Raw genomic sequence first — 57,671 nt, forward strand, 5'->3', positions numbered from 1 at the left:
GTGCGGAAGGTGACACGGCGGTAGAGCGCGTTCGAGCAGATCGGTACCTGTTCGCCATCGAGATAGGCGACGACCTCGCGTAGCGGGCGCGTGTTGCGGTCGAGACTGTCATACTCGTTGAACAGCACGCGATGTTGGCTCATCGGCAAGGCGGATGCGGCCGCGTGCTGTTCGAGATTGCGGATGGCCCGTACGACCTGCGAGGCATCGAACGTATGGACCTTGCAGGGCAGCACGACGAGGTCGGCCCGAAGCGCCGACTGGATCAGGACATTGCCGTAATAGCCGGGCGTGTCGATCACCACGACGTCATGGCGGTCGAGATCGGCGATCGCCGCGAACAATGCCGCCTCGTCGGCCGCACGGACCAGATCGATTCCCTGTGGCGTCATCCCGCGCGCGGTGCTCGACGCATGCCATTGATAGGACGACCCTTGCGGATCCGCGTCGATGATCGCCACCGCATAGCCGTGGCGCGCGAACTCTCCGGCGAGGATGATGGCGACGGTCGTTTTGCCGCTGCCTCCCTTCGGATTGGCGACCGCAAAGATGCTCGGCATCGGTAATCCTCGGGCATCGCATATCGTCGCAGCATTGTACATTATAATAGATATCAGACAACCCTGCATCGCCGCGGGAACGCGGGCCGCCATTCCCGAATGAACGCAGCGTGCCGATGCAGTGATGGGTGATTGCGGCAATGGCGCATTGCGCCAGATCGGCAGTATCCGATTGCCGCGAGGCAGCTTCACCGGTCTGCAGAGACGCCGCATTCCACGACTGAGGCTTGCGCGGTATTGCGGAAATGCCGCGATGGCGTAGAGCCGGACTGACTCGCCATGCTATTGGTATAACACGATAATACTTTATCCCATGATATCCGAAATGTCGGATTGCGGCGTTGTGGCAAGGCCCTGCTATCGACATGCGTTGAAGCGATATTGCGGTAACAGCAAATGCCAGGCTTGCGATGCAAGGAGGAGGGATGTCGCGCCGGGCCAGCCGGCTGAGGGGCGCGCCTCCACGCTGGGGGCGTTCTGGCTTTTGCCGGTCTATTATAATAGATGTTTGTTGACAAGATACCGGTTTGTGGGCCACAAACCAGAGGCGGCTGCGGGACGCAGCCGTAGAGCGCCGAGGCGCCGAGGCGCTGATGCCGGCATCCGGCGATGGCGCTGGTTCCGGCGGATCTGGCGATCCGCTATTCGGCCGGACAGGAGAGGGCGATGGCTCGGTCAGCTGCCGTTCCACGACGCAAGGCCCGGCTGCGGACCGAGCTCTCCGCAGCCGACGAGCAGCGGCTGCGGGAGGCGGTCGTGCTCTTTGGTCTGCCAAGGGCGGAGGTGGTGCGCCGGTTGATCCGCGCCTCAGTGCAAGCGGGGCCGGCACTGTCGGCCGAGAACACCGAAGCGGTGGTTCTGCTAGCGAGCCAGGTTCGGGCGGTCGGGCGGAACCTGGCGCAGCTTCTGCGGGCCGTCCGGGCCGGGCAGGCCATCGGACTGGATGACACCGAGGCGGTCTGGCAAGGACTCCACGATGCCGTCTCAGTGATCAACGAGGAGCTTACCGAAATCACGGTCTCCCATGGCTCCCGGCTTCGGCGCATCGCGAAGCTCGCGCTTCCGGTCGGGGTCGATCCGCGATGAGGCGGGCCCGCCAGATCGCCTGGTGGACGGAGCAGGTCGCTGCGGCGCGCGACGGAATAGCCCAGGCGCGAGAGGAACGGCGCCGGCCGAGAGCCGTGTGGCTGGAGGAGGACCTTCGTCGAAGTCGCGGCCTCTCGACGCGCCCCTCCGCGATGCCCCACGCCCATCAACTCATCCGAGGCGAGACGATCACAGGCGGGCTCGATGCCGAGCGCGAGCGGGAGCTTCCACCGGGACCGAAGGGCCGCGGACACGGTCCGGGCGGGAGGAGCCAGACTGGACCTCCGGCAGCGATCGCAGGCAGCCTCTCCGGCAGGGGCAATGCCGTCGGTCGGGCTCGCTTGCTCGCGGCCGGCTATCAGCCCGCCGTCATCAAAGTGGTATCCTATGCCAGTGGAGCCGCCCGCGCGACGGCGACCGGCCAGTATGTCCTGCGTGAGGACGTTCCGCTCGAGACCCATGACGGACGGATACTGGCGGACCGGGCGGCGGTCGCCGACGAGATCAAGGCCTGGTCGGCGGGCTTTTCGAAGCGTGCGGAGAGCCAGGATGTCGGTACGGTACGGCTGACGCTCCACGATGTCGCCGACAGCCCGGAAGGCCGGGCGGCCTATGACAAGGCGATCGCCGCCGCCTTCGAAGGCCATCGCCACGCCTATCGGCTCGACGCGGCGTCCGATGGCACGCTGGACGCGCGCGTGGTCGTCGCGATGGCCGGGGCCGCGAGGGAGCGGTTTCGCTCTCGGATGGCGGCGGGCGGTGCGCCAGCGAGGGAACTGAGACAATTCGACCGGGCGTCGGAGGCGACGATCAAGGACAGGATCGCTGTCGCGACGGGTGTTGCGGCGGACCGGATCGGCATCGTTTTGAAAGCGACCGGGCATGGCAGAGATGGCGTTGCCTATCAGCTGGATCGCCTAGTCGCGAAGGGAGCCGCCGTCGACGACCGCGGTAAAACGCTCGCCAACGTCGCAGATGTCAGAACGGCCGCGCGGGAATGGGGGCCATCGCTGCGCTCGCAATCGACCCGCGACACCCTGCACCTGATCCTTTCGGCCAAAGCCGGGGCCGATGTCGAGGCGTTGAGGCGAGCCGCCCACGCCTTCCTGTATGACCGCTTCGCCGATCACAAATTCATGTTCGGCGTCCATACCGACAAGCAGGCGGAGGGGCATATCCACGTCCATGCCGTCATCACGGTGAAGAGCGAATCGGGCCAAAAACTGCATCCGGGCCGGGACACTTTCCGTGAATGGCGCCAGGCCTATGCGGAACATGCGCAGGCCGAAGGCCTGAAGATCGTGGCGACGGGCGCGCGCGAGCGCGCCTCGTCGCAGAGCTATGGTCCGAAGGACAAGGCGATCGTGCAGGTGGCGGACCGGCCGCGGCCCGGACGCGCGGCACGGGATCGCGCCTATGCCGCGGATCCGGCAAATCGGGCGATGATCGACAAGGCGCGCCAGCGCATCGCCGTAGCGCGGGCCAATCCGATCAGGATGGCGATGTCGGAGGCCGATCGGCGCGTGGTGAACGACAGCATCGACGGCTGGCGGGTTGTTTTGCGGGACCGGCCCGGCAGCACGCTCGCAAAGGATATGCTCGAGCGACTGGCTTTAGCTCGCCTGGTCGGTGGCATCCTCGGCACGATCGCGCAACGCGTGGAGCTTCTGACGAAGGAAGGATCAGACATGGCCGTGACAGCCGAGCAGATGGCCAGGGATTTGCGCCTGATGAACGAAGCGGTGTCGCGGACGCGCGATCTGCTCGACGGAGCAACGAAACAACAGTTCCACGAAGCTTCGGCGCGCTATCTGGAGACCTTGGCCAATCGGCTCGATCTGCAGCGTCTCGCCGAACGCGGCGTCGAGCGGATGACGCGCGCGGAGGTCGAGGCCATCATTGGCGTCAATGCCGACCGGTTGATCGAGCGCGCGAACAGCGTTCGGGCCAAGGAGGAGCGGGAAGCGCAACTGGCCGCCAGACAGGCAGATCGGGCCGTCGAAGTCGAAAGGGGAGACGAGGCGAGAGCCGGCATCGATCCAGCGTCCCAGCGAGACCTCGCAGCCAAAAGGCAGATCGTGACGGGGGCTGAACGCTCCGCCGCGCAGGAAGCGCGAGCCGCGACGGAGGCGGCGCGCATGCTTGCTCGGCATCCGGGGGATCGGCTCTCGCCGGGGTTGGTGAAGACCGATGCGCTCACTCAACTGCGCGCCGAACAGGAACGCGTCATCCGCGAGATCGAGGCCAGCGATCGTCTGGAGGCCCAGAAGGGTCAAAGAATGGGTCCAGGAAGGGGCGGCCGCCGCTGATACGTCTACCGGAGGATTTTCTCGCGCAAGGCGATCGCAATGGCATGCGCCTTGGTGACGGCGCCGAGCTTTTCGCGGACGGAGAGAATGTGCTTCGTCACCGTCGATTTCGAGATGCCGAGGATGACGGAGATCTCCCAGTCGGTCTTGCCTTCGGCCGACCAAAGCAAGCAATCGTATTCGCGGGCCGAAATGCGCCCGTAGGCACGGCTGGCGCTGAACCGCCGCTGCAGCAAGGTGCCGAGCGCGTAACTCGCCGCGAAACCGAGCAGCGATCGGTCATCGGGGCTGGGATCGATCTGCGCTCCGCCAAAGGATATCGCCGCGACGTTTCCATCTAGGAGCGAGATTGGCACGACATATCCATTCTCCAGGCCGAACTCACGGGCTTCCCCGCCGATGAGCAGAACATCCGCGGAGGAGGCTGCCGCGTCGTAGGCCTCGCGCCATGAAAAGGGCGATCGTTCAGTTTGCAGGCGCTCGACGACGGGATCACGATAGACGTAGCCGCGCGAGTTATATCGATCGGCCCAGTCGCGCGGGAATTCCTGGATAAGGATCCTCGAGGCAATGGCCCTTCGCGGAAGCGTTTGGCTCGGGACGACTCCTCCGAAAATGGCCGAGACGCCGAACGCGGCGCTGGCGCGAAGCAAGGCTGCCGCGACTTCCTTGCTGTCAGCAGCGGTTCCCATCGTGTGCACGAAGCGCCAAGTCTTCTCTAGAGAAACATGGTCGGCCATTGTTGTGGAAAGGCGAGGGGTGAATGGCGTTAGCCAATATAGAGGACCTGTGAAGCTTTGTGTAATTCGTAAAAAGGCGGATTCTGCCCGAAAACATGGCAAAGAGCCGCGCGTTGTTTATCTTTCCGGCGCTGATCGCTCGCAATTCAACGCCCCCCTGGCGCCTAGACGCCCCCGCCGTGCCCAGCTGAGCGCTGAGCGCGGACCGGTGGCGGGTGATGCCAGGCCGCGCTCCTGGCCGGGGCGGCGTTGGCGTCCGCTGGAAAGTCAGCTCGATTGCAGAGCTGTTCAGGGCGTGCTCCGTCGCGCGGGCCCGTCATAACGATAGGCGAAGCTGCGCGCCGTGTGCAGGCAGCCTGCTCGGCTGCGATCTTCTCGATCTCGGCGGTGATCGTCTCGATCCGCTCGTCAAGCCATAGCCAGTCCTCATAGAGGCCGACGATCAGATCGCTCATGCGCGGCGAGATCTCATCGGCACGGTTCTTCAGGATGTCGAAGAGCGAGATGCGCAGGGGCCCGTAACCCGGGGCGAATGGCGATACCCTGTTCGATCAGGAACGCCCGGATCTGATTGACCGTCGCGGTCCGGCGCGAGACCAGCCGCGACCGAATACGGTGATAGGCCTGCAGGTCGAGCTCGTCTGCGCCTTCTCCCGCACCACCCTCAGGTTCGGTCGCAGCGCAGCCTCGGCGATATCCGCGATCGACAGCTCGGGGATCAATCGATCCCCGCTGCTGCTGAAGAGTTCACGCGTTACATTATCCATTGACGATGAACGCCGGTCGGAGTGTGTTACCGCCCAGCCTCGGGAGAAGATCAGATGATGCGCGTTGCTTTGAGGGTCTCCGCCCTGATGCTTTGGACTGGTGTGGCTGGTGCTCAATCGATCACCGCCGAGTCGAAAGCGATGGGGGGCCGGTGGGGCGTGACCCAAGACGAATGTCGGGTGCAGGTCAAAAGGACCGGCGCTTATCGCCCGCGATACGCTTGCAGCCGAATACGCCCAAGGGGCGTCGAGCCTGAACTTTGGCAAAGAGCGGCAAATCTACCAGCGCGGCTTGCTGTAACCAGACATCGACACCGGGGCGTGGCGGCTTAACGACCTGCCGCAGGCGGATGTCCTTGAACATGCCGCTCACCGATGTGCTGGTCGACATACCTGCCGGCGTACCTCGGAAGTTCACGTCCAACGTGGCTGCACCTTCCATCTTGCGGCCGGCGTTCTCCCGATCGCGACGCTCGCGTTGGATCGATTTGCGGTAAGCCTCTGCCGCTTCCCTGCTCTTGAGCTCGAAATGAGGACGTCCGCCCGTCGCACCAGGTGATCGCTTCACATACTCATCGAGGACACTGAAATCCTTGCCCTCCCGCAGACCGGAAGCGCGAAGCATCTCGCGCCACGTTCAGCCATTGCGGCGCTTTTGCGAAAATCATCCGTGTCTTGAAGCGGGGTCGCGCGTTACTCCCCGCGTCCACCTCCCTTTCGAAGGACCCAAGGTTACGCTCAATGGGGTGGTCGCACTCGATCCGGAACCGCCCGCATCCAACGCCGTTGCGAGAGGGCGGGTCAGCGGCACCAAGGAGCCATGGCGATGACGACGGAAGAGGCGACTGAGATCCTAGGCGTTCATGGCAGCATGCCCTGTACGGTTCAGTTTTGGGGGACGGATACGCCCGCCCGCAACTTCGATACGCTGCATGATGGCCTTAGGTTCATCGCCGATGCAGGCAAGGAGGAGCCGCTTCCGGACCTGCATATTCACGGCAACGATGGCGATATGGCCATCAACGGGCCGGACCTTGAGCAGCTGCTCGCTGTGTCTCGCGCTATGAGATCGCCCCTCTAGAAGCTTTGAGGTCTGGTCGCTACCGCCCTTGCCATCTGGTTCGGGAAGGATCGCCTCACCTCTTCCAACACCACGGCGGAAGTCTGCGGTGAGGCACGTCCGGCCTGATCGTGGGCTGCACGCTTGTGCGTCTACAAGAGCTGCACGCGGCGCTTGTCCGCTGCTGTCCCTGCGCTTCCCCTCGTGACCCTGCTGCCTTTGGGCTGTCAGCCTACGCGCTGGAAGATGGCATTCTCCTTTGCGGAACGTGTTGGCATTTGGTTGGGGCGTAGGCGCTTAGGCACGCCCTTGGCGGTGCGCCTTCGCCTGTGTGCTGGAGATGGCCAGCCTGCTTCGTGCCATCTTCGGGCCTCCCTTGGGTGGAGCCTGAGGCTGGCTTTGCCGAGGCGATCAGCGACGGCGCCGCTCAGATTTGCCTTGGTTGCCTTCTCGACCTGCAGGGCTACGCGGACGAAGCTGGAGTTCCGCACCGTGACCGAGTGAGGCAGGCTGTTGTTGCTGATGCGGTCCCGGGCCTTGAAGAGTGCGTCGTTCAGAGCGCCCGCCAAAACGGCACCTGGTCGAGGGCGCCGCCAATGCTCTTGGCCTTTCTCCCGAACTCGGTCAGGTCGAGGCTGAGCATCGGCATCCTCGAAATGGAAAACCCCGCCTGTGAGGGCGGGGCTTCGGGCTGCGTGAACGAAACGCGTCCCAGGTTCCTGATGCTCCGGGGGGACAAAGCAATCAGGTTCCGGGACGCTACAGCAGAAAAGGCTAATGGAATGTCAGCATCGACGATCCGGGCGCCCATTCTTCCGAGCAGGGCCATCGCCGCACGCAGCGATGTTTACCCGGCCAGCTCGTCGAACTGTTTCAACGAGAGAGCCCCGGGGCGTGTATACACGTGTCTTCTGACACCCGAAGAGTAGGATCGGCGCTCCCGCGTTTCCGGCCGCGTCTATCACTCCGTCTCTGGCGGATAGGCCTCCGCCCGTTTCCGTGCCTCGCGTCAAACCTCTGGAACGCAGATGCCTAACCAACGTTGAGTTGCCGGCGCACGGATCAATTGGGAGGCAATCATGACGCTTGGCGAGATCATGGTCCTGCGCAAAGCGATGGGCATGTCTCGGAGTCAGCTGGCCGAGGAGCTGGGCATTCCACCCCCAGATTGGCAAGCCGTCGAATGCGGGAGAGCCGAGCTGCAAAGGATCCACATCTTGGCCATCGAGCGTCTCAGCCTAAGGTTCGCCGCTTCCACAGGATCGACCGAGGCCATCCCAGCTGACGTAAGGGACGATGCCTGTGCGGTCATCCGCAGGGAGCTCGATGACGAGAACTTCCGAAAACTATTTCTCAGTGATCTCGAGCGGTAGCGGTTGCGCGGGGAGGAGCAGGTCTCCCCCAAGGGATCATGGACACCGTCGGCCATACAGATATCAAGCACGCCGAGCTCTACTCGCGCGAAGCGAAATAGGCGCTCTTGGCGAGCCGGCATGGGTCTCGGTTCGAAAGTTCTGGGCTGACTCAAGTCTGATCGGACCGTTTGGCTAAGCGCACGCCGACGCCGCCACCATTCTCAGCAATGAACTCAATCCCCGCAGTCTCAAGGGCGCGCCGAAGCGCTTCAATCGTGACCTTGTTCGCTCTTAGTGGCCCAATCGTAGGCTCCAATCGCTTTATCGTGGCGATCGACACGTTCGACAGTTCCGCGAGCGACTTTTGATCCATCTGCAGCAGAGCTCTCGCAGCACGGAGCTGTGCTCCGGTGACATTTATACCAAAAGTATCATTTGATGCCATAGGGCTTGATTTTCGTCCCGCATGCTCTTAGGCTTCCAATGTCACACGCGCCAACTGCCTTCTTTGGAGGTGTGTGCGGTCGAGCAGGGTGGTTGCAACACCATGCCCGACCTAACCAAAACCAAGCTGCCTGGAGCTCGGATCATGGCTGATTCCGACAATACCACGACTTTGCCTTTCGTCACGCGTGGACGGGAGAGTTGGACGACGCCCGTGGCTCGCTCTGCGGGTTGCGAGGCAACTCATGCCACGACATTGGCGGACCCGGCCTTGGCGTTGTCATTGGCATGGACCGAGGCTCACGCCGTAACGGCCGAGCAGTGTTTGAAGCAGCAGCGGCTCGAGACCGCGCTGTTGGAGCGAGGGCCTTCTTCGGAGCGCGTCGACGGAAAACCTGCGAGCAGGGCAGGGGGCCGCGACGGCCTGAGGCGGGCCTACTCGAAAGCAAAGACCGCCGAGACACTGGCTGCCGAGCACCAACAAGAGCTCCTGGAGCGCCTAGCCCGGACGCCCGCTAGCTCGCTGGCTGGAATTGCCGCGAAGCTCTCCGTCATCGCGATCGAAGCGGAGGACAATACGGACCTGGCGGATTTTCCAGTGTCGCACGTCCGGTCCGCTCTGGAGGATCTCCAGCGTTTGATGGGCCGGACGATCGTCGATTCATGCCCGGCTCCGAAGAGCGACCGCGAAGACGTCGGCGGAACTGACCCTTGCCGGGCGCAACGTCAAGTCATCCAACAGGAGAGGTGAAATGGCAGCACGGGCTGTGAAAGGGATCGGGCTGTTCGGGATCGCGGCTGCCTTGCTGTTGATCTCGAACGCAAGCAGCGTGTTTGCCGAAACGACCAAGGAACGGATCCTGCGCGAGGGTAGGATCGTCGTCGGTATCCATAACCGCTCGCCTTGGGGCTTTCGCGACGAGAAGACAGGCGAACCCACCGGATGGCACCCGGATATTCTCAAAGCTGCCTTCGCCGATCTCGGCGTGAAGAACCTCGAGTTTCAGGTGACCGAGTTCGGAGCGCTCATTCCGGGCCTCCTGGCGGGCCGTTTCGATGCTGTCGCATCGGGACTTTCGATCACCCCTGACCGCTGCAAGCAGGTCGCCTTCGGTGCGCCGGACCTCCAGGCCCCGGACGCGGCCATCGTCCTGGCTGGCAATCCAAAGAAGATCCATGGCTATGCCGACATCGCCGCTCGTGATGACATCGTCATGGGAGCCGGTCGCGGCAGCGTTGTCACCACCAACGCCGGGGCGGCCGGCGTGCCCAACAGCCGCATGCTGCTGTTTCCGGACATCGAATCCAACCTCTCCGCGCTACGCGCCGGCCGGATCGACACGGCACTCATGGCATCGCCGACGGTCATCGGTCTTCTGGCCGGCAAGGGCGCGGACGGCCTCGAACGCGTCGCGCCATTTGACGTAGGCAAGGCACATACCAATTTCGCGGCGATCGCCTTCCGAAAGCAGGATGTCGATCTGCGCGCCGTCTACGACGAGCAACTGGCCAAGCTGAAAGGCACCCAGGCCTTCGCCTCGATCATGAAGAAATACGGCTTCGGCGAGCAGGAAGCCGTTCCGCCGGGCATCGCCACCGCCGACCTCTGCAACCGGAGGCAATAGGGATGCCGATGAGCCTCTTCGACATCTGGCTGGGCATTCTGCAAGGGCTTGGCACAACGGCGGCGGTTACCGCCTATGGCCTTGTCTTTGCCGTTCCCTTCGCGCTGGTGTTCGGCGTCGCCCAATATCTCACGCAGGGCATCACCCGTCTGGTGGTGACCGGCGTTATCGAATTCTGGCGCAGCTCCGCCGTCATCATCCTGCTGTTCGTCTTCTATTACGCGCTGCCTGTCGTCGGGATCACCTTGTCGGCCCTCACGGTGAGCGCCATGGTTCTCGGTTTGAATGCCGGCGGCTACGCCAGTCAGGCGGTGCGGGCCGGTCTGCAGGCGATTCCGACCGGGCAGAAGGAGGCCGGTGCGGCCCTCGGTTTGTCGCGCCCGGCGATCCTCCTCTTGATCGAGCTGCCACAGGCGCTGATCGCGATGAGCCCGACCTTCGTGAACACGCTCATCCAATTGGTGAAGGCGACAGCGCTGGTCTCGCTCGTGACACTGACCGACATGACGTTCCGCGCCAAGGAAATCGCGCAGGTCGAATACAATCCCGTCGCGATCTACACCGCGCTGCTCCTTGCCTTTTTTGTCGTTTGCTACCCGATCGCCCTGGCCGGACGCTGGCTGGAGGCGCGTGTCGCCGCACCCGGGAGCCGCTCCGGTGGGATTTGATCTGGCCTTCGCCTTGTCCAGCGTGCCGACAATTCTTGGCGCGGTCGGGATAACCCTATGCGTGGCGCTCTTAAGCTGCATCGGTGCCGCCGCAATCGGCTTTCTCTTCGAGATGGTGCGACGCGGCGGTGGCGTCGCCGGCCTCACGACCGGTTTCGTGATCGACTTCATCCGGTCGACACCCGTGTTGGCCTGGCTCTATTTTCTCTACTTCGTCCTGCCATTCTACGGCATTCGCCTCGGCTCGATGACAGTCGGCGTCATGGGCCTCAGCCTCTATTACAGCGGCTATCTGGCCGAGGTCTTCAAGGCGGGGATCGACGCCATTCCGAAAGGCCAGTCGGAGGCGGCCCGGGCGCTGTCCCTCAGTCGGCGCGATGCGGTCATCTACGTGATCGCGCCACAGATGTTGCGCAATATCGTGGCCCCACTCGGCAATTATTTCGTCTCGATCCTCAAGGCGACGCCCTATCTGGCAGTGCTGGCGGTTCCCGAAATGCTGGGACGCGCCTTCGATATTGCCTCGGAAACCTATCGCTACACCGAGCCGCTGGTCGTGGCGGGTCTCATCTTCCTGGTGCTCGCATTGGTGATTTCCCATGGCGTCAAGCGCCTCGAACGGCGCCTGCTTGCAGTCGGTGCGCGATGACTCACCGAAAGCCGGATCGGAACATGAGCGCGGAATTGGATGCTATCGTCGATATCCAAGGCCTCAACAAATGGTTCGGCGCGCTGCACGTGCTGAACGACATTGACCTTGCTGTCGCAAGCGGCGCGCGCGTCGTGGTGTGCGGGCCGTCGGGTTCAGGCAAATCGACCCTCATCCGCTGCATCAACGGGTTGGGGAGCTATCAAAAAGGCACGCTGCGTCTGGCCGGAACGACGCTTGGCATCAATGCCAGGGAGACGGCCGCCGCGCGCCGCCTGACCGGCATGGTATTCCAGAGCTTCAATCTGTTTCCACATCTGACGGTGCTGTCCAACTGCACCCTGGCGCTGCGGCGCGTCGCGGGCCGCAGCCGCGGCGAGGCCGAAGACATCGCCATGGCTCATTTGGAAAAGGTCAGGATACCGGAGAAGGCCATGTCCTATCCCGGGCAGCTCTCCGGTGGGCAGCAGCAGCGCGTGGCGATTGCCCGCGCACTCTGCCTCAGCCCGCGCATCATGCTTTTTGACGAGCCGACCTCGGCGCTCGATCCGGAGATGATCAAGGAGGTGCTCGACGTCATGGTCGCGCTGGCTGGTGACGGCATGACCATGATCTGCGTCACCCACGAGATGGGTTTCGCCCGCGAAGTCGCCGATCAGGTCGTCTTCATGGATCAAGGATGCATCATCGATCGCGCATCCGCCCGCGACTTCTTCGGTATGTCGGGGCATCCCCGCTCACGACTTTTCCTGGAAACGATCCTGAAGCACTGAGAGGACGTCGATGACGGGTTACACGCAGGTTTGGACGCCGCTCGACTTCGAGGCGGATGGGAAGCAATGCGACTGGCTGCGCGTGCCCCATTCGACGGATTTGTCGGGATATGGCGTGGTGCCGATCCCGATCGTGTGCATCCGGAACGGAGCGGGTCCCACGGCCCTGCTCATGGCTGGCAGTCATGGCGACGAATATGAAGGGCAGATCGCGCTCGCCGCGCTGGCGCGTCAAATCGATCCGGCCGATGTGAGGGGCCGGATCATCATCCTGCCCGCCCTCAACACCCCTGCCGTCGAGGCCGGCCGGCGCGTCTCGCCGCTGGACGCGGGCAACCTCAACCGCTCCTTTCCAGGCGATTCCGTTGGCGGCCCAACGGCCATGATCGCGCATTACGCCGTCACCGTGCTCCTCGCCATGGCGGACCTTGCGATCGACCTTCACGCCGGCGGACGCTCATGCGACTACGTGCCATGCGCCCTGATCAGAAGCGGTGGAAGCGAGAAGGAGCAACGGGAGCTTGCCGACCTCGCGGTTTCGTTCGGCGCTCCGATCACCTCCATCAGCGACGGCTCCGGCGGCGGCGGCAGGACCACATTCTCGGCCGCCGGGCAGAGGATGGGGGTGCCGGTGCTCACCGCCGAACTTGGCGGTGGCGCCGCGCTGTCGAGGGCCGGCCTGGCGATCGCGGAGCAAGGACTGCGCCGCGTTCTGCAACGCTATGGCCTGTTGTCCGGCACGAGCGCCGATCCTGGCTCGCCAACGCGATTCATGCGAGTTCGGGGCAGGGGGGCCTTCGTCTACGCCATGCGCAAGGGGCTGTTTGAACCGGCAGCGGAACTGGGCGCTGACGTCCAGGCCGGCCAGCTTGCCGGTGTCATCCATGCCATCGATCGGCCGTGGCAGGAGCCGGAGCCCGTCTCCTTCACCGAGAGCGGGATGGTTGCCTGTCGGCGTGCTCCGATGCTGACCGAGGCCGGCGATTGCCTTTACAAGCTCCTCGTCGACGTCGACCCGGGCTGATCGCCGCAAAGGCGCTCGACCAGAGCCATCATGATCCGCTGGCGACCGATGCGCCCTTCGACGACGCGTCCGGTGGGAGTCAAGCCACAGGCCAGGTTCAAGTTGAGGGCGGCGAGGTTGGCGACGTTCACGCTCGACATGACATGTGTGACGGCCGGCCGTTCCCGTGCGATCCATTGCGCGGCGAGGCGGATGGCCGCCTTGCCATAGCCACGACCCTGGAGGCGCGTGTCGATCCGCAGATTGTTCAGCGTCATGCAACCTTTCTCCGCCCAGGCGGGCAGAGCGGCTTCTTCCCGCGCGATGATGAAGCCCACGACTCTGCCGCCGTCGCAAAGCGCAAAAGGAATCTGGCGCGGCGGCGAGGCCCGCAGCTGATCGAAGACGTCGCCGATAGGCCCGCCGGAATAGGGTTCCTTGTCAGGATCGATGGCGATGCCGGCGACGGCAGCCTCATCGTCAAGACCGAGCTCACGCAACGAGACCGCCATTTTGATCTCCTCCGGTCCGTCAAACCGGTGATCAGTCTTGCGCGCATTGTTCCAGCTCAGCCTGACGGAATCCGGGGATGGACTTGACGTGCTGCCAATCGAGGCCGAAGGCGTATCTGGCTGCCGGATCGTGCAGATGACATCATGGCCGATGTCCGGGAAACTCTGGCTCCGGAAACCGATCCCGTGCTCCGTAACTCTGCCAGCTCTCAGGGACAGCATGCCCAGCTGCGCGCGACGGTTCAGCCCGTCATCGAGGCCTCGGCGAGTACCGGCTCCCGAATGCCATAGGCTCGGCGGGTGCTTGCGATCGCTTCCGGTGTGACGTCGATCAGCAGCGCGACGATGTCGCCGTCTTGGTGCTGCAGGATATCGCCCAGTTCTACAATGCTCCACCCGAAGGCCCGCAGACGCTTCGGCCAGAATGATTCACATACGACGCTGATCTGCCGGATGCCGAGTTTGTGCGCAACCTCGAGCACGCCGCATAGGACGACGCCGGCAATCGGAGACGATCTGCCGCGGCTGCGCAGCGCCGGGCTGACGAAAAAACGTGTCCATTCGAAGATGTCTGGCGCTCGCGGCGGCCCGGCGGGCGCGAGCCCAGGAAACACATTGGCGAGCAGGTGGGGCTGCAGCGTCGGGACAAGCCGCGACCCGCCGACGATCTTGCCGACGCTGTCGAGCGCCAGCAAATAGACGGCATGCTCGGTGTCGAATGCATCCATCTCTATATTGATGGGTCGCGCCAACGCATGCCATTGCCGCCGTTTGACATAAATATCGTAGCGGATACGAAAATACCGCTCCAGTTCACGTCTGTATTGCCGTCTGTTGTTCCAGGTGACAACGTGAATTGTAGCCATAACCCCTCCCGACGATACAGGAACGGGGTAGGTCGGCGGCGCTGGAAAATTTATGCCAGAATTCCGGTATTGCTAGATCTGAATTTCGTACCTGCGCAACGCCTTTACGATGGCGTGAGCGACGTTGATCGCGTCGAGCTTTTCGCGAATGTTGCGTTGGTGACTCTCGACGGTGTTGGTCGATATCCCAAGAATACTGGATATGTCATCCGTCGTTTTGCCTTGCGCGCTCCACTGCAACAATTCGCGCTCCCGCGGCGTCAAGGGCGAACCCTCCTCGTTATCCGATTTGCTCTTCAAGCCCACTTTGCGAAACATGTGGACGCAAAGTGCTTCGATCAGAGGCATCGCGCTGGGTGGTACCTCGACGCGGTCACTGCCTGCCGTCACCACGGCTGGGCCGGCAAGCGGGACATGGATCGGAACACAAATTCCATCCTTCATACCGAATTCAGCGGCCTCTTCCATGACGAGACGGCCTCGCGGCGTCAAACCGCCCCTGGGCAATTGATGCCAGAGGAATGGCTGCGCCGCGAGGCGGCAGTGAGCGGCGCAAGGGTCGTAAAAGAAGTGGCCGGCGGACTTGTAACGAGCGAACCACTCACTCCTCCATCCATCATGCAGGATCGCACGATGCCACTGCCTATCGTGAGGGACCGGCAACCTGGCGATCAAGAAACTGTGTAGGCCGTAGCGCCGGAGAAGCCCCTGAAATATTTCGACGGCGCGTTCAGATGAATGGGCGGCGTCGATCTCGGTTATCGCCGCGAAAAGCTCCAAAACGGTCGCGTTGTTCATCGAGAGACCTCGGCAGGTCTTGCAATGTCTGCTTCAACCTAAGCGTGTTTTGCGATTGGCCTCAATGCCGTGGACGCCGATTGTCCAATGTAGGAGTCAAGCCGGCTCACGATCTTTGGCCGTCATACAGCGGACCGGAGACTGAAGATCAGTCCGTCGCAGGTGAGGTCGACCGCTTGGCTGAACGTCCAGCGCGTCGCTCCGGCGCTTTTGCGGTGATCAGATCCTGAGGTTCGACGCCCAACGCTTTCGCCAGGATTTCCAACGTGTCCAGAGTAGCGTTACGCCGTCCGGCTTCGACGCTGCTGATATAGGCCCGCGTGCGCCCCGAGGCGAAAGACAACTGCTCCTGCGAGAGCTTTCTTTCCCTTCGGAGGCGCTGCACGTTCAGACCAAATACCGCGCGAAGTTTCATCCCGCGAAAGGTGCGGCGACGCGCACTATGGTGCGACACACTTTAGTGAACATTCCGCGTTGACAGAGAGGGAGGCGCCTGTTTGAACCGGTTGGCGACCAAACGATCCTGTACCGAGGAATTGCGATGGCCAGCCAACCTGTTAGCGCGCTCCCAATAGGCGGCTTGGACCCTGCAACCAGCCATCGATCCGAGCTGGAGAACAGGCCTCCGAAGGATCACCCAGTGCCTGGCTGTGCGAACATCATCGGGCTCAGTTGCATCCGCTGCGGCGCCTCCTATTCCGCCAGCACCGAGATCGATTCCAGGGGCTGTCCGGCTTGCCGCGAGGCTGCGCCGGTCAATCTCAAACCCGTCTACGCTTCGCCCGTCGATCCGCTGTCGATCGCACCAAACGCGCCGCGATCAATGTGGCGCTATGCCCATGCGCTGCCATGCTCGCTCGACGACGCCGTATCGCTCGGTGAGGGGCAAACGCCCTTGATCGAGGCCGCCCGGATCGGTCGAGCGGTTGGAGTTCCGAACCTCTTCATCAAGGACGAGGGCCGAAACCCGACCTGGTCGCATAAGGACAGGTTCTCGACGGTTGCGGTGTCGGTGGCGCGCGCTCAAGGTTCAACGGTGGTGGCGACGGCCTCATCCGGCAATGCTGGAGCCTCGCTGGCCGCCTACGCCGCCCGCGCTGGGCTTGGCTGTGTTGTCGCGACGTTCGGCGGGGCGGCCAACGCCATGCTGGCGCAGATCAGGAAATACGGTGCAACCGTTCTGCCGCTCGCCAACAAGATGGATCGTTGGACCCTCCTTGCTGAAGCCGCGACACACTATGGCTGGTTCATAGCATCGCCCTATCATGCGCCCGTTGTTGGCAGCCACGCCCTCGGCATCGAGGGCTACAAGACCATCGCTTATGAAATCGTCGAGCAGTCGGGCGGCGTCGCCCCCGACTGGTGTGTTTTGCCCGTCTGCTATGGCGACGCGCTGTTCGGCGTCTGGACGGGATTTCAGGAATTGTTTGCGCAAGGCGCGATCTCGAGACTGCCCAGGATGGTGGCGGCCGAAGTGCATGGATCGCTGGCGCAAGCGCTCGCCACCGATCGCGACAGGCTTGAAGAACGCAGCCCAGCGTTCGAAAGCCTGGCTGTTTCGATCGGAGCGCCACGCAGCACCTACCAGGCCCTGAAAGCCCTGCGCGAGTCCTCCGGCCGCGCCGTACCGGTGAACAATAACGGGCTTGTGGACATGCAGGAGCGCCTCGCCCACGATGAGGGGATTTTCGCCGAACTGGCCTCGGTCACACCGCTTCTTGCGATTGCGCGACTGCGTGAAGAAGGTGTCATAGCCCCGGATGATCATGTGGTAGCAGTTGCCACCGCCAGTGGGTTGAAGGATCTGGATCGATCATGCCAACCGGGAGTTGAAACGCTCTTTCGATCGACGGGCGAAGCCTGGGATTGGCTTGGCCACAATGGCGCCAGCCTGGTGGCTGGGCCAAGGTTGACGGTTCCCGATTAGTGCGGGCGTCCTTCATTCCCGGATACATCGTGAACGAGCTGGTCGAGGCTGCGTCTTGCCCACTCGAACCGCGTCCAGTCTGCCTCGGTCCCCGGCTCGATGATCGTCAGATCACGGGGCTCGGAAGGCGGCGAGCAAGGCCAGCCCGGTAACGAGCCGAGCCACGCGTCATCAAAGACCGTCTCCGCGTATCGGTGCCCCTCATCTGCCATGATGACCGCGACCCGGGCTCCGGGGCGGGTGCTCGCAACCCACCTGCCAACCAGGGCCGCAGCTCCGCTGGTGGGGCCCTGAAAGATGCCATGCTCATGCAACAGGCGGCGAGCCTCGCTGAATGCCGGATATGCCCCGACCCAGTGGACTTCATCGATGAGGTCATGCCGGAGATTGCCTGGCAAGATGCTGTTGCCGAGACCGCGCAACAACCGCTTGCCGGCAGGTTGTCCAAAGAGGATGCTTCGGTGAGTGTCGACCGCGATGACAATGAGATGCGGAAAGACCTCGCGCAGAAACATTCCCGTCCCGCACAGCGAACCGCCGCTGCCGACACAGCCAACAAGACAATCGATCTCGCCGACCGTCCGCACGAGCTGTTCGGCCAGTCGCGCATAGGCGAGCGAGTTCCCGAGATTGTCGTATTGCCTCGGCCAGAAGCAGTCTGGCTCCTGGCGGCGAATGTGCTCGAGCCGCTGCAGACGCCTCGGCTGATCACCGTCGCCAGCGCGATCCTCCGTGATAATCATCTGCGCGCCCAATCCATCGAGGCGCGCCCTGTACTTCGCGTCCACAAGGCTCGAGGCGGAGACCAGCGTGAGCCGATACCCCCGCGCCGCGGCCAGCAGCGCGAGCGCCATGCCAAATGTGCCGGATGTCGTCTCGACGATGTGCCGCCCGGGTTCGAGTGCGCCATCGGCTGCTGCGCGGTCGAGGATATAGCGCGCCGGCATCAGCTTCATCAGCGGGAAAGCCGCCGCAATCAGGTTTGGCGATAGCGCGGCCATGCGAGGGCCCTCGAGCGCGCGGAAATAGTCATCGTCCAAGGCTACCATTTCGCACCGTCATCGTTGATTTGGTGAAATTCGACGTCGCAGAAGCCACATCGTTGCACCGATGCCGCGACGCTTTCCGCGCGCTGTCGCAAGTTTTTGCCGGCGTGGTCGAAGAGGATGCCGAGCAGTGAGCCGCTATGCGCCACCTGGACGCCGCACGCGCCGGCGCCTTCCGCGATTTCGACGACTCGTTCCAAATACTGTTTGGGCAGATGCCGCTGGCTGAGCAGCGCGCTAGCGGTCGCCGCTCGCCCAAGGCAGTTCGGATCCTGGTAGCGGACCGCATAGGCGATCAGTGCACGTAGGACACGGAACTGCTGAATCTCGGTACTATCATAGCGTGCTGGCGGCAGATGCAGCGTATCGATCGGCCGTCCTTTAGTGGACTTGAAGCCGACCAATAAGAGAGGTGGCAACGAGCCGCCGAAATGCTCCAGAACGGCACCCTCTCGCTGCGCGAAGAGGACGGTGTGTCCGTCGAAGGCGGTGGCGTCGCTGGCGCGTTCGGCGGAAACCGCCAGTTGGCTGATACGAGAGGGTTGCAGCTGGACATTGTGGGCTGCTGCCACAGCGCGAATGGCGGCGACGACGTCTGCGGTCGAGGAGCCGTAACCATGGCCGATTGGAATATTGCTCTCGATATTGAGCAAGCCTCCTTCGGCAACGTCCAGATGTTGCAGCGTCTTACGTGCAGCCAAGCCGGCTTTGGCCTTGTCGCCCGGACGCACGGTGAGGTCGCGCGTAGCCGCACAGGTGAACGTCGCCTTCGATACCAATTTTGCGAGCGGGAGGGTGACCAGGCCGCGATGGAGTTGCCCGTTCCGGTCTTCGAACACCCCTTGCAGCAGCTCTCCATGGTGGCCGCTTGCAGCCCCGACGCCGATCCTCGCATTCCGTGCGGTTTCGGAGACTGCAGTCACAACTCGCTCCTAGCGATCAGCATCTGGGTAGTGGTTACTTCGGCGATGCCAAACCACCGTCATCAAATTCCGGCATTGATTAGCGCCAGCCGCCCGCGGCTTGGCCGTTCGGCGACCAAACCCAATGCTGTGCCGTCCCGCTTGCGGCTCGCCGAGCCGAGGGAAGGATGCCTGTATGCTGCCGCTGTCCGATGGCGGTATTTGGCAGTGGCCACCTGGCACCTGAACCGACGCAGGTCAGGCTCCAGTCTCGTTGGCAATCGCCAACGGAGACATCGCGAGGGCGTCACTTTGCCTGCGTGGGAGCCAGGAGAGGCCGCGGGCATGAGGGGTCGATTATTGCGCCGAATTAAACAATAAAAACAAATGCCTGCATCAAATCTGCAACAGGTCTCCGAAACGTCGATTCTCACGCCAAAGTTGTATTGCGGCTTTTTTGTGCCTCGGGCAGGGATAGTCAACTCCGCATCTGAGGGGTCGACGGCGACCGGGATTTGGAGCTGCTACGCGGTGCTGCCTTGGTTGCCGATGCCGGGAATGATGTCCGATCCGAAGCTACAGATGTGCCTTCAGGAGCCGATAAAACGGTAGCCACTATCCTGGGCGAGATCGTCTGGCTGATGAGCCAGAGCGCTGAGTTCAAGCAGTACCTGATCAGCGATTTGGAGTGGCTCGTGATGCCGCCGATCCTGCTGCGGCAGTTTCGATTGTTCTATCATGAAGGCCGCCCGGCCGGAGCAGTGCTATTTGCACGAGTTTCATCCGAGGTTGCTGGGCGGCTCGATTTCGGCGCTCCCACGATGCGTGTCAACGATTGGAAGTCGGGTGAGCTACTAAAGATAGTAAAGATTATCGCTCCATTTGGAGGAGGCGATAAGTTTTTGGATCAAACCCAAGATTTTCTTTCTCGATTAGATGTGGATTGAGCTGATTATTTTCAGTATTTCGAAATGTTGGTATCGGAAGTAATAAGATTTTGATCCCATGCGAGCCGCTCCGTACCTCATATTTTTTATACATTTCATAATTTCTAGGGCAGCTCTCGCAATGCCCTTCTCCAAGTTTGACATATTTTTTGATAGATTAGGGAGGAATCTGATATTTATTGATTTTTCCTGGCTCTTTGACGTCGGCATTCTAGTTTCGTCGATTTTTTCTTATAGATTCTTAAGATCAGCAATTGGCAAGTATGTATTGATTTTATCGATTATTTCTAGAATAATCTTGGTATTTACCACTGATTATAGATTTTCACCCATGACTCAGCAAGAGTTCATTCCGCTGTGGCAGGGGTATTTCTTGTCATACATGCTCATATATACGATTCTAATAATCCTATTCATTTGCGCAATCTTCAATGTCCTTAAGAATCGATATATCTAATCCGGATTTGGGAGGGGCTTGTGGCAAAGATAACAATAGCAATTGGTCAGGCGCGGACGGACAACCCTCTTGGGCTTCTGGGTCTGCCTGGCCACGCCGCAATCCGAATAGAATCCAATGGAATGGTGACCTACGCCGGATTCGGCCCCAATCACACCGATGGTGTATCGCAAACCGGGGTATGGGCTCGCGGCCAGTACGATCAATTCACGATTCCGGCTGGAATGCCGTTCCCCGAAGGTTATCGGGGAACCTATGCCGATTTTTCTAGCGATCACTATAGATACGTTAATTCGTTTACATTTGAAGTATCAGACGCGCAGGCTGCCGACGCGATCGCACGTACTTATTCATATCAAAACCAGAACGAGAATTATAACCTATTTAATAACACAGTTTGCTCTGATTTCGTTTTACAAGTGGCCTCTGCTGCCGGAATTGGAGGAATTTCAGCACTAACTCCACTTGGAGTTCAGCAAAATATATTGAGATTGTATCCAGAGAGCTTGGACGTCCGTGGGACATATACAAATCCGGCGGCGCCTAGGCCTCCATGTTTCCTGGCTGGAACCGAGATTTTAATAAAAGATGGGAGAAGCATACCAATTGAAAAGATCGAACTCGGTGACTACGTGGCGAGTTTCGACGGAGGGGGAAGCTTCGATGGAAGAACAGCGTTCGATTCGGAGCTTGGTTGTGGAAAAGTAATTCGGCTGTTCGGCAGCATTTGTCAGCAGATAATAATAATTTCATACGAGATGATCGATGCTGAAGGGTATCGGCAAAAGAAAGTAATACACGCCACCCCAGATCACGTTGTTTTGACGGCGTCCGCGAAATTCATGGGAGCCCGTGCTGCGTTACTCTCCGGAGAGCGCTTGGTTTTGTCTGATGGGCAGGCGGTTGAGGCTTCTTACGAAATTGTCCAGTGGAATTCCGATCGAGGAAGAGAATTAAGTAGAACACACTCATCATTCAAAATTGTAAGCGGTCAAATTTTCTTCGATGAGCACGGTTGTGCGATACAACCTCGCGACGTATCAGGTTGGAGGACGTATAATTTCGAAGTCGAAGAAAAACATACTTATATTGCGGGAGGCTTGCGTGTTCATAATTGGTCGATAGGTGACGAAATTGATCGTCTAGCGATCGATCATCCGGATGAATTCGGCTTCAATGCTGACTTAAGTTCTGGTGCGATCAGCGATGCAATTACATTTCGCGACGCAGATGGCGTACCGCGGAGCGCCTATGTAGTCGATAATTTCGGCAGAACCCATTTTCTGACTGGCGAAGCTGGCCCGGACGGAAAAACGGTTATCGTACGCGACCGTGTGGTGGAGCAATGGGGCGATACCGGCCGGGAAATCACCTACGAGAACGACGTCCGCCGCTGGGTGAAGGATGGCGAGGTTATCCGAGAGGGAAACTGGGCTGCTGATGGCTCACACGCCGACGTCTTCTACGATGAATACGGCAATCCGGTATTCTCGTTCGAATTCGATCCGAACGACGAGCTTAGTGCTGTTAGCCAAGATGGCGTCAGAACCTTCGTTTCCGGCCTCGGCGACGTCTTCGGCTCGTTCCTCGGCCAAGCGATTGGCAACGGCAATCAGGTTCTCGCCGCGACGTCGGGTGCGCTTATCGGCTTCGTGCTGAACAATGTCGAAAATTTGCTGCGGCTCGGTATCGATACTGATCTGACCAAGCTGGGTGCCGATGGTACCACGATGCTCGGCAAAAGCCTGGATCAAGGGCTGATCCAGGCTGGGCAGACGATCAGCCCCGGCTACCAGCTCACCGGCGATTTGCTCGGCCGTATCGCCGGCGTCGGTTCGACGCTGCTGATCAGCGAGCTCGCGGACGCGCTCGGTCTCGACGGTTTCGAGGGCAGGGTCTTCGAAATCGTGGCCGGCGGTGTCGTCAATACCTATGTCAAGGCGGCAGTGACGGAGGCCCTGAGGAACCCGGCCAATTTCGATCTGGGTGCCGTCTTTAACAGCGTCAGTTCGGCGGAAATCGGCGTGAATATCCAAGGCGCGCTCGGTGGCTTCTTCGGCTCGCAGCTCGCCTCCTTGGTGATCACGCCGGATTCACCGGAAGCGGCACTCTTCGCGTCGGCCGGCTCGGCGATCGGCTCGCTCGCGGGGACCGCCGCTACAACGGGGATCTCCGTCGGTCTCTGGTCTATCCCGTTCATCGGCCCGTTCGTCGGCGCTTTTCTTGGTCAGGTCATCGCGACCCTCATCGGAAATGCGCTCTCCGACAATGACGAGCTGGCGGGAGCGACCATAGGCATCGACGCAAACGGGCATCTTGGCGTCATCGCGACACGGGTCTGGGATAGCGGCAATCTCGGTCTCGCCTATTCGCTCGCCAATGCGGTGAGCGGTACCGCCAACCAAATCTTGGAGTTTAGCGGCGCGCGCCTCAATCCACTCCAGAACCTGTCGGTTGAGGTCGGCTACTACAACAACTACCGCGACTGGCTCTATGCCTTCGCTGGCGGCGAGCAGGAATTCTATCGGTCGGCGCACGGAACGGATGAGAGGGCCCTCGCCAGGATTGTGCAGAAGGGCATCGGTCAGGTCATCAGCCAGATGGAGCTGATTGGCGGCGACATCGTCATGCGCCGCGCTTTCGAGGCGTCGCATGGGGGTGTCGCCGACGGCGATCTGACCATGCTCGGCTTCGACATGCGGGTAGCGAAGGACTACCGCTACTATCTTGAGAATACGCGCCTTATCAACGAGCTGATCCTGGCCGACACGAACTCCGAATTCGCGATGAGCTGGATCGTCACGCTCCAGCGCGCGCAGGAACTCGGCCTGAATCGAGGCTCGGTCAACGACTTCCGTGGCGGGATCCTTGAGAACCTCAGGGACCGGGGCATTCTCGACAAGCTCGACTGGGCGCCGGACTTCGATCCCGCGGAACCCGATACGCTTGTTCTTCGGAAGGGCGGCCACGTCGTTGAGATCGACAACGCTTTCGGACCGGGATCGACGTTACGTCTGACCGGCACCGACGGTATCGACAACGTCAACTTCTCCGGCGAGGCGATCCAATCCGTGTTGCGCTATGACGGCGGCGCCGGCAACGACAGCATTGTCGGCCATCACGGCACCGACTTGCTGGTGGGCGGCGCCGGCGACGACACCATCGATGGCGGAGCCGGCCATGACTGGATTAATGGCGGTGACGGCAATGACACGCTCTATGGCGGCGCCGGCGACGATCTGGTGGTCGGCGCTGACGGTGACGACTACCTGAACGGCGGCAGCGGCATCGATACCCTGATCGGCGGTGCCGGCAACGATACGATCGATATCGACGCGACCGAGGCGCGGGACACGATCGTGGCCTCCACGACGAACTCGGCGTCCGAATACGACATCGTCCGCTTCGGCGTGAGCATCGACCAGCAAGGTTCGCTCTATGCGCGGCGCGGCGCGGATCTCGTTATCACGACGCGAGCGGGCGCGATGCAAACGATCCTCCGGCTCGTGCTCATCGGCACCGATGAGGAAGGGCGCGGCATCTATGAGACCCGGCCGTTCGAGGAGTTCGTCGAGACCAGTCGCGGCGAGGTCATCGTCCAGAATTTCTTCCTGACGCAGTCGGCGGTCGACAGCTTCCAGTACCTGAAGAGCGAAACCTCGGTCGCCGGAGCTGATCTGTGGCGGCAACTGACGCCCTTTGAGCAGGTCGTCGAGAGCTACGCCCTGGCCAATGGCGGGCATCGCCAGCTCAATCTCGATGGCCTTGCGGTCGAGACCTGGACGGCCATCGACACCGAGTTCGACGCGCAGGGCCGTGTCGTTCAGCAGACGATCTATTACGACACGACGCTGAGCGTGACGATCTACGGCGAAGCGGACAACATCATCTATGCCGATGACAACGTCCATCTCGTCAACGGCATGGGCGGCAATGACCGCATCTTTGGCACGCTCGGGGCCGACAGCCTTTATGGCGGAACCGGCGACGACATCCTCGTCGGCTATGCCGGCAACGATGTGCTCTATGGCGAGGACGGCAACGACACTCTCTATGGCGACGCCGGAAACGATACGCTTTACGGTGGAGCTGGCACCGACAAGCTCTATGGCGGGGCAGGCGCAGACCAGCTTTACGGCGGCGAAGGCGACGATGAGCTCGATGGTGGCGATGGGGACGATGAGCTCAACGGAGGCGAGGGCCGGAACACGCTGCGCGGCGGGAGCGGCAACGATATCCTGATCGGCGGCAGCTCGGCCGACACGCTGCAGGGCGATGCCGGCAATGACGCCCTCTACGGCGGAGCGGGCGTCGACACGCTCTATGGCGGTGACGGCGATGATCTGCTCGATGGCGGAGATGGATCAGACAAGCTCTACGGCGGAGCTGGTCACGACCGGCTCTTCGGTGGTGAAGGCGACGATGAACTCGACGGCGGTGACGGCAATGACGTGCTCGACGGTGGCGAGGGCCTGAACACGCTACGCGGCGGCAACGGCAATGACATCCTGCTCGGCGGCAGTTGGGCCGACACGCTCTATGGCGATGACGGTGACGACGAGTTGCGCGGCGCTGCGGGCGCAGATCAGCTGTATGGCGGTGCCGGTGTCGATAGCCTCTATGGAGGAGATGGCAACGACACGCTTGAAGGGGGCGCCGGAGCCGACAAACTCTGGGGTGACGCAGGGGACGACATCCTGCGTGGTGGCGCCGGAAATGATGAGCTCGCCGGCGGAGCCGGCAACGATCAGCTCGACGGTGGCGATGACGACGATCTGCTCCTCGGCGACGAGGGCGACGATATTCTCATCGGCGGCGCCGGCAATGATCGGCTGGAGGGCGGCGCAGGAACCGATGTTCTCAATGGTGGTCTTGGCAACGACCTGCTCCATGGTCAGGCCGGCAATGACACGCTGAACGGCGATGACGGCGATGATGAGCTGTATGGCGATGACGGCGACGACACGCTGCATGGCGGAGCCGGGGTCGACAAGCTCTATGGCGGCGTCGGAACTGACGAACTCTACGGTGATGACGGTGACGACATCCTCGATGGCGGGGCAGGCGACGACCGTCTCTGGGGCGGTGCAGGCGCCGATCAACTGATCGGAGGTGCCGGCAATGACGTCCTGGACGGCGGTGCTGGTAATGACACCCTCTTGGGCGGCGCAGGTGACGATCAGCTTACTGGCGGTGACGGCGACGATATCCTCGACGGCGGGGAGGGCCACGATGTCCTCCTTGGCGGCGCAGGCAATGACCGCCTCATCGGCGGCGGCGGCAATGATGTCATCGACGGGGGCGACGGCATTGACACGGTCGTTCTGTCCGGTGAGAGAACCAATTATGAGATCACGCTGCAGGTGGCGATCGATCGCTTCACGATCGTCGACAAACGCGTCGGCTCGCCCGACGGCACCGATCTGGCTGCCATCGAGATCTTCGAATTCTCTGACAAGACGGTAACGGCCACGGATCTCGACTATTTCGTCAGCACGGACAGGGCGGTCGCCTGGAATATCGACAACGCCGACGGTTCGAAGACGAGGCTGGGCTGGGATGCCGACGCGGCCAGTGGCGTCGAGGTTTACGTCAAGAATTTCGATGCCCAATCGCGGCAAACGAGCGGTACGACCTTCCACGGGAACGGCGCGCGCACGGTTTATGCTTGGGACGTTGCGAACACGCAGATGTGGGCTTCCTATGTTCAGAATTATGATATCGCCGGCCGCTTGGAGAAGCAGGTCAATACAAATGACAATGGCACGCGGACGGATTTCTATTGGGATGCCGCCGGTACAGCAGACTGGTCGGTACGGACGGATGAGTTCAATGCTGCCGGTCAAAAGCTGAGCCAGGAGACAAAATTCGACAACGGCACTCGCTCCACGATGGAGTGGGATGTCTCAAACGTTCAGTCGTGGTCACGGCTGGACAAGAATTTCGACGCTTACGGCCGACATATCTGGCAACAAGCCTTCTACGACGATGGAAGCCGATCCGACTGGACTTGGGATCACGCCAATACACAGGACTGGTGGCATCTAATCAGAACCTTCGATGCCGCCGGTCGACAGACATGGCAGGAAATCTCATACGACGGTGGTAACCGAACCGTTTGGCATTGGGATCAAGCCAATGTGCAAGGCTGGTGGCATCTGGTGCAGACCTTCGACGCTGCGGGCCGGCAGACATGGCAGGAGGCTTATAACGACGACGGCACACGAAATGGCTGGTCTTGGGATCAAAGCAACACCCAGGAGTGGTGGCATATCGTCCAAACCTATGACACTGCGGGCAGGCTCATCTGGCAGAGGGCCTACTACGATAATGGAACCCGAACCGATTGGAGCTGGGACCATAGCAATACCCAAAGCTGGTGGCATCTGGCTTATAACTATGATGTCTATGATCGCCTCGTGTACCACTACATTGCGTGGGACGACGGGCGAACTGAAGAGCAGCAATGGGATCATTCTGGCGCCCAGCCATGGAGCTGGATCCAAAGTATCCGCGACGGTGCAGGCCGTCTCTATTATCAAGCCATCGACTGGGATGATGGACGCCGCGAGTATCTGAACTGGGACGTTAACAACACCAGTGACTGGGCCTCCTGGCAGGACGTCCATAATTGGTCCGGTCATGTGTCGAGAACGATCGATTTAGATAACGGCTCGCATCAAAGACATTTATATGATCCGCCCAATCAGCAGAGTTGGTCCAGCGTGGTTGAGTATTATGATTGGGCTTGGCGCCTAAACGACAAGCATGTCAATTATGACGACGGGGCGCGCACTGTTGAGAATTACGATCCCCGAAACGAGCAGTGGTGGGATTACGTCTACTGGCATTACAACGCCTGGGGCTATCTCGATTTTGCCTGGTCACGAGATGATTGGGGCTTCATCCGTTATGCCGCCGCCCCGATCGCGTTGGATTTGGATGGACAGGGGCTCGACCTGATCGGGTTCAATGATTCGAGTGCTGCCTTCGATTGGGACGGCGACGGCGTGCGACAACAGACGGCCTGGATAGGTCCGCAGGATGGCTTCCTGGTCATCGATCTGGCTGAAGGGGGAGATGCTGGCCCCGATGGCGTGATCGACCAAGCCAAGGAGATCGCCTTCACCAATTGGGCGGCAGGCAGCAAGACCGACCTCGAAGGCCTTCGTATCGCGTTCGACACAAATGGCGACGGCGTCCTCGATAGTTTTGACGAACGCTGGGGCGAGTTCCGCATTTGGCAGGACATCAATCAGGATGGGAGGACAGATGCCGGCGAGCTGAAAACCCTCGCCGAATGGGGCATCTCCTCGATCTCGTTGACCGCGGGACCGGGGGATTCCGTGCCGCGCCCGGACGGCTCCTACATCACCGGAACGATCAGCTACACGCGCGACGATGGCAGTATCGGTGCTGGCGCCGACGTCTCGTTGACGATCGAAGTCCCCGAGATGGTCGGGTCCGCGAATGACGATATCCTGACCGGTGGTCGGAGCGCCAACGTCTTTACCGGCGGCGCCGGCAACGACGTGTTCGTGTTTGGATCCGATTTCGGCAAGGACACGATCACGGACTTCGTGGCGGGTGCCGGCACGGATGACGTGATCGAGTTCGACGATGCGGTCTTCGCGGATCTGGCCACGGTGCTGGCGGCGGCGAGCCAGGTCGGTGCCGACACGGTGATCACCTGCGACGCCAACAACACGATTACGCTGAAGAACGTCGCGATGTCGAACCTGCACCAGGACGATTTCCGCTTCGTTTGAGGTTGCGATCACGGCCGGCGCGGTCCTTCCGCGCCGGCTCTTTGTCTCGATTCATGATCTTTGAGCGCATCCCGTGAGCCGCCCTGCATCCGCCTCGTCCCACTCGATCGTCGCCCAGGCTTTCGCGTCCTGCCGCGGCGCCTTCATCGCTGTTGCGATCTTCTCGGGCCTGATCAATCTGCTGATGCTATCGGGCTCGTTCTACATGCTTCAGGTCTATGACCGGGTGCTGAGCTCGCGTTCTGTGCCGACGCTGATCGGCCTGTCGCTGCTCCTGCTGGCGGCCTATGTTCTGCAAGGCTTCCTCGATTCCGTTCGGGTCAGGATGCTGGCGCGGATCGGGGCGCGCTTCGACGATCAGGTCTCGCCGGCGGCCTTCGCGGCGGCACAGCGCCTGCCCTTGATGGGCTTCCGTACCGAGCAAGCGATGCAGCCGATCCGTGATCTCGACCAGATCAGGGCCTTCCTTTCGTCATTGGGCCCGACCGCCCTGTTCGACATGCCGTGGATGCCGATCTTCCTGGCCGGCTGCTTCATCCTGCATCCCTGGCTGGGGTGGCTCGCGATCGGTGGCGGCATCATCATCTTGTCTTTGACCTGGCTGACCGAACGGAGCAGCCGTCTTGCGACCAAGGCGCATATGGCCAGCGCGGGAGCCCGTCAGGCGGTCGCTGAAGCCAGCCGTCGCAACACCGAAGCCTTGACCGCCATGGGCATGGCACCGGCCTTCCAACGCCGCTGGCATGAAGCGAACCTTCGCCATGTCAGGGATTGGCTGGCGAGTTCAGACTCGACCAGCGGGATCGGTTCCTTCGCAAAAGTGTTCCGCATGGTGCTGCAATCGGCCGTGCTGGGCCTCGGCGCCTATCTCTCGATCCATGGCGACGTCTCTGGCGGCGCGATGATCGCCGCCTCGATCATGACCTCGAAGGCCCTGGCGCCGATCGAGACCGCGGTCGCGCATTGGAAGGGCTTTGTCGGAGCGCGCCAGGGCTATGCCCGGCTGAAGCAGGTGCTCGATTCCCCGGCCTTCGCGGATGAACGCAAGACGGCGCTGCCTGAGCCGTCCCAGAGCCTCGCGGCCGAGAACCTGATCGTTGCCGCGCCCGGCCGCCAGAACCCGATCCTGCAAGGCGCTTCGCTGAAACTCGAAGCAGGGCAGGGGCTCGGCATCATCGGCCCCAGCGCTTCGGGCAAATCGACGCTGGTTCGTGCGCTGGTCGGTGTCTGGAAGCCGCTCAAGGGAGAAGTGCGGATCGACGGTGCCGCGATCACGCAATGGGATTCGGCAGAGCTTGGCCGGCATGTCGGCTACTTGCCACAGGATATCGAACTGTTCGATGGGACCGTTGCCCAGAACATCAGTCGGTTTCTGCCCGATGCGACGGATGACGCGATTGTCGCCGCGGCCAAGGCGGCCGGAGCTCATGAGCTCATCGTCAAACTGGAGAACGGCTACGACACGGTCATCGGCGAAAGCGGCGCAGCCTTGTCAGGCGGGCAGCGGCAGCGGGTCGCCCTGGCACGAGCCCTGTTCGGCAATCCCTTCCTGGTGGTGCTCGATGAGCCCAACTCCAATCTCGACCACGATGGCGATGAAGCGCTGACCCGCGCCGTGCTCGGTGTTCGTGAGCGCGGCGGCATCGTGATTGTCGTGACGCATCGCCAGACCGCGATCGCTGGTGTCGATCACATCGCGATGATGGCTGATGGCCGCATCCAGGCCTTCGGGCCCAAGGACGAGATCCTCCAGAAGGTCATGCGCCAGGGCGGTCTGCCGAGTGTCCAGCGTCAAACGGTGGCGTCATGAGCGTGAAGGCAGCCATCGAACAGCCGGATTTCGGCAAAGCGCTGCGACGGCTGGCGATCGTGGGCGGCGCGGGCGTGGCGCTGTTTGCCGGCACGGTTGGAGTCTGGGCCGTCGCGACGACGCTGTCAGGTGCCGTTGTCGCCACGGGGCAGTTCGTCGTCGATGGCAACGTCAAAAAGGTCCAGCATCAGACCGGTGGCATCGTCGGCGAACTCAGGGTTCACGATGGCGACAGGGTCGAGCAGGACCAGATTTTGATCCGCCTCGACGACACCGTCACGCGCTCCAACCTCCAGATCATCACGAAGCAGCTCGACGAGTTCGCCGCGCGCCGCGCCAGACTCCAGGCTGAGCGCGACCGCAAGCCGGCGATTGCCGTGGCGCCGGACCTGACCGCTCGCCGGGGCGATCCGGAGATCGCGGAGCTGATCGCAGCCGAGCAGAGCCTGTTCGATGCGCGCCGCTCGGCTCGTGACGGCCAGAAGGCGCAATTATTCAAGCGCGTCGGCCAGTTGCGGGACGAGATCCTTGGCTTGAAGGCACAGCAGGTCGCTCGAGACCGGCAGGCGGCCTTGATCGAGGAAGAGCTCACCGGCGTCCGTGGGCTCTATGAGAAGAGTCTGGTCGCGATCAGCCGCAAAACTGCTCTGGAACGCGAGGCGGCCAATCTCGACGGCCAGAAGGGCCAGCTCATCGCCTCGGTCGCTCAATCCGAGGGGCGCATCGCCGAGACCGAGCTTCAGATCATCCAAATCGACGAGGTCCTGCGCGAGGAGGTGATGAAGGAGCTGCGCGAAATCCAGGGCAAGACCGCCGAGCTCACCGAGCGTCGTGTTGCTGCCGAGGATCAACTCAAACGCATCGATATCAAGGCTCCGAGCGCCGGCTTTGTGCACCAGCTCGCGGTCCACACCGTCGGTGGCGTCATCTCACCGGCGGAACCCGCCATGTTGATCGTGCCGGCCGAGGATTCTTTGCAGCTCGAAGTCCGGATCAATCCTCCCGACATCGACCAGATAGCGCTGGGCCGCCCGGCGCAGGTCAAGCTGCACGCTTTCAACCAGCGCACCACGCCGGAGCTCAAGGGCACGGTCAGTCGCATCTCAGCCGATACCACCCGCGACCAGCAGACCGGCGCGACCTTCTACACGATACGGGTTTCCGTTCCGGCCGAGGAATATGCTCGCCTCGCGCCCCAGCGGGTCACCGCGGGCATGCAAGCCGACGTCTTCGTCCAGACCGAAGACCGCACCCCGTTCGAATACATCATCAAGCCGCTCAGGGATCAGATCGCCAAGGCGTTTAGGGAACGGTGAGATTTCAACAGCGGCCGATTGCTCGTGGATGCCGAATGGTGCCGGTCTCTCACTAGGATCATCTATTCCAAGGGCCCGCTCTGGCCCGTTGCAGACGCTCAGAAGGTCCGGTTCCGGGCGGTTCGGTCTGGGCGCTATCCCGCGGTCGAAATCCCTTCAATCGTCCAAGTTTCAGTTCCAGGCCGCGAGACGACGGTCGCCCGTCGTTCAAAGCCACGGGAGTTTGTGGACACCTCGCTCGAATAGTGTTGCGCGCTTCGATACAAAGCGAAAGGTTGTGGTACCGATAGGTCATCGAATCCTCAGCGAGACCCAGTCCGAATGCTGGACTTGTTTGCGCACCACCTAACTGTCGACCTGCCACCGCGATATCAACTTCGAGGCCACGTCTCAGGCAATCGAGTACTCCAACTTTCTGAACCCTTGGAGCGGTGCGACATCAGGGTTCTTCCTCGCCAAGTTCGCGAACGCCACTTCCTGATCGGCGACAAATCGGATGGACGACGCCTCGCCTTCCTACCGCGCTCGCTGCAAATCCCCAAAGATTGCCACGATGCGGTGATCGTTGGAGATGTGGGCAAACACGACGACTTATCTGCCCACGCAGGTTGTCGCCGATTTCTTGGCGACACAGCAAAAGCCTGCAATCGATGGAATCCTATTCCCCTCGGTGCAGGCGGGCGGAGATGACCTGAACGTGGTGCTCTTTCATAAGGCCGCACGTGTTGAAACCTATCAGGTGCCAAAGGGAGCGAGGATCGAAGGCAGCACCTACGAACAACACTCGGAGGGCGTGGACACCAATTATTCCGTGATCGAATGGCTCCCACCCGATGAAAAGAAGAAGCCCGATCCGACGCGCGGCTGGCCCGATTTTGCCGGGCTCCGCGTCCAGCCGTGGATTGAACCGGACCCGGATAGCCGAGAGCCCGCACTGCGCGTCGACATGAAATCGCTGGTCGTCCACCAGGTCGACAAGGTGAATTACGACACCACGGAGTTCGACGTGTCACGCTATCGCTATGAAGCGCGGGATGTTGATTTCTGACGTGATGGGCTGCGCGTCGGTGTTGGGGAAGATCAAAGATGGGTGGAGCGGCTGTTCCCGCGGCGGCGACGGCATGGACGACGGCCGACTGGGCCTTCGTCGTCTCGCTGTTTTCGTTCGCCGTTTCCTTGGCCGGTTTTGTCTGGGCTGAGGATGAAGAGGTCTGCACCCAGGTGGCGATCACGTCGAGCGAAGATCTGCTCGCGTTGCGGAAGAAGCTGCACTCCGGTCGCGACATGACGGTGGAGTCGATGCGGAGCTTTATCCGCAACATCCGCACCGCGGAGATGACGGAGGCATACTTCGCGCGTGTCGTGGTGGTGGTCGAAGGCGCCACGGAGCGCGAGGCACTGCCGATCTATGCGAGGGCGCTGGGGCTACCGCGATCATAGCGTTCCGCGCCTTCGTCACATCGATCTCGACAAAAAACTTCGCTACAATGCTCCATGGTTCGTCCTCCTGCGGAGAAGATCGGCTCGGCCACTCCGGCAACCTTCGAAGGCGCAGCCTAGGGCGAGCTACTCCGGCTCAGCGAACATCCGGTCTTACCGTTAATCGACGCAGACGCTGTGCGCCTCTCCCTCACTGTCGAGGCTGCTGAAGCAGCCGTGCAAAGGCTCATCGCGCGCCTGGCACGTTCCCTTTCCTGCCAATCTTGCCGCTGGGCCGTCTTCCACAAGACATTCGCCGACACAGTCTGACTTCTTGCTACAGGCTTTTCCGGCATCGGAAAAAGGCTTCACGCAATAGGGAAACTGCGCCTTTCCGAACCGCTCTATGTGACCCCCGCTTATCGCGCACGCCTTCTCGTCCGAGGTTCGCGTTTCAGCGGCGGCCACTTGCTGCAGTGCGAGCGAGGCGACGAAGCCTGCCACCAACCCCAATCTCGTCATCCTCCACCTCCGGTTGAAGCTAAAGCCTGCCCACGTAGCGCTACTGCCGCAGCCGATCGCTAGCATGGACGCCTACCTTCTGCTGTGGGTCCAAATTCCCCGTTGGTCGCCTGCCGGAGAGTGGACATTCGGTGCGAACCGCCGTGCGCCTTGACCAGCAAGCTGGCGCGCTCGGGCGCAGCACCTCCTTCTTGCTACGAAGCCGGGCCATGCGGCTATGGGATCGGCCGCCGACGCGCCGGTATTTTGGCTTGCAGTTCTCCAGCGCTCCGACCGGATAATGAACGCGCGGCTTGATGTGACCGGCGCTAGGCGGCTCGCCGCCTATCTCGGAGCCTCAATGTGCAGACGGTCGTGAGCGCCACCTCATGGTGTTGTACCCCCCAGCTCCAGCAGCCGGTCCTTCGCTCGCGTGAAGGTCGGTTCGAGCTCCAGGACGGTCCGGTAATCCGCGATGGCCTCCTCCATGCGGCCCATGGCCCGGTAGCTTCCTGCACGGTTGTAGTGGGTCGGGGCGTGGCGCGGGCGGAGTCGCAGGGATTCGGTGTAGTCGGCCACGGCGAGATCGGGATGGCCCTGCATGGCGAAGACGATGCCGCGGTCGGTGTAAATCTGGGCATCATCCGGAGCAAGGGCTGTCGCCTTCGTGTAATCGGCCAGCGCCAGATCGAGCGCCTTCATGGTCCTGTGGACGTTGCCGAGATTATAGTGCGGGACTGCCAGCAACGGAGCGAGCTTCGCAGCCTCACGGTAATCCACCACCGCGAGGTCAAGCTCACCGAGGCGCTCGTGCGCCACACCGCGATCGATCCAGGCCGCCACCTCCAAGGGAGATACGCGGATGGCCTCGTCGAGATCCTCGATGGCGTGCGGGAAGTCTCCCGTCTCCGTGTAAGCACGGCCCCGCACCAGCCGGGCGCCAGTTGCGGAAGGCTGGAGACGAATGGCTTCCGTCGCGCCGGAGACCGCCATTTCCGGGCGATGCATGGCGAGGAGAATCGAAGCACGGACGGTTCTGGCCTCTGCGTCGCTTGGATTGAGCTGGACGGCCTCATCAAGATTGGAAAGGCCCTGCTCCAGCTGGCCTGTCTGGGCCAGTAGAGCCCCGCGATTCGTCCGAGGCTGGTGATCGCGAGGATCGAGCCGGATGGCGGTGTCGTAATCCGCCATTGCATCTTCGTAGCGTTTCAGCTGCGTGCGGGCGAAGCCGCGATTGTTGTAGGCCTTGGAGAAGTTCGGGGCGAGCTTGATCGCCTGATCGAGATCGGCGAGCGCACGCTCGTATTGTGCTGTCCGGATAAGAACCCAGCCCCGGTTGCTGTAGATTTCGCCATCCTGCGGATTTATCCGAATGGCTGTATCGAGATCGGCGAGCCCGCCCGCCACGTCGCCTCGCCGAGCGCGCGCGATGCCGCGGTTCATGTAGGGCTGCGACATGAACCCCGGGGTCTCGCCCGGCGGCGTCAGCCGGATCGCCTCGGTCCAGTCGGCGATGGCCTCGTCTAATCGGCCACTGAACATATGGGTGATGCCGCGCCCTGTATAGGCACCTGTTAGCGTGGGATCGAGCCGAATCGCCTCGTTGAAATCGTCGGCTGCGCGCGCCATCTCGCCCGCCAGGATCCGGGCGGCGCCGCGGTTGTAGAAAACGAAAGGCTTGCGCAGCCCCGGATCGGCGGAGAGGAGGCGGGTACACGCCTCGATCGCCGGCGTCCCGGCCGCGACCGCGCAATCGGACTGGTCGTCCGCCAGAGCGTGCCCGATAGACAATCCAGTCGCGACCAAGAAGGCGACCGCACGGGCAGCGCGATGCGAGCATTCGTGACTTGCGTTACGCCGTAGCGCCGGCCCACAGGTCCCGCCAAGACCGTCATGCATTCCCAGCGCCTCCCCGACGATCACGCAGCGTGAGCCGGTCCAGACGATCGAGCTCACGGTCGCACCACCAGGCATCGGATCACCCCGGAATATCATCATCCAATCAGATGAGAGGCCCGCAGATTTTATCGTCACGGCGACGCAGCGCGGCAAAGACGCGCGAGAACGGCTCTGCGCCTGCATAGCATCGGAGCAAGCTGCGGACGAGCGTGGCGGTGATCTGACGGCGTCTAGTGGCGATCGAGCTTCGGACGTGCCGCTCGGGCTGATTGGTCAGGCGCGAGGGATCGTGAACTGCGGGAAGGCAACGGATTTTCTTGGAATAGATTGTTGAGTCTCAAGACAGGACTGCTGCGAGCTCTGCGTCTGACCATAAGCCCTTGGTGCCCGCTCGAAGTTTGAAGAGTTGGCTGCCAAGCGTCATTCCGATGACCGGATCTTCTTCAAGGATTCGCGCAATAGACTCTTCGACGATCCGGTAGCTGCCGAAGTCGAAGGACTCGCCCGGAGCGGCGCTGACACGTTCCAGCTTTTCGACAAGACCGCGTTCAGCCAATGCCAAGGCTCGAAAATGACAGAGAGGATTGTTGCCAGCCCGGCCAAACAGAACGTGCGAAGTCCATGTACATCCCGCCCGGCAGCGCTGCGCGAACGGACAGGTCGCACAGAAACCCCACAGCTCGACGGGTTTCTCGGCCTTATCCGCGATCAGCCCCGACCAGATGTCCTGGAGCCCGCGGTCGCGGACATTGCCCTTGACATAATCTGAGCTCGGAAGCGACGGACAGCCTTTCACGCTCCCATCGGCTTCAATGCCGAGAGAAGATTCGCCCGCGCCGCAGCCGTTCCAACTGTGACCGCGCTCGCTGCCGTATCGCAGCGTCTCTGCCAACGGGCCGAAGTAGCCCACGTTGTTGCCGGGGAAGAAAGCGATGCCTTTCGGATCGAGCTGCTGGCTCTTTATGGCCGCCAGCAAAGGGAACAAGTAGAGCAGATGATATGGCTGGAGGCCGACCGATCTGCTGCGCGACCCATGGCCGCTGTCAAGATCACCATCCAGCTCCGCGCTCCGATGTCACTGAGAAGATCGGGCATGGCAGGGAGTTCAGGCATGGTCAGGCGGTTGATCTGTGTGTTCACGGAAAGGTCGATTCCGCTTGCACTGATCTGTCTCGCCGCCAAAACTGCGGCTTTCCAGGATCCCTTAGACCCTCGGATCGCGTCGTGGGTCAGCTCCAGTCCGTCGATCGAGAGCGAGATCTTTCCGACTCCCGCTTCCGCCGCCCGTCGGATTCTCTCGCCCGTCATCTGCCGAGCGCCGGTGACGATACTGCATAACATGCCGCAACGATTAATCTCCGCGGCGATCCGATCCCAGTCGTCGCGCAGGTAGAACTCGCCGCCGATTAAAGCGATCTCCTTGAGGCCGAGGTTCGCAAATTGATGAACAAGGTCGAGCGCCTCCTCCGTGCGCAACTCGTCTTTCCGCGCCCGGCCGGCGCGCGATCCGCAATGTCGACAGCCCAGATCGCATCGAAGCGTGATTTCCCAGACAGCGATGCTCGGCGGATCTTTGGGGTCTGACCGCCAGCGGGCGTGCCTGCGGGGGTCGCCGTCGTAAAGCCGGCCCTCGCCGTTTCCATCCGGTGTCATGGCTTGGTCCTGAAGCCGGGCGGGGGGCCGTACATTGGCGTCGGAGCCGGTCCTAATGACGGCGATCTATTCGGAGATCGCTGCGTGTCGCTGGGAGCTTGCAGTTCGCCTGGCTGAGGAGCGGGCGGCGTCTGCATCGTCTCCGGGCCGCCGGCAGCGTGCGGATCAATCGGTGCTGCAGCCGGCGACTCCGAAGCTGGCTTTTCAGGATGCTCATTGGCCGGAACCGGAAGGCGCTGCGATCGGTCCTCGGACACAAGCGTGACGGCATCAGCGGCACGCGAACCCGCCGCCGGTCCCCTGGCTCCAGTCCAATTGTTGAGGAAACGATCAATGTCATCTCCGTTTAGCTGGTCCGGTAAGTCGTAAGGAGTCGGATCGAACCCTCCCTCTTCGAAAATGGAACGAGGGTTGAGGGAAAACCGGGCGCGCAATGCAGAATCCTCCCGGAGTTGCCCGATGAGTTTACCCAAAGGCGGCCGGTCGGTGCGTGGCGGCGTGGTTGCTTGGGCCGATCCCAAGGCCGATAACACGGCTGCCATCATCTGGAGAAGCTTGTGTGACGGAGTGGGCAAACGGGCCTCCTTCAACTTCGACTGCCAGAACATACAAAGGAGCGGGCACGGGTCGTGAGGAAAATTGAGCGGCAAACGTCGCGCAATCTGTTCCGGAGTCAGGACCGTGCCCATCGTCGCTCTTGTCGACGTCCCTTCCAAGCGACCATGGGGCCGACGACCGCGGTCCCCGTTGGGCGCAACCACCAGGCATCGGATCACCCCGGAATATCATCATCCAATCAGATGAGAGGCCCGCAGATTTTATCGTCACGACGACGCAGCGCGGCGAAGATGCGCGAGAACGGCTCTGCGCCCGCATAGCATCGGAGCAAGCTGCGGACGAGCGTGGCGGTGATCTGACGGCGTCTAGTAGCGATCGAGCTTCGACGTGCCGCTCGGGCTGCTTGGTCAGACGCGAGGGATCGTGAACTGCGGGAAGGCAACGGATTTTCTTGGAATAGATTGTTGAGTCTCAAGATAGGACTGCTGCGAGCTCTGCGTCTGACCATCAAAAAATCGCGGGCTTGGTTGAAGGCGGTCGGGGCGGACGCCGAAATGTGACAGCGTCCATCGATCAGGCCGCGTAGCGCAGCAGTTTCTGGTGCAAGGCCTTGGGGATAGTGACCCCCTCGGCGGCGGTGCGGAGCCGGGCTCCGCTGCGCCGCCCGCCCGGCAGGCGCGCGCCCTCCTGTTCGGTGATGGCGCTGAACAGGCGTTCGAGCCGCTCGCCTGAGCCGGAACCAGCGATCGCGCCGGTATCGATCGCGACAAAGAACTGGCCAGTGCGCGGCGAACCGCCGAGATTGTCGGCGAAGGAGGAGGCGTCGATCGAAAGATTGGCGCCGGTCAGCCAGGCTGCGAATATTTCGACGATGAGCGCGAGCCCCGCGCCCTTGTAACCGCCGGCCGGCACCATCGTGCCACCCGCCAGCGCCGCCTGCGGATCGGTCGTGGGATTGCCGGCACTGTCCAGCGCCCAGCCGAGAGGGATCGGCTCGCCGCGTTGCTGGTGAACGACGATCTCGCTCTTGGCGACGACGCTGGACGACTGGTCGAGGACCAGCGGGTCAGCCCCGGCGCGTGGCACCGCAAGCGCGATTGGGTTCGTGCCGAAGACCGGCTTCGTGCCGCCCATCGGCGCAATCGAGGCCGGCGCATTGACGAAGGCGAGAGCGAGCAATCCTTCGCGTCCCAATCGCTCGACATGGTAGCCGACGACGCCGCAATTATAGGAATTGGTCACCGCGAGCGCGGCGATGCCCTGCGCCTTTGCCGCCTCGCACAGGGCGGGCAGGCCGAAATCGATGGCCGGATGGGCGAACCCCCCCTTCGCGTCGACGCGGACCAGGCCGGGCCGGGGGCTATCCAGGACTGGACGAGCCTTGCCGTCGATCTTGCCGACCTTGGCATGTTCGCAATAGGTCGGCAGCCGGGCGAGGCCATGGCTGTGGATGCCCTCCGCCTCGGCCGCGACCACCGAAGCGGTGATCGCGGGTTCATTGCGCGCATCGACGCCGCAGGCGGTCAACACCCGCCGGGTCAGCGCTTCGACGTCGGAGAGGCTGAGATGGACGGCGTCCATTGGCTGATCATCGCTCATGCGACGGCTCCCATCTGCTCGGAGTAGCCGTAGAGCGAGACGGCTTTTTCGGGGCTGATCATGCCGTCGGCGAGGTCCTTGGCGATGCGCTGCGGATCGCGCTTCAGCGGATCGCCGAAGCCGCCGCCGCCCGAGGTCTCGATCGTGACGACGTCGCCGCGCTTCAGCGGAATGCCGGAGATCTTCGAGCGCAACGGGGTCCTCGATCCATCGGGCCGTGTGATCGTCATGCTGCTGAGCGAGCCAGGCTGACCGCCATGGACGCCATGCGGCGGGAAGCGGAAGCGCTCGAAATGGGCGCCGAGCTTGCCGGCATCGGATTCCAGCCGCCATTCCCTGACGAGCCCGAGCCCGCCGCGGAATTGCCCGGCGCCGCCCGAATCCGGGATCAGCCCGTATTTCGTGAAGGTGACCGGGTACTTCGCCTCGACCATCTCGATCGGCGCATTGGTGTTGTTGTGCAGCCCGCAGGAGAGCGCGCTTGCACCGTCGCCGCCGGCATGGCCACCCCAGCCGCCGACCTCGATGTCGAAATAGACCTGCCCTTTGCCCTTCCGGCCGATCGTCTGCAGCGCATAGACATAGGAGATCGCGTAGTAGGCCGCTGGAATGCGCTGGGGCGCGATCTCGGCCAGCGCCCCAAAGACGGCGATCGCGATGCGGTGATTGATCACCATGCGCCCCGCGACGGGGGCCGGGAACACGGCATCGACGACGCTGCCCTCGGGCAATGTCACGGTGACGGGCCGGTAGCAGCCGGAATTCGCGGGAATGTCGCCGCCCAGCGCGGCGAGCAGAGCGTAATAGACGGCGGAGCAGGTCATGGCGCGGGTGTTGTTGACCGGGCCGCTGACCTGGGGGCTGGAGCCGGCGAAATCGAGCGCGATGCTGTCACCGGTCTTGACGATTTTCACGGCGAGTCGGATCGGCTCGTCGGATTGGCCGTCATCGTCGACCAGCTCGACGAAGCAAGCCTCGCCATCGGGCAGCGCCTTCAGCCCGGCGCGCATCATCGCCTCGGAGCCGTCGAGGATCGCCGCCATTGCGGCAGCCAGCGAATCCGCGCCGTATTTGCGGGCCATGCGGGCGACGGCGCGCTCGCCGATGCCGAGCGCCGCGATCTGCGCGTTGAGGTCGCCGCGCGTCTCGTCGGGCTGGCGGACATTGTGCAGCAGCATCTCGAAGACGCCAGCGTTGAGCACGCCCTTTTCGACGAGCCGAAGCGGCGGGATTCGGATGCCCTCTTGGAACACCTCGGTCGCGGCGGCGTAGTAGCTGCCGGCGGCGGCGCCGCCGACATCGACATGGTGGCAGAGGGTACCGACGATGCCGACGCGCCTTCCATCGACGAAGACGGGCCGGAAGGTCTGGATATCCGGCAGGTGCTGGCCCCCGGAATAGGGATCGTTGGTGACGATCACGTCGCCATCCTGCCATTGGTCGAGCGGGATGAAGCGGTCGAGGATCGTGCGCAGGCAGTCCGACATCGAGTTGAGATGGACGGGGATGCGCGCCGACTGGGCGATGTTGTTGCCTTCCGCGTCGAAGACGGCGGTCGAGAAATCGAGAATCTCGCGCACCACGGTCGAGCGGCTGGTGCGCCAGATCGTGATGCTCATCTCCTCGGACGCCGCGACCAGCGCGTTGCGGATGACCTCGAGGCGGATCGGATCGATGCCCGGCTGAGGGTTGGACATGGGTTTCGTCATGATCTGGGACCTCAATGGCTGTCGGCGCGGTCGGCGATCAGGGCGCCCGACGCATGGGTCAGGATCGTCCAGCCGGCGGGGAGATAGATCGAGGTGTAGGGCTCCTCGACGATGGCGGGACCAGCGACCGACGCGGTGCGGCCAATTGCGTCGCGCTCGCGCACCGGCGTCGCGACTGCGCCATGGCGGCCGTGGACCCGTCGGGTCGGCGCGGTGTCGTCGACCTTCGTCTCGATGCCTTGCGCGGGCACCGGCTTGGCGAGGCGGCCGACGGCCTTCAGCCGGAGCGCTACGATCTCGACCGGCACCTCCGGCTCATCATAGGAGAAACGCTGGCGATGCAGGGCATGGAAGCCTGCGGTCGCCTTGGCGACGCCCGCAGGTGCGAAATCGGCATCGTCGAGCGCGACGCGCAGATCGAAGGCCTGGCCGGAATAGCGCAGGTCCACCGCCCATTCGAAGCTCTGCGCGGCTTCCGTGACGCCGTCCTCGGTCAGCAATTGCCGCGCTTCCGCGACGAGGCGCTTGGCCTTCTCGCCCAGGCCGGGTGCGAGATCGGCGAAGAGACCGATCTGCGTGGCGCTGAGATCATGGGCGATGTCGGACCAGAGGATGCCCCAGGCTGAGAGCGTCGAGGCATGGGCCGGGAAGATCACGCGACGGATGCCCAGTTCCTCCGCGACCTCGCAGGCATGGACGCCGCCGGCGCCGCCGAAGGAAAGCAGCGCAAAGTCCTCGGGGTCCATGCCCTTTTCGAAAAGCGAAAGACGCGTCGCTGTCGCCAGTGCCGAATTTGCGACGTCGATGACGCCGGCCGCGACCTGGTCGACCGAGAGGTTGAGGCGGCTCGCGATCTCCTGTGCAGCCTTCTGCGCGGCCTGCCGGTCGAGCGGCATTGCACCGCCCATGAAGCTCGCCCCGTCGAGGCGGCCGAGCAGCAGGTTGGCGTCGGTGACAGTGAGCTTCATTCCGCCTTTGCCGTAGCAGGCGGGGCCTGGATCGGCGCCTGCCGAATGCGGACCGATGCGAAGCCGCCCACCCTCGTCGACCCAGGCGATCGAGCCGCCGCCGGCGCCGATCGTCCGCATCTCGATCATCGGCAGGCGCACGGGCAAACCGTCGACCTCGCCCTCGTTGACCATCGAGATCGCGCCGTCATGCACGACCGAGACGTCGAAGGAGGTGCCCCCCATGTCGACCGCGACGAGATTGGGCTCGTCGAGCTCGGCCGAAAGCCGCTTGGCCGCGGCGGCGCCGCCGCTGGGGCCGGACAACAACAGTCGCGCCGGTTCGCGGCCGGCCTTGGCGAGGCCGGAGACGCCGCCATTCGACTGCACGAGATAGACCTGCGCTTCCGGCAGCTCCTCCTTCATGCGGCCGGCGAGCCGGTCGGTATAGCGTTGCACGATCGGCACCAGCATGGCGTTCAGCGCGGTCGTCGACATCCGCTCATATTCGCGGATCTCGGGGGAGATGTCGGAGGCGAGCGTGATCGCGACGCCTGGCAGCAGCTCGGCGAGGATCGCGCCAACGCGCCGCTCATGGGCGGGGTTGGCATAGGCATGCAGCAAGCAGACTGCGACCGATTTTACGCCGGCCTTGGCGAGTTCGGTGGCGACGCGGCGTACGCCAGCCTCGTCGAGCGGCACGGTGATCTCCCCCGCGGCATTGACGCGCTCGCTCACGCCAAAGCAGAAGCGCCGCGCCACCAGCGGCTCGGGCTGAGCGAGCGTGATCGCATAGACATCGGTGCGGCCATGGCGCCCAATCTGCATCACGTCCTCGAAGCCGGCCGTCGTGACGACAGCGCCGAGCGGTAGCTTGCGTTCGAGCACGGCGTTTGTCGCGATGGTCGTGCCGTGCAGCAGATACTGCACCGCCTCCATCGGAAAGCCGAAGCGCTCGGAGGCCTGCCTGATACCGGTCAGCAGGCCGATCGAGGGATCGGCCGGCGTACTCGGCGTCTTGATCTGGTGCATCGCGCCGGAGGTCGCATCGAGAATCTCGATGTCGGTGAAGGTGCCGCCGATATCGACGGCGATGCGAATATCCTGATCCATCAGGCAAGGCTCCAGTGTTCCCGCTCGCGGACGGCGAGCGGGGCGGGTGGTCGAAAGGCGGTGTTCGGTTCGAGCTAGTGCGTGTTCGGCCGGCTCATTTGACGAAGGTCTTGGCCAGGCCCGAGGTCCGGTCGACCACGAGCACGACGAGAAGGGTGAGCACGACGAGGAGCACGGAGAGCGCCGCCACCAGCGGGTCCGCCTGCTGCTCGACATGGTGATACATCGCGACCGGCAGCGTCTGGATGCGCGGGCCGGTCATGAACAGCGAGAGCACGACCTCGTCGAAGGAGACGAGGAAGCACAGCGCCGTCGTGCCGATCAGTCCCGACTTCATCATCGGCAAGGTAATCCGGCGGAAGACCGTGAAAGGCGAGGCGCCGAGCGTCGAAGCGGCTTCCTCGACAGCGATCGGCAGCGTCGACAGCGCCGTGGCGAGCACGCGCAGCGCATAGGGCAGCGTCACCACGAGATGGGCTGCGACGAGGCCGGGGAAGGTCGCGAGCAGCCCGTAGCGGGCGAAGACGATCAGAATGGCGAGACCGAGCACGATCGTCGGCAGCAAGAGCGGCGCGGTGAAGAGGCTGGAGAGTGCCTCTGCCCCGCGCGGCCTCAGCCGCACTAGCGCGAAGGCCGCAGGCAATGCGATGACGAGACAGAGCACTGTGACCACGCAGGCGAGGAGCAGGCTGGTCCAGAAGGCGGCAGTCATCTTCCCGTCCAGGAAGATCGCCGGATACCACTTAACGCTCCAGCTCGAAGGCGGGAACATCATATAGCTGTCGCCGGAGAAGGAGATCGGCACAACGACGATCAGCGGCGCCAACAGGAAGGCGAACATCAGGAACGCCAGCAGCTTCAGTGCCGGGGAGACGGGACGTTCATCCATGATCAGCCTCCCTCACAGGATCGCGCGGAGCGCGCGGGTGTAGAGCACGAGCGCGGTGCCGAAGATGACGAGCACCAGGATCGACAGCGAGGCGGCCAGCGGCCAGTTCAGCGTCACGATCGCCTGGTCGTAGATCTCGGTCGCCAGCAGAAAGACGCGCCCGCCGCCGAGCAGTTTCGGCGTGATGAAGGAGGAGACCGCGAGTACGAAGCAAAGCAGGCAGCCGAGCGCGATGCCGGGCAGCGTCAGCGGCAGGATGATCCGGCGGAAGATCGTGAAGGGCGGCGCGCCTAGGGTCGATGCGGCCTCCTCGACACGCGGGTCAAGCCGCCCGAAGCCGGCGAGAAGCGCCAGGATCATATAGGGCATCAGGATCTCCGTGAGACCGATGACCACGCCGGTCTTGTTGAACATCAATCGCAGGCGCTCGAGACCGAGGCCATTGACCAGATTGTTGACCAGCCCGTTCTCGGAGAGGATCGCGATCCAGCCATAGGTCCTCACCACCGCCGAGGTCAGCAGCGGCGAGATCACCAGCACGAGCAGGATCGTCCTCCAGGTGCCGCTGGAGCGGTGCAGATAGAGCGCGATCGGATAGGAGCAGATCAGCGTCAGCAGAGTGATGCCGAGGCTGACTGTGATGCTGTTGACGATCAGCTCGGCGTAGAAGGTGTCGGCGATGACCTTGCCCCAGGTCGCGAGCGAGAAGGCCTCGCGCATCGTACCGGTAGGCTCGACCTCGTAGAACGACATGCGTGCGAGATTGAGCACCGGCGCGAGGAAACCGAAGGCGTTGACCAGCGCGATCGGCGCGATCAGCGCGATGACCAGCGCAAGCCCGTTCCGGCGCGGCTTGGCCACGGCGGCTGGCATGGTGATCGCCGCGCTCACGCCGCCGACCCGTAGACGAAGACATCCTGCGGCCGCCACGACAGGGCGACTGCCGTCCCCGGCGCGAGCACGGTCTCGCCGCCGCGCGTCGCGAGTTCGACCGAGACGGTCTGCCCGGCGACGTCGATGTCGTATTGCAGGATATCGCCTGCGAAGGTCGCCCGCATGATGGTGCCCGCGACCCCTTCGCCGCCGGTCGGTGCCAGGGCGATGCGATGCGGACGGACCATCACCTCGACTGGGCCCGACAGGTCGCCGGGCGCCGCGAAGCGCTGGCCGCCGAAATCGGCGAAGCCGTCCGTCGCTACGGCCTTCAGGCGGTTGGTACGGCCGACGAAGCTCGCCACGAAGGCGGTCTTCGGGCGCTCGTAGAGATCGACCGGCGTGCCGAGCTGTTCGAGCCGGCCCTGGTTCATGACCACGACTTTGTCGCACATCGTCAACGCCTCGCTCTGGTCATGCGTCACGAAGATCGCGGTGATGCCGAGCCGCCGCTGGATGTCGCGGATCTCGTTGCGCATCTCGTCGCGCAGCTTCGCGTCGAGATTGGAGAGCGGCTCGTCGAAGAGCAGGATCGATGGCCGGATGACGAGCGCACGCGCGAGCGCCACGCGCTGCTGCTGACCGCCCGAGAGCTGGGCCGGCCGGTGCTCTTCCTTGCCGGTCAAATGCACCAGGGCGATCGCTTCCTTCACGCGTTTCGCGATCTCGTCCTTCGGCACCTTGCGCATCTCGAGGCCGAAGGCGACGTTCTTCGCCACGCTCATATGCGGAAACAGCGCGTAGCTCTGGAAGACCAGGCCCATGTCGCGGCGGTGCGTCGCAACCTCGGTGAGGTCCTGCCCGCCGACGACGATGCGTCCCGATGTTGCCGGCACGAGGCCGGCGATCATCCTGAGTGAGGTCGTCTTGCCGCAACCCGAGGGGCCGAGGAAGGCAACGAGCTCGCCCTTGGGGACCTCGAGGTCCAGATTGTCGACCGCCGTGAAGCCGGCATAGCGCTTGGTCAGCCCCTGGATGGAGAGAAAGCCCTGGCCCGGTGCCGTGCTGGTGTCGGTCATGACGGTCTATCCTTCTCGGCTCAGCGGCTCAGCGGGATCACCTTGCGGCGCCACTGCTCCATGATCGGCTCGCGAACCTTGGCGAGAGCGATCCAGTCGATCGGGATAACCTTGTCCATGGACTTGACCGCGGTGCGCGCGATCGCGGCATCCGAGATCTGGGCCTTGGCGTTGGTCGGCGCGTAGAACATGCTTTCGGTGAAGGACTTCTGGGCCTCCGGCGACAACGCGTAGTCGATGAACTTGGCGCCGGCATCGTTGCCGGGGCCGCCGGCGACATAGTTGATCGTGTTGATCTGGAAGACGCTGCCTTCCTGCGGGAGGATCACCTTGAGCTTGCCGCCGGATGCGTCGGCATTGACCTGCGCGCGGGCGTTCCAGCCGGCGCCGGCGGCGGCCTGACCGGAGATGATCACGGGATAGACTTCCGGCTTGGGCTCCCAGGTCTGGACGTTGGGGGCGATCTCCCCGAGCGCTGCGATGCCTTGGTCGACGCTCTTGAGATAGTCGGTGCCGCCGCGCGCCTTGTCCATGATCAGGACGAGCGACAGACCCTGGATATCGGGCATGCCGGGGATCGCGACCTTGCCCTTGAGATCGGGCTTGGCGAGGTCCATCCAGCTCTTGGGCGTCTCCTTCACGACGTCCGAATTATAGAGCATGACGAGATTGTCGAAGGTCACGGCGACGCCGTCGACATCGGCGATGCGGGCGTTCGGATAGAGATCGGAGACGTTCTTCGAGACCTTGTCGTCGATCTTGATCAGCAGCTTCTCGTCGGTCGCAGCCTTGGAGACCGAGACGTCCATGATCACAACGTCGGCCTGCGGCGCCGCCTTCTGGGCGCGCAAATTACCGAGCATCTGGGCCGAGTTCGGCAGCGGGAAATAGTCGACCTTGATGCCGGGATTGGCCTTCATGAAGGGCTCGATCACGGCCTTGGTGTAACGCTCCTGGAACAGGCCAGAATAGGCCATGACCGTGACGGTCTGTTGCTGCGCGAGCGTGCCCTGCGCATAGAAGCCGGCCGCCAGCGCGATGGCCATGGTGAGCTTCGTCGATGTCTGCATGTCCGATCCCCTTTGTTGTTACGCGGGCGGTGCTCCACCCGTCGTCAGGCCTGGTCGATTGATTCCGTGTCTCAGACGCCTCAGGACTTGGCGAGCTTGCCCTCGACCAGAGCGGTCGCGCCGGAAATATCGGGCAGCTTCTCGCCCTTGCGCAGGCGCTCCAGGAGCACGAGTTCGTTTTGCTGCATCTCGATCGCCTTGCGGGCGTAAGCGTCGGCGGTTGCGGTCTTCAGGACCACCACGCCGCTTTCGTCGCAGAGCACCGCGTCACCGGGTTCGATCGTCTGGCCTCCGACACTGACGGGCACGTTGATCGCCCCTTCCGTGCCGAGGATCTTGGTGGTGATCGGCGAGGGGCCGCGGCACCACATCGGCATGTCGGTCTTGACGATCTCGGAGAAGTCCGTGGCCGGGCCGTCGATCACGCCCGCGGCGACGCCGGCGTTCTTCATCGCATGGGTAACGACGCCGCCCCAACAGGCATGCTTGGTGTCGCCGCAGCGGTCGATCACCACAATGTCGCCGGGGCGCACCAGCTTCGTCAGATAGTGCAGCGCCGTCGAATCCGCGTGGGGAATTCGGATCGTGACGGCCGTGCCGGCGATGCGCTTGGCCGGCAGCACCGCCCTGATCTCGCGATCGACGAAGCCCGAATGCAGCACATGGCCGATGGTCGCGACCTCGCATTGCTGAAGCAGGGAGACAAGATCGCCGGAGATCCGCGCCGGCATGGGATTGACGGTGAACATGGGAAGGCTCTTTCCGCTCAGGCGATGACGTGATGGTTGGCGACCGGCACCGCCGCACGGACCTTCGCCGTGTAGTCGAAATCGAGCCGGCCGCTGATCGTGCCGACGCCGTCCGAGGCCTGCGCGGTGACATGGCCCCAGGGGTTGATCACCATCGAATGGCCGTAGCAGGCGTTCTTGCCCTGGGCGTGCGTGCCGGTCTGGCCGGTGGCGAGGAACCAGGTCTGCGTTTCGCAGGCCCGTGCCCGTGCCAGCAATTCCCAGTGGTCCTTGCCCGTCATCAGTGTGAAGGCCGCGGGCAGGACGATGACGTCCGCGCCGGCGTCGCGCAGCTTGCGGAAGAGTTCGGGGAAGCGGATGTCGTAGCAGATGGCGCAGCCCACGGTCGTCTCGCCAACCCTGTAGGTCACGACCTCCCGCCCGCGCGAAACCATGTTGGACTCGCGATAGCTGACGCCGCCGGGCGCATCGACGTCGAACAGATGGATCTTGCGGTAATGCGCGATCTGCTTGCCGTCGGGCCCGAAGACGATCGTCGCGTTGAAATAGTCATCGCCGTCGCGCTCAGCGACGCTGCCCGCATGGATGGTCACGCCATGCTTCTCGGCTAGGCCTGACATCAGGCGATAGCTCTCGCCGTTCGGGAAGGTCTCGGCGCTCGCGCGCATCGCCGCCGCGTTGCCATCGAGAAAGGCGTAGTATTCCGGCAGGACGATGAGATCGGGCTGGTCTTGCGCGACGACCTTCTCGACCATGGCCCGGGCCGTCTTCAGGTTCGCGGACTTGTCGTCCTGCGAGTTCATCTGGATGAGTGAGACCTTCATCGGCATTCTCCCCGCTGTCGGTGCGGCAGGAGAGCAAACCCCCGATGGGCCCGCAAACGCGAAATTCTTGTTCGCCCCGACAAGAATTACTTATGACAGCGCCGTGACCAGGGCGTGCCTGTTGTCGAGGCAGATCGCCATAGAGTCGGCAGTCGGCTCAGGACGCCGCGATTTCCGCCGCCATATCGGCGATCAGGGCCGGCAGCGTGTTTCCCGGATTGTCGTTGAAGACGGCATGGAAATGCAGTGGCGGCAGCCTTGCCTCGACATCGAGCACATGCAGCTCACCGGTATCGAGGAACTCCTGCACCACCGCCCGCGGCAGCACCGCGACGCCGACGCCGTCCCTGACCAGCCGGGTGATGGTGGCAAGTGAGTTCGAATTGAACACCCGCACCGTTTCGGTGTCGATCCCAGAAAGCTCGATCGCACGCAGCACCGAATGGTGTGGCTGCGAGCCCTTCGAATAGGCGAAGATCGGATAGGCGGTGAGGTCGCCGATGGCGAGCCGGCCGGGCTTCAGCGGCAGTTTGGGCGAGCCGATCCAGAGACAGTCAAAGACGCACAGCTCGATGTTGCGGATATGCGGCGCGACCACCGGCCCCATGATCAGGCCTAGATCGATCTGCCCTTCCTGGATCTGGCGGGCGAGATTCAGGCTGGTGTCGACGTTGAGGTCGATCGCGACGTTCGGATAGGTCTCCTTGACCCGCTCGATCAGGCGCGGCAGCCAAGCATAGACGACGGAATCGACCGTGCCGATCAGCACCGTCCCGCGGACCTGGCCAGCATCGGCGATCGAGCGTTCGAGTTCTGCGACCATACGCATGATCGCCTCCGCCTGCGGCAAGGCTCGCTGGCCATGCGGCGTCAGCCCGACATTGCGCAGGTCGCGCTCGAACAGGCGCACGCCGAGTTCCCGCTCCAGCGTCGCGATGCGATTGGAGACCGCAGCTTGCGTGGTGCAGAGCTTGTCGGCAGCGACCGAGAAGTTCCGCAGCCGTGCGACCCAGACGAAGGTTTCGAGGAATTTGAGGTTCACGCCATGCCACGTCAGCTACGCGCGCCCAGGCGCGAGGGAGCCTGACTTAGCGCTGTTTGGGGAGGGCCGTGAAGTGTGTACCATCTGTCGAGAGCATCTTCCGCGCTTGACGGCCGATCGAAGAGAGCGCTCAGAGCCTCATCACATTAAGCAAAACGACCCAGCAGGCGTTGTCTGGGTCACGGGTTGGCACGATACCAATCAGCGCGGCAATGATGGTATCGAGGCGCCAACCGACATTGCCGTTGCCAGCGCCCAACGTCCGCTTCCTGGCACGGATTCAACTTCCGCTTCTGGATGGCGCAACGCGCCGGTTTGTTCCGGGCACGAGCTCACTTGTTGCAATCGCCTTTTTGAGGTGTCGCCATTGCGGAATCTGCGATGACAGTTTCGGCTTGGCTCTTCATTCTCGCTTCGGTCGTCTGGACCATATCCTGGAGGAGGAACCGCCATGAAGCTCCGCTGTGTCGATTGCATGGCTGAGCTCGCACCGCGATGGGCATATGAATGCCAGGCCTGCGGCGGCATTCTGGAGCAGGTCGGGAATGACGGCGTTCCAGCTTTTTCCTTCGGCGAGGGGCAGACGCCGCTCATTCGCGCCGAGCGGCTGGAAAGAGCACTGCCGGGTTTCAAGGGCGAACTCTGGCTGAAGGACGAGACCCGTAACCCAAGCGGCTCCTTCAAGGATCGGTTGATCGCAGCGGCGCTCGGCCGTGCCATCGCCACGGGCGCGCGCGGCGTCGTCTGCGCGTCATCGGGAAATGCCGGAGCGGCGACGGCGGTCTACGCCGCCCGAGCCGGCATGCCGGCGATCGTCGTCGTCCCGGCGCGTACGCCGCCAAACAAGGTGACGCAGATTGCGGCGCATGGCGCGGTTCTGCTCCTCGTTGAAGGGAATTACAGCCGCTCCTATGACCTTGCCCGCGCGCTGGCGGAGCGGCATGGCTTCGTCAACCTGACCACGACCTTCATCAATCCTTATGCCGTCGCTGGTCTCACTGCTGTCGGACGCGAACTCTTTGCCCAGCTCGACGGCGTCCCGCCGAGCCATGTCTTGATTCCGACAGGCAGCGGCCCCCTCGTCAAAGGTGTTTGGCAAGGCCTCAAGGAAGCGGGTGCCGCGACGCACCTCGTTGCCGTGCAGGCGGAAGGATGCGCACCAATTGCTCGCGCTTTCGCGGCGGGTGCAGAGCACGTCACGGCGTGGAGCACGCCCGAGACCATCGCCTCCGGTATCAGCGATCCGCTGATCGGCTATGAGCGCGACGGCAGCTATACGCTGCGCCTCGTGAAGGAAAGCGGGGGACTGGTACTGGCGGTCAGCGATGCGCAGCTGCGTGAGGCCATGTTTCGGCTGGCGAGGCTGGAGGGAGTCTATGCCGAGCCGACGGGCGCAAGCTCGGTCGCTGCCCTTCCGCAGCTTCTGGGCGGGGGGCACCTTGCCCCGGGATCGCGCATCGTCTGCCTGATCACGGGACATGGTTTCAAGGATGGGGGTGCCTTTCAAGAGATGCCCGTCAGGACGCATCGCGTCTTTGATCCAGAAGACACTGTGGCGGTGGCTCGTCTCTGCGAAGCAGCGATCGAGCAGGGCGAGGAGACGAGCCTCTCTCTCGGGCCGGGCGTTCTTCGAAGCCTGGCCTGATTTTTGCTGCCGTATCGTCAGCGACCGAGCCGGTCGCTGACGATACGGCAGAGGAGAGGGCAATGGGCGCTCATGATGACCAGGCACCGGCAGTAGACGGCGATCTTACGGTCGAACGGCGCAGCCTGTTCGGACTCGGCCTCGCTGGTGCAGCTCTGGGCGGTCTCGCGGCGAGCAGTGTCGCGGCGCTCGCGCCGACGCCTGTGGCAGCGCAGACAGTCGCCAAGAGCAAGCTGTACACCATCAAGGAGCGCGGCAAGCTGATCGTCGGAACCGGCAGCACCAACCCGCCCTGGCATTTCCAGGACGCGAGCGGCAAGCTCGCCGGCATGGATATCGACCTCGCCCGGCTACTCGCCAAGAGCCTTTTCGACGATCCGGACAAGGTCGAATTCGTCATCCAGGGTTCAGATGCCCGCATTCCAAGCCTCGTCACCGACAAGGTTGACATCGTCGTGCAATGGATGACCGTGACCCCCGGTCGAGCCCAGCAGGTCGAGTTCACCATTCCTTATTACCGCGAGGGCAACGGCCTGCTGATGCTCGCCAAGGGGGGCAAGTACAAAAGCTATGCCGAGCTCAAGGCGGCTGGCAAGGCGGTGACCATCGGCGGCATGCAAAACGTCTTTCTGGAGGAGTGGATCCACAAGGCCCTGCCCGAGGCCAAGGTCGATGCCTTCGACAGCCCCGATGCGGCCATGCAAGCGCTGAATGCCCGCCGCATCGACGCCTCGATGCAGGATCAGTCCGCTATCCGTTGGCTGATGCAGCAGGCGCCCGACCGCTTCGTCGATTCAGGGTTCGGCTGGATGCCGAATTCCTATGCATCGGCCGTGAAACCTGGCGATCCGATTTGGCTGAATTGGGTCAACACCGTTTACAAGGAGGCGATGATGGGCGTCGACTTCGACACCTTCGCCGCCTCGTATAAGAAGTGGTTTGGCATCGAACTGCCGCTTCCCAAAGTAGGATTTCCGCAGGAATTCGCCTGATCCATCCGGATCCACTGTCTCCCGGCGGCGAGGCCTGACCGGCTTCGCCACGTCGTCCCCGGATCGCAGGCATGATCGATTATCATTTCGACTGGTCCGTGATCACGCGGAACTGGGACAAGTTTACCGACGCGCTGCTTCTAGGGCTTGGGCTGGCCGTCGTCTCGCTGGCGATCGGATCTGTCATCGGGTTGTTGGCGGCCTATGCCCGGCTGTCGCCCCGCAAGTGGCTGTCCTACCCTGTCTGGGCCTATGTCGAGTTTATCCGCTGCACCCCATTGCTGCTGCTTATCTTTTTCCTTTATTTCGGCCTGCCCGAATTCGACATCACCGTGCTCGGCAAGAGCCAGAGCTTCGTTCTGTCGCTGTCGCTCTATGCCGGGGCTTATATGTGCGAGGTCTTCCGCTCCGGCCTGGCCTCGATCCCGAAGCAATATGTCGAGGCGGCGAAGGCCATCGGGCTAAGGCCGCTGCAGCGTCAGCTCTACGTCGTCCTGCCGGTGATGTTCAGGATCACGCTGCCGGCCGTCAGCAATAATCTGATTTCGCTGTTCAAGGACACCTCGCTTGCCGCCGCCATCGCCGTGCCGGAGCTGACCTTCACCGCCCGCCAGATCAATGCCAACACCTTTCGCGTCATGGAGGTTTGGTTGACGGCAAGCGGGCTCTATCTTGTCACGGCCTATGTCATCGCCACCTTGCTGCGCCTGGTCGAGCGCCGTTACGCAGCCATTCGCTGAGGAGCCGGCGGTCATGACCTTCACCCCCGGCACCTTCTGGTTCGAGGCCTGGGCGGCGCGCGAGGCGCTGCTGGTCGGCCTTGGCGTCACGCTCGCCAGTTCGATGTTGAGCATCGTGATGGCCACGGTCTGCGGCATCGCCGTAGGGGTCGCGCTGTCCTATGGCTGGTGGTGGCTCAGCGGCCTGGCACGTCTTTACGTCGACGTGATGCGCGGCATCCCGCTGCTGGTGCTGATCCTATTCACCTATTACGGCCTGGCGCTGTTCGGCATCAATGTGCCGGCATTCTGGGCAGGAGTCGTTGCGCTCGGCGCTTTCGCCACCGCCCATGTTGCCGAGAACTTCCGCGGTGCCGTGCAATCGGTGCCGGCTGGGCAGATGGAGGCGGCCAAGGCGATCGGCCTCACATTCCGCCAGCGACTCGCGTACGTCATCCTGCCCCAGGCCTTTCGCAGGATACTGCCGCCTTGGGTGAACACCGCACTGGAGATCGTCAAGGGCACAACGCTCCTCTCTATCATCGGCGTGATCGAGCTGCTTCTCGCCGCCCAGCAACAGATGGCGCGCAACTATATGATCGTCGATTTCTATCTACTCACGCTGGCGCTCTATCTCGTCATCAATTTCACGCTCGCCCAGCTGGGCGGGGTGCTTGAGCGCCGCTTCTCCTATCTACGCTATTGAAGGCCGCCATGAGCGAACCGCCTCTTCTTCAAGCCACAAATGTCCGCAAGCACTTCGGCAAGGTCGAGGTGCTGAAAGGCATTGATCTCACCATGCGGCAGGGCCAGGTCGTCTCGCTGATAGGGGCTTCTGGGTCCGGCAAGACGACCTTCCTGCGATGCATCAACCTGCTGGAAGAGCACGATGGCGGCGAAATCCTGCTCGATGGCGATCCGATCGGCTACAAGCTGGCCGGAGAGACGCGCAAGCGCCTGAGCGAAACGAAGATCTCCGCCCAAAGAGCCCGAATGGGGATGGTCTTCCAGCAGTTCAACCTGTTCCCCCATCTGACGGCGGCCGAGAACGTGATGCTGGGCCTCGTCAAGGTGCAGGGCAAGCCAAAAGCGGAGGCGACGGACATCGCCAGCCACTGGCTCGGCCGCGTCGGCCTAGGCGAGCGCAAGGACCACTATCCCTATCAGCTCTCGGGAGGGCAGCAGCAGCGCGTCGCTATTGCGCGGGCGGTCGCGATGCAGCCCCGCCTTCTGCTCTTCGACGAAGTGACCTCGGCGCTGGACCCCGAACTCGTCGCCGAAGTTCTCGGTGTCATGCAGGCACTGGCGGAGGCAGGCATGACCATGTTGCTGGTCAGTCACGAAATGCTGTTCGTGCGTGAGGTCTCGCATCACGTGGTCTTTCTTGACCAAGGCCGCGTCGCGCAGGAAGGGCGGCCTGAAGATGTGTTCGATCATCCGGAAAACGAGCGCCTGCGCAGCTTCCTCGGGCGCTTTCACGGGTTATTCGGCCGCTGACATCACGAATAGTCGATGGCCGGATTAAAGATTTTCTGGTGCTGTCAAAAAAGGCGTCATGGACCGTACGGTTTATTGGGAACAACCGGCGCGCATTTCATCATGGCCTGGCCAGCCTGGACCGGAGGCCGTTGGCACAGCAGGTGCGGCGAACTGGCGGGCTCGAAGGTGCGAGCGCGGCGGCCGCCCGAAGGTGGCGTGATGGACGTCGTCCCCTATCACAACCCGGCCTGCGGGACTTCCCGCAACGCGCTGGACCTTATTCGCAATGCGAGCGTCGAGCCGCACGTCATCGAGTGCCCGAAGACGCCGCCTACGCAGGCGCTGGTGAAGCTGCTGGAATAGTTTCTTGACCGGGCCGGGCGAACCGTCCGGGAAATCCTGCGCGAGGAGGGGACGCTTCTCGCAAACTCGGCCTCAGCGATCCGAACCTTTCCGACGATGCTCTGCTCGATGCGATCGAGGCACATCTCATCTTGATCTACCGCCCGCCGATCGTCGGCGGATTACCAACTGCATGAAGCGCCAACGCCTTCAATGGTATGTGCCGGCGATATGCTCAACGACTATCGCGCCGCGAGCCCCGGAATGTTCGCGAACCAGGCCGGCTATCCCAACATGCAGATATCGCGAGAAGCGACGCTTGAGCCGCGATCTGTGATTGAGCTTTAGAGAGCTCTGCCGGCCATTCCGCTTTCAGCGCAAAAATAGGGCCGGCGAGATCATCGCCGCGCCCAATACGATGACGACAAGCGTCCTCAGCCAGACGGCTCGGGTATGGGGCGAAAAGATCCAGGAACTCTTCATGCAAACTGAGCCACGGAACGAACTGAAGGCGTGCAATTTAGCAACGAAACCTCGCCTAAGGTCAATACTTGCCTGCTCAGTGGAGCGGGATCAACCCGGGACTCCGGATTGATCAGACCGTCTCCATCGCGAGGCCGCTTACCAGCCCGGTGGATGGAAGAGATGGCAGATCATGCTGCCGGCAATGGAGAGGAGCACTGAAGCGCGTGCGGAAAGCCCCGGCATCCTCCGCATCGGTAAAGCTTATGCGGATCCGCCTGTGGTCGGGCTCCCAAAGAATGCGAGCCTGATGCGGGATATGACGATCAATGAGCCACAGGCCAATCTCGTAGAGGCGCTCGTTTAGCATTGTCACGTCGAGCGGTAGATCGACAGTGAAAGCGCCTTTCAGTTCAATCCGCGTGGTCACGGCGACGGCAGATTGCTGCACGTCGCCCTCCTGCTTGTCAGGTTCCGATGGTTTCACGGTACGCATGCCTTTCCGGCGTCTTCAATTGCAAAGCCCACCCGCATAGGGCGTGTTTCCTCACGTGATAGCGATTGAAGTCTGGGGAGCAGTCCTCCCACCAGACCGGCCCACGCTCGCCAATGGCAACCTTGGCAGAATCGGCGAGTGCGCGAGGGGCGTTCAGATTGCCACGCTCGCGCTTGACCTCTGTGATAGGCCCGGTGAGCATCCATCCGTTCGGCGACAAGTTGATGACGGCGTTCTTCCGGGGTGCCGGATTGGTCGAGCGCCAGCGCCTGCCGGCGAAAATACCGGGGTATGCGAACCTACCATCCATGGCGGGCGTCGAGGACGACCTCGAAGTGCGTTACAAACTCCGGCTTGACCAGCAGAAAGCGATCGTCTTCGGGATAATAGCGGGCGCGGTTATGATCTGCGCCGGCGAAGGCCACTATCGCGTCGATCGAATCCCACCAGCTGAGCGTCTCGATCTCTGTCGTGCCATCAGGGAGATCTCGTAGAAGCATTTGGAATCCCAGATTGCCCGGCGTACTGCTGTAGTCGTCTCCGCCAGTCGAGCGGACATAGTCGACATAGCCTGCGCGATCCCCGGTGCGGATTTTAGATGCCCAGCGTCGCAAGATCGATGCCGTAGTCATTCTACGCCTCCTACCTACTGACGGACGATCGACTAACGAATTGGTCGCGCCAAAGTTCATGCAGATGCGATGCGCGAAACGCGGAGGGCACTTTCTCTGGATGTCCCATGCATCGTTCAGAAAAAAGGCCGGCGTCCCAAAGGGAGCCGGCCAAGGAGAAGCCATGGCGCTGAGCCGAAAGCTTCGAGGGGAACGGCGGGACAGGCTCCAGCGGGAGGGGGGCTGGAGGGGTCAACTAACCGCTCGCCCAATATGGGTCATGCGTCTGGAAGCGCAATCCGCCATTCAGATAACTATGCCATGCGGCAGGCGCGCGTCGACCCACTAGGCCGTGAACCTATAAATCTGGCGGCCTGACGCCACGCCAGAGTCCGCTGTACCCGATAGCCGGCATCTTGCTGCTTAGCAGCGAAACGACGCTATGTGCCAAACCGGAAGTGGCCGCCGCGGCGAAGTGAGCGTTGGGCAAATTTTTGACCTCAGGCTCTGAGCCGGGTCCGGGCTCTTCGCTCCGACTATCTTGGTTTAGGATCGTCTGAAGGGCGGCCCAGTAAAATCATCCGGTCATCATGCATGGCGGCGCTGACGCTCTGTCTGGCTGGTGTGGCGTTTTCGGACGATGTGCAGACCGTCGGCGCTTCGGCAGTCTCGGCTTTTCGGCGCGGCGGCTGGAACACATTACCTCCTGGTTTGAGGCGCAGTAGCTCCCGTCCGGTTCGTGGCCGCTTTCGAAATCATCCGCCGACTCGACATCGGCTGCGTCAAGGGCGTATGGGCGAACCTACGCGGCTTTGGCGCCAACAACGGCATTCGGAGTGTTTCCGGTCGTGGACACCAGCGGCTTGATGTCGATCGATCTGGGGTTACGGGGCGCCATCGTCGCATTGTGCTTGCTGATCGCAGCCATGGCGCTGCGCGATCGCCGCGACAGCACGGCCGCGCTACTGGGCGCCGCGCTCGCGATAGGCGCCGCTGCTTCCATGATCTGCTCGGCGCCGACCTTCCCGCGGCCATTTGCGTGGTGGGGCCTGTTGCTGCTGGCGTTGTCCAGCGCGAACTGTGTCGTGTTCTGGCTATGGGCGCGGGCCGCCTTCGATGACGATTTCGTGCCGAGGCCCTGGCATGGCGTCTTGTGGGCGGCCGTCGCCGTCGCGCAATGGCTGGACGCCAGCGGCACCACTCGATCGGCCGCGTTGGAGCGTGCGATTGAACGCACGCTGTCATCGGCCTTTCTCGGCCTGGCGTTGTTGGCGGTGGCGCAGACGCTTCTCACGTGGCGGGCGGATCTGGTGGAGGGCCGACGTCGGCTTCGGCTGGTCGTCCTGATCGGGGCGTCGGCCCAAATCGTTCTCAACTCTTACTTGAGCTTCGTGCAGCAGCCCTCGATCCGCACTTTTTCCATGGCCAGCGTTGCCAACGCCTTCGCTCTGTTCGTGTTAGTTGGCTTGAGCGCATGGAATCTGCTGGAGGCGGGAACGCGGCAAGGTTCGATCCTGATGCCCGCGACAAGTGTCCCCTTAGGCGCGCCAGCCAAGGCGTCTGGCGATGAGGGCAAGCCTGCCGCGATCCAACCGGCTCTCTTGCGCCGGTT

General features: G+C 62.6%; 47 protein-coding genes and 3 pseudogenes (2 of these 50 only partly in view). 25 read left to right on the top strand and 25 right to left on the bottom strand.

What is annotated here, in order from left to right; genetic code table 11:
- Nucleotides 1–560, bottom strand: the 5' portion of a protein-coding gene (locus AB6806_RS20140) for a ParA family protein (RefSeq protein ID WP_370955352.1). It extends 142 nt beyond the left edge of the window; only the first 560 of its 702 coding nucleotides appear in the window; its start codon is at nucleotides 558–560; the stop codon falls past the left edge of the window.
- 609 nt (nucleotides 561–1,169) lie between these two features.
- On the opposite strand from AB6806_RS20140, the gene AB6806_RS20145 reads away from it, so the two are divergent.
- Complete coding sequence (locus AB6806_RS20145) at nucleotides 1,170–1,646, top strand: hypothetical protein (protein ID WP_370955353.1); 477 nt, start codon at nucleotides 1,170–1,172, stop codon at nucleotides 1,644–1,646.
- A 341-nt stretch (nucleotides 1,647–1,987) separates the two neighbouring features.
- Nucleotides 1,988–3,955, top strand: coding sequence for a relaxase/mobilization nuclease domain-containing protein (locus tag AB6806_RS20150; protein WP_370955354.1), 1,968 nt, complete (start codon nucleotides 1,988–1,990; stop codon nucleotides 3,953–3,955).
- Nucleotides 3,956–3,960: 5 nt separating this feature from the next.
- Here AB6806_RS20150 and AB6806_RS20155 read toward each other — a convergent pair whose 3' ends face one another.
- From AB6806_RS20155 to AB6806_RS20165, 3 genes and pseudogenes are all read right to left on the bottom strand, one after another.
- Nucleotides 3,961–4,695: a helix-turn-helix transcriptional regulator gene (locus AB6806_RS20155; RefSeq protein WP_370955355.1), complete on the bottom strand. Its 735-nt coding sequence runs from the start codon at nucleotides 4,693–4,695 to the stop codon at nucleotides 3,961–3,963.
- A gap of 356 nt (nucleotides 4,696–5,051) precedes the next feature.
- Nucleotides 5,052–5,390: pseudogene (locus tag AB6806_RS20160) on the bottom strand (IS110 family transposase); the annotation flags it as partial.
- Between the two features lie 259 nt (nucleotides 5,391–5,649).
- The gene (locus AB6806_RS20165; RefSeq protein ID WP_370955356.1) at nucleotides 5,650–6,087 is read right to left on the bottom strand and encodes a hypothetical protein; all 438 of its coding nucleotides are present in this window, start codon (nucleotides 6,085–6,087) and stop codon (nucleotides 5,650–5,652) included.
- A gap of 201 nt (nucleotides 6,088–6,288) precedes the next feature.
- Between AB6806_RS20165 and AB6806_RS20170 the strand changes: the two genes are divergently transcribed.
- From AB6806_RS20170 to AB6806_RS20210, 9 genes and pseudogenes are all read left to right on the top strand, one after another.
- Entirely contained in the window at nucleotides 6,289–6,543 is a 255-nt protein-coding gene (locus AB6806_RS20170; RefSeq protein WP_370955357.1) for a hypothetical protein, read from the top strand.
- Between the two features lie 1,058 nt (nucleotides 6,544–7,601).
- Nucleotides 7,602–7,895: a helix-turn-helix domain-containing protein gene (locus AB6806_RS20175; RefSeq protein ID WP_038366308.1), complete on the top strand. Its 294-nt coding sequence runs from the start codon at nucleotides 7,602–7,604 to the stop codon at nucleotides 7,893–7,895.
- Between the two features lie 2 nt (nucleotides 7,896–7,897).
- Nucleotides 7,898–7,996: pseudogene (locus tag AB6806_RS20180) on the top strand (tyrosine-type recombinase/integrase); the annotation flags it as partial.
- A gap of 470 nt (nucleotides 7,997–8,466) precedes the next feature.
- Complete coding sequence (locus AB6806_RS20185) at nucleotides 8,467–9,072, top strand: hypothetical protein (RefSeq protein WP_370955358.1); 606 nt, start codon at nucleotides 8,467–8,469, stop codon at nucleotides 9,070–9,072.
- Between the two features lies 1 nt (nucleotide 9,073).
- Nucleotides 9,074–9,946 carry an ectoine/hydroxyectoine ABC transporter substrate-binding protein EhuB gene (gene ehuB / locus AB6806_RS20190; protein WP_370955359.1) on the top strand — a complete coding sequence of 291 codons (873 nt, stop codon included), beginning with the start codon at nucleotides 9,074–9,076 and terminating at the stop codon, nucleotides 9,944–9,946.
- 8 nt (nucleotides 9,947–9,954) lie between these two features.
- The gene (locus AB6806_RS20195) at nucleotides 9,955–10,614 is read left to right on the top strand and encodes an amino acid ABC transporter permease (RefSeq protein WP_370955360.1); all 660 of its coding nucleotides are present in this window, start codon (nucleotides 9,955–9,957) and stop codon (nucleotides 10,612–10,614) included.
- A gap of 22 nt (nucleotides 10,615–10,636) precedes the next feature.
- Entirely contained in the window at nucleotides 10,637–11,263 is a 627-nt protein-coding gene (locus AB6806_RS20200) for an amino acid ABC transporter permease (RefSeq protein WP_370955518.1), read from the top strand.
- Between the two features lie 23 nt (nucleotides 11,264–11,286).
- The gene (locus AB6806_RS20205; RefSeq protein WP_370955361.1) at nucleotides 11,287–12,036 is read left to right on the top strand and encodes an amino acid ABC transporter ATP-binding protein; all 750 of its coding nucleotides are present in this window, start codon (nucleotides 11,287–11,289) and stop codon (nucleotides 12,034–12,036) included.
- A gap of 118 nt (nucleotides 12,037–12,154) precedes the next feature.
- Nucleotides 12,155–13,060, top strand: a complete 906-nt coding sequence (locus AB6806_RS20210) for a succinylglutamate desuccinylase/aspartoacylase family protein (RefSeq protein ID WP_370955362.1) — start codon at nucleotides 12,155–12,157, stop codon at nucleotides 13,058–13,060.
- Here AB6806_RS20210 and AB6806_RS20215 read toward each other — a convergent pair.
- From AB6806_RS20215 to AB6806_RS20230, 4 genes are all read right to left on the bottom strand, one after another.
- A complete protein-coding gene (locus AB6806_RS20215) occupies nucleotides 13,027–13,773 on the bottom strand; it encodes a GNAT family N-acetyltransferase (protein ID WP_370955363.1) in 747 nt (248 codons plus the stop codon). The two genes, AB6806_RS20210 and AB6806_RS20215, sit on opposite strands and share 34 nt — an antisense overlap.
- 20 nt (nucleotides 13,774–13,793) lie before the next feature.
- On the bottom strand, nucleotides 13,794–14,417 hold the full coding sequence (locus tag AB6806_RS20220; RefSeq protein ID WP_370955364.1) for an acyl-homoserine-lactone synthase: 624 nt from the start codon (nucleotides 14,415–14,417) through the stop codon (nucleotides 13,794–13,796).
- 72 nt (nucleotides 14,418–14,489) lie between these two features.
- On the bottom strand, nucleotides 14,490–15,215 hold the full coding sequence (locus AB6806_RS20225; protein WP_370955365.1) for a LuxR family transcriptional regulator: 726 nt from the start codon (nucleotides 15,213–15,215) through the stop codon (nucleotides 14,490–14,492).
- 148 nt (nucleotides 15,216–15,363) lie between these two features.
- Entirely contained in the window at nucleotides 15,364–15,630 is a 267-nt protein-coding gene (locus tag AB6806_RS20230; RefSeq protein ID WP_112764956.1) for a helix-turn-helix domain-containing protein, read from the bottom strand.
- A 225-nt stretch (nucleotides 15,631–15,855) separates the two neighbouring features.
- Here AB6806_RS20230 and AB6806_RS20235 point away from each other — a divergent pair, with 225 nt between their 5' ends.
- Nucleotides 15,856–17,142: a threonine synthase gene (locus AB6806_RS20235; protein WP_370955366.1), complete on the top strand. Its 1,287-nt coding sequence runs from the start codon at nucleotides 15,856–15,858 to the stop codon at nucleotides 17,140–17,142.
- On the opposite strand, the gene AB6806_RS20240 is transcribed toward AB6806_RS20235, so the two are convergent.
- Nucleotides 17,139–18,191 carry a PLP-dependent cysteine synthase family protein gene (locus tag AB6806_RS20240; RefSeq protein WP_370955367.1) on the bottom strand — a complete coding sequence of 351 codons (1,053 nt, stop codon included), beginning with the start codon at nucleotides 18,189–18,191 and terminating at the stop codon, nucleotides 17,139–17,141. The two genes, AB6806_RS20235 and AB6806_RS20240, sit on opposite strands and share 4 nt — an antisense overlap.
- Nucleotides 18,185–19,111 carry a GHMP family kinase ATP-binding protein gene (locus AB6806_RS20245; RefSeq protein ID WP_370955368.1) on the bottom strand — a complete coding sequence of 309 codons (927 nt, stop codon included), beginning with the start codon at nucleotides 19,109–19,111 and terminating at the stop codon, nucleotides 18,185–18,187. Before AB6806_RS20245 ends, AB6806_RS20240 begins: the two co-directional genes overlap by 7 nt.
- Nucleotides 19,112–19,605: 494 nt before the next feature.
- On the opposite strand from AB6806_RS20245, the gene AB6806_RS20250 reads away from it, so the two are divergent.
- The 6 genes from AB6806_RS20250 to AB6806_RS20275 all read left to right on the top strand — a co-directional run bounded on the left by AB6806_RS20250 (nucleotide 19,606) and on the right by AB6806_RS20275 (nucleotide 32,829).
- Nucleotides 19,606–20,037: a toxin-activating lysine-acyltransferase gene (locus tag AB6806_RS20250; RefSeq protein WP_370955369.1), complete on the top strand. Its 432-nt coding sequence runs from the start codon at nucleotides 19,606–19,608 to the stop codon at nucleotides 20,035–20,037.
- A gap of 579 nt (nucleotides 20,038–20,616) precedes the next feature.
- Complete coding sequence (locus AB6806_RS20255) at nucleotides 20,617–28,263, top strand: hypothetical protein (protein WP_370955370.1); 7,647 nt, start codon at nucleotides 20,617–20,619, stop codon at nucleotides 28,261–28,263.
- Between the two features lie 73 nt (nucleotides 28,264–28,336).
- The gene (locus AB6806_RS20260; RefSeq protein WP_370955371.1) at nucleotides 28,337–30,073 is read left to right on the top strand and encodes a type I secretion system permease/ATPase; all 1,737 of its coding nucleotides are present in this window, start codon (nucleotides 28,337–28,339) and stop codon (nucleotides 30,071–30,073) included.
- Nucleotides 30,070–31,389, top strand: a complete 1,320-nt coding sequence (locus AB6806_RS20265) for an HlyD family type I secretion periplasmic adaptor subunit (RefSeq protein ID WP_370955372.1) — start codon at nucleotides 30,070–30,072, stop codon at nucleotides 31,387–31,389. Before AB6806_RS20260 ends, AB6806_RS20265 begins: the two co-directional genes overlap by 4 nt.
- Nucleotides 31,390–31,960: 571 nt before the next feature.
- Entirely contained in the window at nucleotides 31,961–32,437 is a 477-nt protein-coding gene (locus AB6806_RS20270) for an RES family NAD+ phosphorylase (protein ID WP_370955373.1), read from the top strand.
- A gap of 38 nt (nucleotides 32,438–32,475) precedes the next feature.
- On the top strand, nucleotides 32,476–32,829 hold the full coding sequence (locus AB6806_RS20275) for a hypothetical protein (RefSeq protein WP_370955374.1): 354 nt from the start codon (nucleotides 32,476–32,478) through the stop codon (nucleotides 32,827–32,829).
- A gap of 867 nt (nucleotides 32,830–33,696) precedes the next feature.
- On the opposite strand, the gene AB6806_RS20280 is transcribed toward AB6806_RS20275, so the two are convergent.
- From AB6806_RS20280 to AB6806_RS20340, 13 genes are all read right to left on the bottom strand, one after another.
- Nucleotides 33,697–35,265 carry a tetratricopeptide repeat protein gene (locus AB6806_RS20280; RefSeq protein WP_370955375.1) on the bottom strand — a complete coding sequence of 523 codons (1,569 nt, stop codon included), beginning with the start codon at nucleotides 35,263–35,265 and terminating at the stop codon, nucleotides 33,697–33,699.
- Between the two features lie 280 nt (nucleotides 35,266–35,545).
- Nucleotides 35,546–36,193: an SPASM domain-containing protein gene (locus tag AB6806_RS20285; RefSeq protein WP_370955376.1), complete on the bottom strand. Its 648-nt coding sequence runs from the start codon at nucleotides 36,191–36,193 to the stop codon at nucleotides 35,546–35,548.
- Nucleotides 36,169–36,861: a radical SAM protein gene (locus AB6806_RS20290; protein WP_370955377.1), complete on the bottom strand. Its 693-nt coding sequence runs from the start codon at nucleotides 36,859–36,861 to the stop codon at nucleotides 36,169–36,171. The genes AB6806_RS20285 and AB6806_RS20290 overlap by 25 nt, the downstream gene beginning before the upstream one ends.
- Before the next feature lie 1,131 nt (nucleotides 36,862–37,992).
- Nucleotides 37,993–39,018 (bottom strand): Ldh family oxidoreductase, encoded by a 1,026-nt coding sequence (locus AB6806_RS20295; RefSeq protein WP_370955378.1) that lies wholly within the window; start codon nucleotides 39,016–39,018, stop codon nucleotides 37,993–37,995.
- The gene (locus tag AB6806_RS20300; RefSeq protein ID WP_370955379.1) at nucleotides 39,015–40,715 is read right to left on the bottom strand and encodes a hydantoinase B/oxoprolinase family protein; all 1,701 of its coding nucleotides are present in this window, start codon (nucleotides 40,713–40,715) and stop codon (nucleotides 39,015–39,017) included. Before AB6806_RS20300 ends, AB6806_RS20295 begins: the two co-directional genes overlap by 4 nt.
- A gap of 23 nt (nucleotides 40,716–40,738) precedes the next feature.
- A complete protein-coding gene (locus AB6806_RS20305) occupies nucleotides 40,739–42,787 on the bottom strand; it encodes a hydantoinase/oxoprolinase family protein (RefSeq protein WP_370955380.1) in 2,049 nt (682 codons plus the stop codon).
- A 94-nt stretch (nucleotides 42,788–42,881) separates the two neighbouring features.
- Nucleotides 42,882–43,676, bottom strand: a complete 795-nt coding sequence (locus tag AB6806_RS20310) for an ABC transporter permease (RefSeq protein ID WP_112764417.1) — start codon at nucleotides 43,674–43,676, stop codon at nucleotides 42,882–42,884.
- Nucleotides 43,677–43,688: 12 nt separating this feature from the next.
- Nucleotides 43,689–44,549, bottom strand: a complete 861-nt coding sequence (locus tag AB6806_RS20315; RefSeq protein WP_142021095.1) for an ABC transporter permease — start codon at nucleotides 44,547–44,549, stop codon at nucleotides 43,689–43,691.
- Between the two features lie 14 nt (nucleotides 44,550–44,563).
- Nucleotides 44,564–45,628, bottom strand: coding sequence for an ABC transporter ATP-binding protein (locus AB6806_RS20320; RefSeq protein ID WP_370955381.1), 1,065 nt, complete (start codon nucleotides 45,626–45,628; stop codon nucleotides 44,564–44,566).
- Nucleotides 45,629–45,648: 20 nt separating this feature from the next.
- Nucleotides 45,649–46,674, bottom strand: coding sequence for an ABC transporter substrate-binding protein (locus AB6806_RS20325; RefSeq protein ID WP_370955519.1), 1,026 nt, complete (start codon nucleotides 46,672–46,674; stop codon nucleotides 45,649–45,651).
- Nucleotides 46,675–46,778: 104 nt separating this feature from the next.
- Nucleotides 46,779–47,447 carry an RraA family protein gene (locus tag AB6806_RS20330; RefSeq protein WP_370955382.1) on the bottom strand — a complete coding sequence of 223 codons (669 nt, stop codon included), beginning with the start codon at nucleotides 47,445–47,447 and terminating at the stop codon, nucleotides 46,779–46,781.
- A gap of 17 nt (nucleotides 47,448–47,464) precedes the next feature.
- The gene (locus AB6806_RS20335) at nucleotides 47,465–48,271 is read right to left on the bottom strand and encodes a carbon-nitrogen hydrolase family protein (RefSeq protein WP_142021091.1); all 807 of its coding nucleotides are present in this window, start codon (nucleotides 48,269–48,271) and stop codon (nucleotides 47,465–47,467) included.
- Nucleotides 48,272–48,428: 157 nt separating this feature from the next.
- The gene (locus AB6806_RS20340; protein ID WP_370955383.1) at nucleotides 48,429–49,313 is read right to left on the bottom strand and encodes a LysR family transcriptional regulator; all 885 of its coding nucleotides are present in this window, start codon (nucleotides 49,311–49,313) and stop codon (nucleotides 48,429–48,431) included.
- 475 nt (nucleotides 49,314–49,788) lie between these two features.
- On the opposite strand from AB6806_RS20340, the gene AB6806_RS20345 reads away from it, so the two are divergent.
- From AB6806_RS20345 to AB6806_RS20370, 6 genes and pseudogenes are all read left to right on the top strand, one after another.
- Nucleotides 49,789–50,958 (top strand): pyridoxal-phosphate dependent enzyme, encoded by a 1,170-nt coding sequence (locus AB6806_RS20345; RefSeq protein ID WP_370955520.1) that lies wholly within the window; start codon nucleotides 49,789–49,791, stop codon nucleotides 50,956–50,958.
- A gap of 62 nt (nucleotides 50,959–51,020) precedes the next feature.
- Nucleotides 51,021–51,950: a transporter substrate-binding domain-containing protein gene (locus AB6806_RS20350; RefSeq protein ID WP_370955384.1), complete on the top strand. Its 930-nt coding sequence runs from the start codon at nucleotides 51,021–51,023 to the stop codon at nucleotides 51,948–51,950.
- A gap of 71 nt (nucleotides 51,951–52,021) precedes the next feature.
- Nucleotides 52,022–52,690: an amino acid ABC transporter permease gene (locus AB6806_RS20355; protein WP_465247237.1), complete on the top strand. Its 669-nt coding sequence runs from the start codon at nucleotides 52,022–52,024 to the stop codon at nucleotides 52,688–52,690.
- Between the two features lie 13 nt (nucleotides 52,691–52,703).
- Entirely contained in the window at nucleotides 52,704–53,375 is a 672-nt protein-coding gene (locus tag AB6806_RS20360) for an amino acid ABC transporter permease (RefSeq protein WP_133564944.1), read from the top strand.
- A gap of 8 nt (nucleotides 53,376–53,383) precedes the next feature.
- Nucleotides 53,384–54,166, top strand: a complete 783-nt coding sequence (locus AB6806_RS20365; protein ID WP_038366169.1) for an amino acid ABC transporter ATP-binding protein — start codon at nucleotides 53,384–53,386, stop codon at nucleotides 54,164–54,166.
- Between the two features lie 201 nt (nucleotides 54,167–54,367).
- A pseudogene (locus AB6806_RS20370) lies at nucleotides 54,368–54,666 on the top strand (ArsC/Spx/MgsR family protein); the annotation flags it as partial.
- Between the two features lie 419 nt (nucleotides 54,667–55,085).
- Here AB6806_RS20370 and AB6806_RS20375 read toward each other — a convergent pair.
- Nucleotides 55,086–55,448 carry a hypothetical protein gene (locus tag AB6806_RS20375; protein ID WP_370955385.1) on the bottom strand — a complete coding sequence of 121 codons (363 nt, stop codon included), beginning with the start codon at nucleotides 55,446–55,448 and terminating at the stop codon, nucleotides 55,086–55,088.
- 299 nt (nucleotides 55,449–55,747) lie between these two features.
- On the bottom strand, nucleotides 55,748–56,080 hold the full coding sequence (locus AB6806_RS20380) for a hypothetical protein (protein WP_185747855.1): 333 nt from the start codon (nucleotides 56,078–56,080) through the stop codon (nucleotides 55,748–55,750).
- An 845-nt stretch (nucleotides 56,081–56,925) separates the two neighbouring features.
- Here AB6806_RS20380 and AB6806_RS20385 point away from each other — a divergent pair.
- Nucleotides 56,926–57,671, top strand: partial view of an AraC family transcriptional regulator gene (locus AB6806_RS20385; protein ID WP_370955386.1) — the 5' portion only. Its footprint extends 370 nt past the window's final position; 746 of the gene's 1,116 nt are visible here — the first part of the coding sequence; it begins with the start codon at nucleotides 56,926–56,928; its stop codon lies off the right edge, out of view.

This window comes from Allobosea sp. RCC_152_1, from assembly GCF_041360765.1.
GTDB classification, from domain to species: Bacteria; Pseudomonadota; Alphaproteobacteria; order Rhizobiales; family Beijerinckiaceae; genus Allobosea; species Allobosea spartocytisi.

Bases quoted from the DNA above. Each gene is read 5' to 3' on its own strand.
- AB6806_RS20145 (WP_370955353.1), top strand. From the start codon at position 1,170: ATGGCGCTGGTTCCGGCGGATCTGGCGATCCGCTATTCGGCCGGACAG.
- AB6806_RS20155 (WP_370955355.1), bottom strand. From the start codon at position 4,695: ATGGCCGACCATGTTTCTCTAGAGAAGACTTGGCGCTTCGTGCACACG.
- AB6806_RS20165 (WP_370955356.1), bottom strand. From the start codon at position 6,087: ATGCTTCGCGCTTCCGGTCTGCGGGAGGGCAAGGATTTCAGTGTCCTC.
- AB6806_RS20170 (WP_370955357.1), top strand. From the start codon at position 6,289: ATGACGACGGAAGAGGCGACTGAGATCCTAGGCGTTCATGGCAGCATG.
- AB6806_RS20175 (WP_038366308.1), top strand. From the start codon at position 7,602: ATGACGCTTGGCGAGATCATGGTCCTGCGCAAAGCGATGGGCATGTCT.
- AB6806_RS20185 (WP_370955358.1), top strand. From the start codon at position 8,467: ATGGCTGATTCCGACAATACCACGACTTTGCCTTTCGTCACGCGTGGA.
- ehuB (WP_370955359.1), top strand. From the start codon at position 9,074: ATGGCAGCACGGGCTGTGAAAGGGATCGGGCTGTTCGGGATCGCGGCT.
- AB6806_RS20195 (WP_370955360.1), top strand. From the start codon at position 9,955: ATGAGCCTCTTCGACATCTGGCTGGGCATTCTGCAAGGGCTTGGCACA.
- AB6806_RS20205 (WP_370955361.1), top strand. From the start codon at position 11,287: ATGAGCGCGGAATTGGATGCTATCGTCGATATCCAAGGCCTCAACAAA.
- AB6806_RS20215 (WP_370955363.1), bottom strand. From the start codon at position 13,773: ATGCTGTCCCTGAGAGCTGGCAGAGTTACGGAGCACGGGATCGGTTTC.
- AB6806_RS20220 (WP_370955364.1), bottom strand. From the start codon at position 14,417: ATGGCTACAATTCACGTTGTCACCTGGAACAACAGACGGCAATACAGA.
- AB6806_RS20225 (WP_370955365.1), bottom strand. From the start codon at position 15,215: ATGAACAACGCGACCGTTTTGGAGCTTTTCGCGGCGATAACCGAGATC.
- AB6806_RS20230 (WP_112764956.1), bottom strand. From the start codon at position 15,630: ATGAAACTTCGCGCGGTATTTGGTCTGAACGTGCAGCGCCTCCGAAGG.
- AB6806_RS20240 (WP_370955367.1), bottom strand. From the start codon at position 18,191: ATGGTAGCCTTGGACGATGACTATTTCCGCGCGCTCGAGGGCCCTCGC.
- AB6806_RS20255 (WP_370955370.1), top strand. From the start codon at position 20,617: ATGGTGACCTACGCCGGATTCGGCCCCAATCACACCGATGGTGTATCG.
- AB6806_RS20265 (WP_370955372.1), top strand. From the start codon at position 30,070: ATGAGCGTGAAGGCAGCCATCGAACAGCCGGATTTCGGCAAAGCGCTG.
- AB6806_RS20270 (WP_370955373.1), top strand. From the start codon at position 31,961: ATGTGGGCAAACACGACGACTTATCTGCCCACGCAGGTTGTCGCCGAT.
- AB6806_RS20275 (WP_370955374.1), top strand. From the start codon at position 32,476: ATGGGTGGAGCGGCTGTTCCCGCGGCGGCGACGGCATGGACGACGGCC.
- AB6806_RS20290 (WP_370955377.1), bottom strand. From the start codon at position 36,861: ATGACACCGGATGGAAACGGCGAGGGCCGGCTTTACGACGGCGACCCC.
- AB6806_RS20295 (WP_370955378.1), bottom strand. From the start codon at position 39,018: ATGAGCGATGATCAGCCAATGGACGCCGTCCATCTCAGCCTCTCCGAC.
- AB6806_RS20300 (WP_370955379.1), bottom strand. From the start codon at position 40,715: ATGTCCAACCCTCAGCCGGGCATCGATCCGATCCGCCTCGAGGTCATC.
- AB6806_RS20305 (WP_370955380.1), bottom strand. From the start codon at position 42,787: ATGGATCAGGATATTCGCATCGCCGTCGATATCGGCGGCACCTTCACC.
- AB6806_RS20310 (WP_112764417.1), bottom strand. From the start codon at position 43,676: ATGGATGAACGTCCCGTCTCCCCGGCACTGAAGCTGCTGGCGTTCCTG.
- AB6806_RS20315 (WP_142021095.1), bottom strand. From the start codon at position 44,549: ATGCCAGCCGCCGTGGCCAAGCCGCGCCGGAACGGGCTTGCGCTGGTC.
- AB6806_RS20320 (WP_370955381.1), bottom strand. From the start codon at position 45,628: ATGACCGACACCAGCACGGCACCGGGCCAGGGCTTTCTCTCCATCCAG.
- AB6806_RS20325 (WP_370955519.1), bottom strand. From the start codon at position 46,674: ATGGCCATCGCGCTGGCGGCCGGCTTCTATGCGCAGGGCACGCTCGCG.
- AB6806_RS20330 (WP_370955382.1), bottom strand. From the start codon at position 47,447: ATGTTCACCGTCAATCCCATGCCGGCGCGGATCTCCGGCGATCTTGTC.
- AB6806_RS20335 (WP_142021091.1), bottom strand. From the start codon at position 48,271: ATGAAGGTCTCACTCATCCAGATGAACTCGCAGGACGACAAGTCCGCG.
- AB6806_RS20345 (WP_370955520.1), top strand. From the start codon at position 49,789: ATGGCTGAGCTCGCACCGCGATGGGCATATGAATGCCAGGCCTGCGGC.
- AB6806_RS20350 (WP_370955384.1), top strand. From the start codon at position 51,021: ATGGGCGCTCATGATGACCAGGCACCGGCAGTAGACGGCGATCTTACG.
- AB6806_RS20355 (WP_465247237.1), top strand. From the start codon at position 52,022: ATGATCGATTATCATTTCGACTGGTCCGTGATCACGCGGAACTGGGAC.
- AB6806_RS20360 (WP_133564944.1), top strand. From the start codon at position 52,704: ATGACCTTCACCCCCGGCACCTTCTGGTTCGAGGCCTGGGCGGCGCGC.
- AB6806_RS20365 (WP_038366169.1), top strand. From the start codon at position 53,384: ATGAGCGAACCGCCTCTTCTTCAAGCCACAAATGTCCGCAAGCACTTC.
- AB6806_RS20375 (WP_370955385.1), bottom strand. From the start codon at position 55,448: ATGCGTACCGTGAAACCATCGGAACCTGACAAGCAGGAGGGCGACGTG.
- AB6806_RS20380 (WP_185747855.1), bottom strand. From the start codon at position 56,080: ATGACTACGGCATCGATCTTGCGACGCTGGGCATCTAAAATCCGCACC.